We start from the raw sequence: 57,671 nt of genomic DNA on the forward strand, positions 1-57,671 counted from the left end.
ACAAGCAGCTGCAACACCTGAAGACAGGTGAATTTGCAATTCGGATTCTTAACTGACCCGATGACTTTGCTTTGTATCCTTATGCTGTTCATAATGGTTGATATGCTGTTTATTGCCTTGCTAGAGTCATTCTTTGCAAAAAACTCTTGGAGTTCACCGATAATATATCTATTTTTGTTCATGGCTAAAGGGTGCTATATCGTTTGTTTGGCGACATTAATATAGTGATAATCATCGAATTATCAAACTCTTTAGCCTTTTTTATTACATTATTTGAGTACTTGCGAAACTTGAAATATTTATTGCTTAATACATGCGTAATTTTGCGTAATTTAATTGTTGGTTAAGAAATCGGCAACTTCTATTTTTGCCTCACAAAATAAAAGATTGCCTATGAATACATTAAAATTGTTTTTAACATTGTCGCTTTTGGTGTCAGGTGGAATGGAATCAGCACAAGCATGTAAAGCACGTATTTTACTCTGTATTCTAGCTATATGCTGTTTCCCGTTGAGCATCTATAGCGCGCACAAAATAACAGGACACGTTACGGATTCGTCGCAGAATCCGATACCGATGGCTACCATACGGCTCCTACAGCCTGACTCTTCGTTCGTGAAAGGTACCGTAACCGATAACAACGGCATATTCAATCTTGAAAATATAAAAAATATGAGATTTTTACTTGTTGCATTAATGTTATTTAGCACTACTTTTTTATTAGCTCAAAACATAGATGTTAAAGGGAAAATAGTAGATACGAATCAGCAAATATTGGAGGGTGCATCTATAGCAGTTTACAAACAAGATACAGTGTTGGTGAGTGGAACCATATCCAATGCAAAAGGCATGTTTGAGTTGAAAGATATGCCTTCTGACCATTATAAGATAACCGTTTCATACGTGGGGTATGTTACTGAAAATATTCAACTTTCAGGGTTGAAGGAGGATATAGACTTAGGGGTCATTTCACTGGTTTCAGATACGGAACTTGAAGAAATAGTGGTAACAGGTTCCAGCAAGCGTTATGAAGTGAACCGCCAGATATTGATTCCCACCAAAGCGGTATCTGATATATCAAATAATGCATGGACACTGATTAAAAACATGCAGCTCTCGCGTATCCGAATCAACCCGATAACCAATGAAATTACCACCGATAACGGTGGAGCGGTATTGTTGCAAATCAATGGTGCACCGGCAGAACGGGCAGAAATTATGAATCTGAAAGCGAAAGACATTATCCGGATAGAGTATTTGGACCAGCCGGGAGTACGTTATCAAGCCGCCACCGTAATCAATTATATTGTAAAACAACGGGAACAGGGAGGATATCTGATGGCAAGTGCCAACCAAAATATTGACAAATATGGTATCGGACAATATACATTAGCAGGTAATTACAATTGGTCAAAATCACAACTGGGGGTAGTATTGGATTACAACCGTTCGTATGTACAATGGACTCGAGAAAATGAATATACCTATGCTTTGCCTGAAGGCGATGTAAAACGGGTGGAAACAGGCATTCCAACATTGTATAATGACCAAGCAGTGAAAGCCTCTGTGAAATACACGCTTTCTGAACCAGACAAATATCTGTTTAGTGCGACATTTCGTAATCACTTTAACACTGTACCAAACCAGTTTTCCGACCGCCAAGGCTATGCAACAACATCTAATTCCAAACAAGAAACATTTTTCCAAGATTTCTCTACTTGGAAAGAAAATACCCCATCGTTGGATTTGTATTACCAGCGTAATTTAAAGAATAAGCAATTGTTGATATTCAATGTCGTTGGAACGCTGATTGATTCTAAAAGTACACATGATTATAATGAACTTATAGACGATAACCCCTCGTACACAATTCATTCGGCGATAGACGGAACAAAACGTTCCATCATTGCCGAAGCGGTATATGAAAAAGATTTTGAGAACATGGGGATGTTTAATGCCGGTGTTCGCTACAACCAAAGCCGGACAGAAAATGATTATTCAGGTGATGTAATTTCGAACGTCAATCTGAATTATGCTGAATCCTATTTATTTGCAGATTATACTTATCGCAAGAGTGGTTTTAGCTTGAATACAGGAATCAGTGGAAAATATACTTATTATAAACAAGGCGACAAAGACTACAAGCGTTTCAATCCACAACCTCGCTTATTGGCTCAATATCGATTCAAAAACAATATGTCACTACGTTATCGTTTCAACATGGACGTGTCTTCCCCCTCGTTGTCTGACTTGAACGATGTAGACCAAGAAATAGACAAATGGCAAATCAAACGAGGTAATCCGTTTTTACAGAACAGTACAGAATATAGCCAAAGTTTGATGTATTCATACAACAACAAGTACTTCGATGTAGAATTGATCGGTGCTTATACGTATGCTGACAATCCTATCTATGAAACTGTTTTTGTGGAAAACAACCGAATTGTAAATACAATTGAAAATCAAAAAGACTGGCAACGCATACAGGTGCAGTCTACTTTCAATATCCATCCGATTGGCCAATATATCTCCTTACAACTTCGGCCACGCTTTTCGCGCTACATGATGCATGGAAACAATTATACACATACCTACAACAATTGGGCACTCTATGCAACCTTGGTCGCCAGTTACGGTCGATGGTTTCTGAATGCCCAAGTGGAGACCCGGCACAATACGCTGGAAGGCGAAACAATCACATACGGGCAAAACTTCCACATGATAGGAGCAGGATATAATGCCGATAAATGGAATCTCTCTGCTGGATTATTCCTCCCTTTCTCCAAGGATTATTCTCAGGCAACTCGTAATCTATCAAAAGCTGCTACCAGTTATTCAAATGTTCACTCCAATGATTTCCAAGCCTTAGTGTATGTCGCCGCTTCTATTAATCTGGACTTCGGGAAAAGGAAGAATGCGCAACGGCAACGTATCAATAATCAAGATACCGGATCTGGAGTATTGCAGTCTGGAAAGGCTAGCATGTAATATATAGATATAATATACAATGAATAAATATAGTGCCATTAGTATTCATCCGCTAGCTTCATCAGTACAAAGGGAGCGTATCTTACTTTCATATCAGGGACAATATTACGAAGCGAACCAGTCCATTGTGGAATTGGTAAAAGAATTGCAATTCCACGAGACGGAAGAAGAAGCCATTGCTGCCTACACTAAAAAGAAGGCAGGCAAATACACGCCCGAACAGGTACGGCTGATTATCGACAAGTTCATTACGCCCCTCTTTACGCCCAAGCCACCGAAGCGGTCTTTCCTCTACGAGAAGGAACTGTTCAGCGCGGCGGCGGTTGACAGATTCTCGGATGCGTTCCGCTTCCTGTTCAACCGTGGGTATATGCTGGCGGTGTTCCTTGTGGCTGCAGCCTTGGATGCCTGGTTCTTCCTCCGCACGCCCGACCTCCTGCTGTTCAACAACAAGGTGAACATCTATCTGGTGGTGGGACTGTTCGTCTTCATGCTGGCTTCATCGTTCTTTCACGAACTGGGGCACGCCTCCGCCTGCAAGCACTTCGGCGTACGGCACGGCGGCATCGGCTTCGGGCTGTACCTCAACTTCCCCGTACTCTATACCGATGTGACCGAAGTCTGGAAGCTGGACCGGACGCAACGGTGTGTGGTGAACCTGGCCGGGGTGTATTTCCAGAGCTATTGGCTTATAATCCTGCTGGTGGCCTTTCTGATGACGGGAAACGACATCGTCCGTTACCTGATTCTGGTGATGAACCTCGGTTTCGTGATGACCCTGAATCCCTTCTTCAAGTTCGACGGCTACTGGCTGGCATCCGACCTGCTGGGGGTGCCCAACCTGCGGCAGCGTTCGCTGGAACTGCTGGGCTACGTATGGAAGAAGCTGTGGAAAAGACCGGAAGGCAAACGTCCTTACCTGCTGCAGATCCGTCCGCTGGAGCGGTACGGGCTGCTCGTCTATTCGGTGACGGTCAATCTTTTTATGGGATTCTACTTCGTATATGTCATTCCGACCTTCCTGTACCGGTTTGTACAGACCTTCCCCGACGCGGTGAACGAACTGATTCTTTACCTGTCGAACCGGATGATGCCGCCGTTTGCCTTGCTGCGTAACATCGGCATGCAGCTGGTCTTTCTCGGACTGATAGGCTATCTGGTATACAGGTCTGTTATCCCTCTGGTAAGACGTTATGGAAGAAATAAGATACAGCGGGGGTAAAGAAATCTGTGTGGCGCTTGGGGTGACGATTCTTCTGGCACTGTTCCTGTTCAGGGTGGAAGATTCGTACCGCATCGGCCTGTTGCTGGTGGCTGGGGCACTGCTGCTCCTGCGCCCGCTTCCTTTCCGGAAATGGAGCCGGCTGGACGGATGCGTAGCGGCCCTTGCCCTGTCCGACCTCTTTTCCTGTTTTTATGCAGCCTGTCCGATACCTGCCCTGGACGCGGCTTTTTATTCGGCCTATATGCTGGCAACGTATTTTGTCTGCCGGAGGCTGTTCGCCCACGGGCGTGCCTTGCAGGTTTTACGTGTGGGAAGCTTGTTCCCGATAGGAGCTGCCCTCCTGCTGGCTGTCTGTTCCTTCTTTGTTTTCCGAAGCTCGGTACTGGAAGCCGGGTTCGAAGATACGTATCATTTCCGCTTTTTGTTCCGTCCGTTGGGCTACATCACCAACATCTGGGCAGAAGTGCTGCTGATGGTGTCCGGGTGGATTTGCCTGATGCGCCGTTGGTCGGTACCGCTTCAGTTTTTATGCCTTCTGGCCATCCTGCTTTCCTTTTCGCGCGGTGCCTATGTTGCACTCGGCATTTATCTGCTTTTTGCACTGCTGTTTTTCCCGAAAGCAGAAAAACTGCGGTTGTGGCTGCCGGCTGTGGCCGCCATGCTTCTGGTTGCAGTCCTCTTGCCAAAGGAGATGCACACCACCCTGCAGATGAACCGTACCGCTTCTCAGCAGCAGAGCACCGAGAGCCGGATAAGCGGCACTGCGGCTGCCTGGCAGGCGTTTACGGAACGTCCCTTCATGGGGTATGGAAACGGTAATTATACGTATGCCGTTGATGCCATTACCGGACAGGACAGTACGAAGCCGTTTACTTCCATTGCCCCCAGCTTGCCGGTTCAGCTTCTGGTCGAGAAGGGCATATGCGGAACGTTGGTTTATCTGTTTGCAGGAATAATGATAGTCCGGACCTTGTGGCAGCATCGGAAAAAGCCGGACAGCCGCATCATTGCAGCAACCCTGCTGGCTGTCCTCGTGAAAGATTTCGCTCAGGCCACATGGCTGGGTACGCCTGTTTTGCTGCTGATGTCTTATATCTTGCCGGCTTATCTGCAACGGGATGAAACCCTTTCAGCCGAAACAGACCGTACGGCTTATATGGTTCCGGCATTTGCAGTGGCTTTATGGGTGAGCTGGAACATTCCGTCGTTCCGTTTTCTGACAGATTCCACTCTCGATTATTTGCAGGACAGGAACTATGATGCTGCCTGTGCCTGCCATCCGGAAGATGTCCAGCTGCAATATCTGTATGCCCTGTCCGTAGCAAATGAATATCCCGAAAAATCAGACTCGATTTTGGAATCTCTTGCGTCCCGTTATCCGAGGAACAGCCTGTATCTGTCGGCATACGCCAGACGATGCTATCAGCAAGGCGACAGTGCGGCTGCTTTACAGCTGATGGCGGAAGCCGTACGTTACACACCGCGTATGGCCAATGGCGAACTGATGCAGGCATGGAAGCATCAAGATTCACTGTTCTACAACCGGGTGTGGGAGGCAGCCGTTTCTTTTCGTCCCGCACCGGGCGCGGCACCTGCCGATTATGCCCGTTACGGCTATCTGGCATATACAGCCGGGGATACGCTGCAAGCTGAAAAGTATCTGCGACAGGCTGTCCGTGCATTGCCCAATCTGACGACTCCATGGCTGCTGCTGGGTGATACGATGAAATACCGTCTGCTTATTTATGGTGCCTTCCAGCGGGATTTGTCGCATAAAAAACTGCCGGAACAGCCTGTTCTTACTTCCGACAGCCTTTTCTATATGAATTACGATTTGAAAGTACAGAACTGGTATGGCGGTAGTCTGAATCAATAATTCATAAACAATGAAGGTTATACATCCACCAGAATAAAAGCGACTACCAAGGAACTACCGGCAGCAGTCCAACCTTCCTATTCATCGCTACAGACCGCCTTCCACTCGCCGATGGTCCCCGTCTCGGAAGAAAAGACGGCACCTATCCTGTACAACTTGCGGGGATCGGAAGCGTATTCGCGGGCATAACCCTTCTCCTCTATCTGGCGCAACGCATCGGAAGCCGTACCGTCCAGCTTGAACTCGAAAATGTAGACATACTCCGGAGTCTCTACGATACAGTCCACACGGCCCTGGATCTGAACCTTCTCCACATACACCGTATAGACACTCACCAGACGCATGATCAGATAAAAAGTATACTGGAAATAACGCTCACGCTCGGCCTCATCCTCCTTGCGGCGCATCGTATAGGGTATACCTGCCAGAAAGGAGGTGAACAGCGTACAGAGCTTTTCCGGATTGCCGGCTTCCATGGAATCAACAACATCGTCAATCCAATTGGATACTAGCTGCTTGGGCCTTAAATAGGAAGTTGCCAGAGCTGTCAGAAATCCGTTCTTCACCTCGTTGTTAGGAAAATCCAGCAGGAACTTGTTCCGTCTCATGTCATAATCCTTGATGGTCAGGTAACCGCTCTGGTAGATCATCGGCAGGGGCTGTTCCATGTCGGCCTTGTAGTCGATAAACTCCTCGGGACGGTAATATTTGCCAGTCAGTTCGTTCATGTTCTCACGGAAATGGGACAGCAGCCATACCAAATAGGTAGGAGTTCCCGAACTGAACCAGTAATCGTAGATGCGGCGCTTGCTGAAAGCATTGAGCAGACTGAACGGATTGTATATATCCGTCAGCCGGTCGCTGAAATGATACCCGTCATATTGCAGTTTCAACCGCTGACGCATCTCCTCTGCCGTACAACGGTAATCCGCAGCCATGCGTGCTACAGGCTCCGCAAAATAACGGTCCAACTCCTCCTGGGTTATGCCGCAAAGCGACTCGTAGTCCATGCTCATGCTGATGTCGTCGGGCTGGTTGAAACCGCTGAAAACACTCACCTGAGAGAACTTGGTCACACCCGTCAGAAGCACGAACTGAAGGTGACGGTCGGCAGCCTTGAATACCGAATAGAAACCCTTCAGTACGTTCCGGTGGCGGTCTTCCAGCGCGGTGTCCACATCGAGCACATCCAGTATCGGCTTGTCGTACTCATCAATCAGCACTACGGCACGGCGGCCGCTCTCTTCGTGGGCGGCACGGAGCACTTCTGCAAAGCGATCGCCCAAGCCAAGTTCCTTCTCACGGCCCGAAAGACCATACTGACGCTCCCATTCGGAAATATAGAACCTCAGTTTATTCTCCAGCTCACCGGCATTGGTATAATTCCCTCCGTTGAAATCCACATGAAATACCGGATAGACATACCAGTCCTTCTCCAGGCGCTCCATGGCCAGACCGCGGAACAGCTCCTTACGTCCCTGATAATAGTTCTCCAGCGTAGAGACCAACAGGCTCTTCCCGAAACGGCGGGGACGGCTCAGGAAACAGATACTGCTCTCGTGGGTCAGCCTGTAGATTAATTCAGTCTTGTCGACATAGACGTAACCGCCTTCGATGATGCGTTCGAAACTCTGTATGCCAATGGGATATTTCATGTAGCTATGAATATTAATAATGGATAACGGAAAAACGTTTGAAATTCAAAGATACAAAAAAGTCGGGGAGAGTCAAACGAAAAAACTGTTTTTTCAAGTTTGATTCTCCCCGAATCGCTTCGATATTCGTTTGATACAAATCCAACATAACCCAAAGAATCTGTACCAGCGAAAACGAAAAGCTATCTGAAACAAGTATTCGCTATCCGGTATATTCAACAAAAAACAGCCTGCCTACAGTACAAAACTGTAGACAGGCTGCTTATGATAAAATACATAAATTATACGCGTGAAAGAACCGGATTGGCTCCCGAAGTAAGTTTCAGTGCTTCCGGATGTTCTTTGATAAAGGATTCGATATGACGGATACGTTTCTCTTCCAATATCTCATCAACCGCAATCAGAATACCGGTTTCTTCTACATCGCCGAATCCGTCGTTAATGGCTGTACCGAACATACGCATGGTAGGCGACAAACTCATATAGGCATTCACCAACGGAGGTATGTTATATCCCAGTTTACGGACTTCCGTATTCAGTACCTTATAATCTTCCTTGAAAGTCGCATTACAGAAAAGCTTTTCCAACACAGCCGGGTCTGCTTCTATCTGCAACGGAACCATCGGAGTAATCAGATTATCCTTGTCCGAAAAATGTTTCTTCAGGAAATACAGAATCATATCGCGTCCGAAACGGTTGTAGCTGGGATACATCGTCATCTTTCCGAAGAAATACTTGACATTCGGTTTCACCACCGTCAGAGCGCCAAGACCATCCCACAAGTTATCCAAGGCAAACAAGCCCTTCGAGCCCGCACGGGTAGACTGATATTCCAAGGTAACGAACGAACGTCCCAGTTCGATGGTAGTCGGAAGATATTCTTTCAGGAATTTTTCAGAGAAATTGAACATGTGAGCCGTAGCCAACATCGGTTTCCCCTCTGCATCAAACTGCACTTCATCGCCCAACAGATAACGGTAGCCTCCCAGAATCTCTTCAGCTTCAGGATCCCATACAACCAATTGCTTGTATGGATGCTCCATCACATCGTATTCATCGAGGTCCATCGATTTCCCTGTACCTCCTCCCGCTGCACGGAACGCAATCTCACGCAAACGTCCGATTTCCTTCAGTACGTTCGGAGAATCCTGCCAGGTAACGATATAGATTTCGTTATTACTTTTATTCGTCGACCTCAGCCGCTTGTCTTCTGTCAATTCCGATTTTAGCACTTGTCTATCAATCGGAGCAATTATATCTTCCATACTTATCTTTTAAATCCTCAAAATTAAATCTTATACACCAGTTCGCGTACATAATCGGCCCATTCGGCAGGAGTCTTGGATTTATCGAACGTCTGCCAAGGAATCGGCTTTCCAATGGTTACCTTGAAGGTCTTGTGACGATTCTTATACATCTCATCCGCCAGATAAAGCATCGCAATGTTGAATTTGATACCCAAGAACTTACAAAGGTTAGCCAAATTGTAGAAGAAATTTGAGTTCCGACCCTCAAAATGGATAGGAACCACCATCCGCTGTGTCTCAACACTTTTGGTAACGAAAGTTTTTTTCCACGGCAAATCTTTGATAACCCCCTGTTGTCTGCGTGAACAGAGACCGGCGGGGAACATGATGATATGGTCGTCCGACTTGAATCCGGCCTCTACCATGCGTGGAAAATCGCGTGACTGGGCACCGGTCTTATTGATAGGAATACATAACGGGGCCAGTCCGTGCAGATTCATCAACAAATCATTCACCAGATATTTGATACGCCCGTTATAGTGGGTTCCAAGCACATACCCTAACGCTATTCCATCCTGACCGCCCAACGGGTGATTGGAAACAAAGGTACACAAGCCCTCTTGAGGCAAATTCTCCAGACCGTTTACCTCCAGCTTCACATCAAGATAATCCATACATGCCTTCAGAAAATCGACTCCCGTCTTATCGGAAACGCCCTTCAGAAAACTGTTGATTTCATCCTGATGCACAATACGTTTCAAATATGACACGACGAACCGGGGAATCCGTTTGGCCTTTTTCCCCGCCTTTTCCCGAAGGACCTTGTCTATGTCAATTAAAAAAATCGAATTGTCTGCCATCACTTCATATTAGGTTTTCTTTGCAAAAGTAACTTATCTTTTGAAAAATTACTCATTCACGACTGAAAAATTACTCATTCACGACCAAAAAATACACTTTTCAGACCTAAAAAACTGATAAATGATGACAATTACGGGCATTTCTTGCACACGTCTGTATACTTTTGTGTATTATCACAAGGGGCAAAACCATTCAAATGGAAAAACAGCCGAATAAAGGGTCCGCCAATCAACAACCTGTTGATAACTTCTCGGAAAATAATTGCTTGAACATAGTGGCTGTTTTTACGGAATTGTCTAATTTTACACCTTGATATATTATAAAAAGAAATTTTACAAAAACTGTCAAGAAAAATGAACGAAGCAGAACAGACATACCACGTCCCCGTACTCCTGCATGAAAGCATCGAGGGTATGCACATACAGCCAGGGGGGACTTATGTAGACGTTACATTCGGAGGAGGGGGACACTCAAAAGGAATCTTGAGCGCCATGGACGCCACAGGCAGACTGTTCAGTTTCGACCAGGACCAGGATGCCGAGCGCAACATCGTGGACGACAAACGGTTCACATTCGTCCGGAGCAATTTCCGCTACCTGCATAACTTCCTGCGATATTATGGGGTAGACCAAGTGGATGCCATTCTGGCCGACCTGGGTGTTTCTTCCCACCATTTCGACGACTCGGAGCGGGGCTTTTCTTTCCGGTTCGACGGACAGCTGGACATGCGCATGAACAAACGGGCAGGAATGACGGCCGCAGACATCGTAAACACTTACGACGAAGAACGGTTGGCAGACATTTTCTACCTATACGGAGAGCTGAAGAACAGCCGCAAACTGGCTGCTGTACTAGTAAAAGCCCGTATGCAACAGAAAATAGCTACCATCGGCGACTTCCTGGAAATCATCAAGCCCCTGTTCGGAAAAGAACGGGAAAAGAAAGAACTCGCCAAAGTATTCCAGGCACTCCGCATAGAGGTGAATCAGGAAATGGAAGCGCTGAAAGAAATGTTGTATGCGGCTACCGAAGCTTTGAGACCGGGAGGCAGACTCGTTATCATCACCTATCATTCCCTGGAAGACCGGATGGTAAAGAACGTCATGAAGACCGGAAACGTGGAAGGGAAAGCCGAAAAAGATTTCTTCGGCAACATACAGACACCTTTCAAACTGGTAAACAACAAAGTGATTGTACCTTCTGAAGAAGAGATTACCCGTAACCCACGCTCCAGAAGCGCTAAATTACGTATTGCAGAAAAGAAATAAAAAACACGAAAGGCATGGAACAACCGAACAACAAACAGAAAGAAGCATCGCACATCAGCCTCCGGAGTATACTCGGAGGAGAAATCCTGGTGCACAGTTTCCTGCGGAGACAAGTGTATCTGCTCATCCTGATTGTGATACTGACCATTCTATACATAGACAACCGCTATTCCAGCCAGCAGGAACTGATTGAAATAGACCGGCTGAAGAAGGAACTGACAGACATCAAATATGATGCCTTGACCATTTCATCAGAACTGACGGAAAAAAGCCGGCAGTCACGCATCGAAGAATATATTTCGGCCGAGGGCAGACAACTGCAAACAGCAGCTACCCCACCCTTTTTAATCAAGGAAGAAGAAGAATAAAAGTACAACTATGGCACCGGGACAAAAAGACATATTACCACGTTTTACCATCATTCTGTTCGTAATGGCACTGATGGCTATTGCAGTCATCGCAAAAGCAGGATTCATTATGTTCGCAGAACGAGGGTATTGGGAGGAAGTAGCCGACCGCTTCGTCAAAGAAAACGTAGTGGTACACCCGAACCGGGGGAATATCATTTCCTCGGACGGAAAACTGATGGCCAGCAGTCTTCCGGAATATAAGATTTACATGGACTTCCTGGCTGGAGGGAAAGAAAAAGACAGCCTACTGATGGCACACCTGACTGAAATATGCGAAGGATTACACCAGATTCTTCCGGACAGAAGTGCTGAAGCTTTCCGGAAACATATCCTGCAAGGGCGCCGGGAAAAAAGCCGCAATTACCTGCTCTACCCGAAACGAATCTCTTACATCGAATATAAGCAGGTCAAAGAATTACCCGTATTCAACCTGAGCAAGTATAAGGGAGGCTTCCACGAACTGGCTTTCAACCAGCGCAAAAAACCGTTCGGTTCATTAGCCATGCGAACATTGGGAGACATGTATCCGGATATGGCTCAAGGGGCAAAAAACGGTCTGGAACTGACTTACGATTCCATTCTGCGCGGTACGGACGGTATCACACACCGCCAGAAAGTGATGAACAAGTACCTGAATATCGTAGACAAACCGGCAGTAGACGGTTATGATATCATTACGACCATCGATGTAGGTATCCAGGATATCGCGGAAAAAGCATTGGTGGACCAATTGAAGAACCTGAATGCCGTGTGGGGAGTTGCCATCGTCATGGATGTAGCTACCGGTGATGTGAAAGCCAACGTGAACATGACCCGGGGAGGCGACGGCAATTATTACGAAATGAAGAATCTGGCTGTAAGTAACCTGATGGAACCGGGTTCTACCTTCAAGACAGCTTCTATCATGGTAGCCTTGGAAGACAAATACATCACACCCGATTACGAAGTAGACACCCAGAGCGGTATCGTCAACATGCACGGCAGCTGGATGAGAGACTGGAACTGGCACCGGGGCGGCTATGGGAAAATTGATGTCACCCGGATTCTGGAGGTATCTTCAAATGTAGGTGTATCCAGCATCATCGACAAGTTCTATCGGGACAATCCGCAGAAATTCGTCGACGGTCTACGGCGTATGAGCATCGACAAGCCTCTGAACCTAGGATTCGTAGGAGAAGCCAGTCCACGCATTCTCGGCCCGAAAGAGCGTTATTTTGCCAAGACTACCCTGCCATGGATGAGTATCGGATATGAAACACAGATACCACCCATCTACATTCTGAACTTCTACAACGCCATTGCCAATAATGGGGTCATGGTAAAGCCGAAGTTCGTAAAAGCCATTGCCAAGGACGGGGACATTGTAGAAGAATATCCTACCGAGGTCGTGAATCCGAAAATCTGTTCGGACACCACCCTGACCCAGATACGAACAATCTTGCAGAAAGTGGTATCCGAAGGATTGGCCAAACCTGCAGGAAGCAAACAATTCAATGTATCCGGGAAAACAGGAACCGCACAGATTTCACAAGGAGCCGCCGGCTATAAGAGCGGAGGTGTGAAATATATGGTCAGTTTCTGTGGATATTTCCCTTCGGAAGCTCCGAAATACAGCTGTCTGGTTCAGATTGAAATACCTCACGGTCCTGCATCCGGAGGTCTACAGGCCGGTAGCGTGTTCAGCCGCATCGCCGAACGGGTCTATGCAAAGCACCTGTACCGTGACCTGGCACATGCCAAAGATTCGACGGCCATTCTGGTGCCCGACATCAAGAACGGTGACATCAAAGAAGCGGCCTACGTACTGCAGGCATTGAACGTAAGCAACAACGGAAGTTCCCTGAAAGGCGAAGGCCCCATCTGGGGGAAAGCACAGACTTCTGCCAACTATGCAACCTTCGAAAAGGTAAAGAAAAGCAAAAGTCTGATTCCGAATGTACGAGGAATGGGAGCCAAGGATGCAGTCTACCTGCTGGAAAGTATGGGACTGAAAGTACATCTGACTGGAGTAGGCCGGGTAACTGCCCAAAACATGACTCCGGGCTCTTCATTCAAGAAAGGACAAACCATAACATTGACACTTAACCATTGATATAGATATGAAACTGGAGATTATTCTCAAGAACATCAAGACCTGTTCAATTACAGGTAACCAAGAACTGGAAATAACCGGTATCAACATAGACTCACGCCTCATCGAAAAAGGACACCTTTTCGTTGCGGTAAAAGGGACACAAACCGATGGTCATACCTACATTGGGAAAGCCATTGAGAAAGGTGCAGCAGCGATTGTCTGCGAGACATTGCCGGAAACACTGCATCCGGAAGTAACCTACATCCAGGTTACCGACACTGAAGATGCGGTAGGAAGACTGGCCACCAACTATTATGGAGACCCGACATCCAAATTAGATCTGGTAGGAGTAACCGGTACTAACGGGAAAACGACTGTCGCCACCTTATTATATAATATGTTCCGTCAGTTCGGTTACAAAGTAGGACTGATTTCGACCGTATGCAATTACATCGACGGAGAAGCTATTCCAACCGACCATACGACCCCTGACCCGATCACCCTGAACAAGCTATTGGGAAGAATGGCGGACGAAGGCTGCAAATATGCTTTTATGGAGGTCAGTTCGCATGCGGTGGCACAGAAACGTATCGGCGGATTGAAATTTGCCGGCGGTATCTTCACCAACATCACCCGCGATCATCTGGATTACCACAAGACTTTTGAGAATTATCTCAAGGCAAAGAAAGCATTCTTTGACAATCTGCCCAAAACAGCTTTTGCGCTGACCAACGAGGATGATAAGAACGGTATGGTTATGGTACAAAACACCAAAGCGAAAACAGCAACCTACTCTCTGCGTACCCTGGCCGATTTCAAGGGGAAAGTACTGGAAGACGGATTCGAAGGGATGTTGCTGGATATCAACAACCGCGAAGTGAATGTACAGTTCATCGGCCGGTTCAACGCCTCCAACCTTCTGGCTGTGTATGGAGCCGCTTGTCTGCTGGGTAAACAACCGGAAGAAGTACTGCTGATTCTAAGTACCCTACGCCCGGTATCAGGCCGTTTCGATGCCATCCGCTCTCCGAAAGGCTATACGGCCATCGTAGATTATGCCCACACACCGGACGCATTGGTCAATGTCTTGGAAGCTATCCACGAAGTACTTCGTGGCAGAGGACAGGTAATCACCGTAGTAGGTGCCGGCGGTAACCGGGACAAAGGGAAACGACCGCTGATGGCACAGGAATCTGTCAAACGAAGCGACAAGGTTATCATCACTTCCGATAACCCACGCTTTGAAGAGCCTCAGGATATCATCAACGATATGCTGGCCGGATTGACCGATACAGACATGCAGAAAGTAATCTCCATCGCCGACCGAAAAGAAGCCATCCGCACCGCCTGTATGTTGGCTCAACGGGGGGATGTCATCCTGATAGCCGGAAAAGGCCACGAGAACTACCAGGAAATCAAAGGGGTGAAACACCATTTTGATGACAAGGAAATAGTAAAGGATATTTTTGAAAAGGAACATTAATCTGATAAGACAATGTTATACTATCTGTTCAATTATTTAGAGCAATTTGATTTCCCGGGAGCGCGGATGTTCGGTTATGTATCGTTCCGAGCGCTGATGGCGGTCATCTTGTCCCTGCTGATATCATCGATTTTCGGTGAATACTTCATCAACCTGTTAAAGCGAAAGCAGATTACAGAAACACAGCGGGATGCCTCCATTGACCCTTTCAATGTCAACAAGGTAGGTGTTCCGACGATGGGAGGTATCATCATCATTGTAGCCATTTTGATACCGTGTCTGCTGTTGGGTAAACTGCACAATATCTATATGATTCTGATGCTGATAACGACAGTCTGGCTAGGCACCCTAGGTTTTCTGGACGATTACATCAAAGTATTCCGGAAAGACAAAGAAGGACTGCACGGAAAATTCAAGATTATCGGTCAGGTGGGCTTAGGATTCATCGTCGGTATGACTTTGTACCTGAGTCCGGATGTCGTCATCCGCGAGAACGTCGAAATACAGAAAAACGGTGAGATTGTCAATGTCATCCATAAGACAGACAATCAGAAATCGACAAAGACCACCATACCGTTCTTCAAGAACAACAACCTGGATTATGCCGACATCGTAGGCTTCATGGGAGACCATGCCCAGACAGCCGGATGGATTGTCTTTGTACTGATTACCATCTTTGTCGTTACAGCTGTATCGAACGGAGCCAACCTGAACGACGGAATGGATGGAATGACCGCGGGAAATTCAGCCATCATCGGGGTTACACTCGGTATTCTGGCTTATGTATCCAGCCACATTGAGTATGCAGGTTATCTGAATATCATGTACATCCCCGGAAGCGAGGAACTGGTTATCTTCATCTGTGCCTTCATTGGAGCCCTGATCGGTTTCCTGTGGTACAATGCATTCCCGGCACAGGTATTCATGGGAGATACCGGCAGTCTGACTATCGGTGGTATCATTGCCGTGTTTGCCATCATCATCCACAAGGAACTGCTGATTCCGATTCTCTGTGGAGTATTCCTGGTAGAGAACCTGTCAGTAATCCTGCAAGTGAAATATTTCCAGTCCGGAAAGAAGAAAGGGCTGAAACGGCGCGTATTCAAACGTGCGCCGATTCATGACCACTTCCGGACTACAATGGCCCAACTCGACCCGAGCTGTACGTACTTGTTCACACGCCCTAACAGCGTATTTCATGAATCGAAGATTACCGTCCGCTTTTGGATTGTAACCATCGTATTAGCTGCAATAACTATTATAACGTTAAAGATAAGATAAAAAGCCATGGCAAAAAGAATTGTCATCTTAGGAGCCGGTGAAAGCGGCGCGGGAGCTGCCGTACTGGCACAGAAACAAGGATTCGATACCTTTGTTTCAGACATGTCCCAAATTAAGGACAAATACAAGAACATGCTGAATGAGAGAGGCATCCAGTGGGAAGAAGGGAAACATACCGAAGAGCTGATTCTGAATGCGGACGAAATCATCAAAAGCCCGGGTATCCCCAACGATGCTCCAATGATTCTGAAACTGAAAGCACAAGGTACACCGATTATTTCGGAAATCGAATTTGCCGGACGGTATACCAATGCCAAAATGATTTGTATCACAGGTAGTAACGGTAAGACGACAACTACCTCACTGATTTACCATATCTTCAAGAAAGCCGGTCTGAATGTGGGACTGGCAGGAAACATCGGTCAAAGTCTGGCTTATCAGGTAGCGGAATGCAATTATGACTACTATGTCATTGAGCTGAGCAGTTTCCAACTGGACAACATGTACAAGTTCCATGCAAACATTGCCGTATTGATGAACATCACGCCAGACCATCTGGACCGCTATAATTACGAACTACAGAACTATGTAGATGCAAAGTTCCGTATCATCCAAAACCAGACAAACGAAGATGCCTTCATCTTCTGGAACGATGACCCGGTCATTCAGCGTGAACTCCATAAATACGGTATACACGGACAATATTACCCATTTGCCGAGAAGAAAGAGGAAGGCGCGGCTGCTTTCGTTGAACAGAATAAGGTGTACTTCACCCGCCCCATAGCCTTCAACATGGAGCAGGAAGAACTGGCATTGACCGGGACCCACAACCTGTTCAACTCCATGGCTGCCGGTATTTCTGCCAACATCGCCGGTATCCGGAACGAATGTATCCGGGAAGCTTTGAGCGATTTTAAAGGCGTGGAACATCGTCTGGAAAAAGTAGCCCGCGTACGTGGAGTGGAATACATCAACGATTCCAAAGCTACGAATGTCAACTCCTGCTGGTATGCCTTGCAAAGCATGAAGACAAAAACAGTACTGATTTTGGGAGGAAAAGACAAAGGAAACGATTATAACGAAATCGCCCAACTGGTGAAAGAAAAATGTTCCGGTCTGATATTCCTGGGTCTGCACAACGAAAAGCTTCATGCCTTCTTTGATAGCTTCGGCTTACCGATTGTAGATGTACAGAGCATGCAGGATGCGGTAAATGCAGCCTATCAGATGGCCCAGAAGGGTGAAACAGTCCTGCTGAGTCCTTGCTGTGCCAGCTTCGACCTGTTCAAAAGCTACGAGGACCGTGGTGATCAATTCAAAGCATGTGTAAACAAACTATAAATCAAAATACCCAAAGATGGATTTACTGAAAAACCTGTTTAAAGGTGACAAGGTAGTATGGATCATCTACCTGTTGCTTTGTCTCATCTCAATCATTGAGGTGTTCAGTGCGTCGAGTACCTTGACATACAAGAGCGGCGACCATTGGGGACCTATCACTACCCATATGTTACTACTGATGACAGGTACCGTGGTGGTCATTATCGCACACAACATACCGACACGGTGGTTCAAGGCTTTCAACGCATTGCTCCCCCTCTCGTGGGCCATGTTGATAGCCGTATTCATCATCGGTGCGCTGACCAATGGAGCCAAACGATGGATTGATTTGGGATTCTTCAGGTTTCAGCCATCGGAAGTGGCTAAAATGGCCACCATTATTACGGTAGCATATATTCTTTCTCGACTGCAAGAAGAGAATGGAGCCAATAAACGGGCGTTCAAATATATCCTTTGGGTGACAGGAATTACCTGTGCCTTGATTTTCACAGAGAATCTGTCCACTGCCTTATTGCTGGCAACCACTGTTCTGCTGCTGATGTTCATAGGACGTGTACCGTTTAAACAATTAGGTTCACTGGTAGGAATCGCTGTAGGTTTCGTGCTGATTTGCGTAACAATCATCGAAAAAGTTCCGGCTCAGACTTGGGATGACATCGGGCTACACCGAATGACGACCTGGCAATCACGTCTGGAAAACCATTTCAGCGGAGAAGAAATTCCTGCTGCCAAATTCGATATTGACAAGGATGCCCAGATTGCTCATGCCAACATCGCCATAGCCAGTAGCCACGTATTGGGGAAAGGACCCGGAAACAGTGTACAACGTGACTTCCTTTCTCAAGCATTCTCCGATTTTATCTATGCGATTATCATCGAAGAACTGGGGTTGGTAGGAGGAGCCTGCGTTGCCCTTCTTTATATATTGCTGTTGACCCGTATCGCCAAGATTGTCCGGAAATGTGACAACACCTATTTCAGCCTGATGATTATCGGTTTCGGAACCCTGATTGTACTGCAGGCCATGTTTAACATGCTGGTGGCCGTAGGTATCATTCCCGTAACCGGTCAACCATTACCAATGATCAGTAAAGGAGGAACTTCGACCTTAATCAACAGCGCCTACATCGGACTGATTCTGGCAGTCAGCCGTTATGTAGACAACCAGGAAGAGGCACAGGCAGAAGAGGCAGAAAAACAGAACGAAGTAAAGGCTGCCGCAGTCAGTCTTTTACAGCAGGCTGCCGAAATAGGCAACAAACAAGTTCAAGAAATTACGGATGAAACAACTACCACACCGAAAACTGAAGGAAAAAGTGTATAAAAAAGTCTAAGAATAACTATTTTACGAGTTTATTCCTAACTTTGCAGAGAAATGGAAGAGTTTATGGAAGAAAAGATACGCATAATCATCAGCGGAGGCGGAACCGGAGGACACATTTTCCCGGCCGTTTCCATCGCAAACGCCCTGAAAGCGCAACATCCCGACATTGAAATCTTATTTGTTGGAGCTGAAGGACGTATGGAAATGCATCGTGTTCCAGCCGCTGGCTACCAGATAATAGGTTTACCCGTTGCCGGATTCGACCGCAAACATCTATGGAAGAATATCAGTGTACTGATTAAACTGGTACGGAGCCAACTGAAAGCACGACAAATCATCAAGGATTTCAAGCCCCATGCTGCAGTCGGTGTAGGCGGTTATGCCAGTGGACCAACCTTAAAAATGGCAGGAATGATGGGAATCCCGACATTGATTCAAGAACAGAATTCATACGCCGGTGTCACCAATAAGCTGCTAGCTAAAAAGGCCTGCAAGATTTGTGTAGCCTACGAAGGTATGGAACGCTTCTTTGAAAAAGACAAGATTATCCTGACCGGTAACCCCGTCCGTCAGGGATTATTGAATCATACACTGAGCAGGGAAGCTGCTATCCAATCATTCGGCCTCGACCCTCAGAAGAAAACAATACTGATTGTAGGTGGAAGCCTTGGAGCACGGACTATCAACAATTGTGTCATGCACGGACTGGAGAAAATCAAGATGTCTGGAGTGCAGTTTATCTGGCAGACCGGAAAATTCTATATTGAAGAAGCCAAGGCAACGGTAACCAAGGCCGGAGACTTACCTATGCTGCACACCACAGATTTTATCTCCGACATGGCTGCCGCATACAGCGCCGCAGATTTGGTTATCAGCCGTGCAGGTGCAGGCTCCATTTCAGAATTCTGCCTATTGCAGAAACCGGTAATTTTAGTACCTTCACCCAATGTAGCAGAAGACCATCAGACAAAAAATGCGTTAGCATTGGTCAACAAAGATGCTGCCCTTTACGTAAAGGATATGGAGGCCGAAGAGAAACTGCTTGATTTGGCTATCCAGACGGTACAGCAACCGGAAACACTAACAAAATTAAGTACAAACATTGCGAAGCTGGCTTTCAAAGATTCTGCCAATGTCATTGCCCAAGAAGTCTATAAGCTAGCCGTAAATTACCAGAAGAAAAATGAACGTTAATACCTTGAAAGCTGTCTACTTCATCGGTGCCGGAGGCATCGGAATGAGTGCGTTGGTCCGCTATTTTCTGTCCAAAGGAAAGAAGGTAGCAGGATACGACCGTACTCCCAGTGAACTGACCCAAAAACTGAATGAAGAAGGGGCGGCTATCCATTACGAAGAAAACACTGCACTCATTCCGGACGATTTCAAACAACCGGAAACGACACTCATCATATACACGCCGGCTATTCCAGCAAACCATCAGGAACTGACCTATTTCCGTGAAAACGGTTTTGAAATTCAGAAACGGGCACAGGTTCTAGGAATGTTGACACGCACAGAAAGAGGTATGTGTGTAGCAGGTACCCATGGAAAAACCACAACTTCCACCATGGCCGCCCATCTGTTGCACCAGTCACACGTGACATGTAATGCCTTTTTAGGAGGTATCTCCAAGAATTACGGAACGAACCTGCTTCTTTCTGACAAGAGTGACCTCGTAGTCATTGAAGCAGACGAATTCGACCGTTCTTTCCACTGGCTGACTCCCTATGCCACTGTAATTACCGCTACGGACTCTGACCATCTGGATATCTACGGTACCCACGAAGCTTACGTAGAAAGTTTCCGTAAATACACATCTTTGATTCGGCCAGACGGTTACCTGATTATCAAGAAAGGGATTGACCTCCAGCCGGACGTACAACCTGGAGTAACGGTATATACCTACTCCAACGATGAAGGGGATTTCCACGCAGAAAACATCCGTATAGCCAATGGTGAAATCACTTTCGATTTCATTTCACCTTTGGGCAATATTGCCGATATCCGTTTGGGAGTTCCTGTCTATGTGAATATCGAGAACGGAGTAGCAGCAATGGCTCTGGCCCAGATAGGTGGTGCTACTGCCGAAGAAATCCGTACCGCCATGGCTACTTTCCAAGGTGTAGACCGCCGGTTCGATTTCAAGATAAAGAATGACCGCATCGTACTGCTAAGTGATTATGCGCACCATCCGGCCGAAATCAGACAGAGCGTTACTTCTATCCGCACTTTGTATCCGGATAAAAAGATTACCGCGATTTTCCAGCCTCACTTGTATACACGTACCCGCGATTTCTACAAAGAATTTGCAGACAGCCTTTCGCTGTTGGACGAAGTGATTCTGCTGGATATCTATCCGGCCCGTGAGCAACCTATTCCGGGTATAACCAGTCAGTTGATTTATGACAACCTCCGCCCAGGTATCGAAAAATGCCTGTGCAAGAAAGAAGACCTGTTAGATTTGCTGAAAAACAAGCATCTGGAGGTTCTGATTACTTTGGGAGCTGGAGACATTGACAATTACATACCACAAATTTCTGAATTACTGAAGAATAAATGATAAAACGAATTTTCATACTCTGTTTATCGATATTGGTAATCGGCTATCTGGTCGTAGCGATTACCACCATGAACCGCAAGCCTGACAATGAGGTCTGCAAGGGTATGGAATTGACTGTAAAGGATAGTGTTGACTATGGTTATATTACGCCTAACGGGATTAAAAACATCCTGAAGAACAGTAAACTATATCCTGAAGGCAAACGTTTGGGAGACATCAACGTACGTGCTTTGGAAAAAGCGCTTGACAACCATCCTTTCATTTCGGAAGCAGAATGCTATCTTACTTCCGGAGGGAAGGTACACGTAGAAGTCTACCAACGAATTCCTTTGCTACGAATCATGAGCAGTAACGGTGACGACTACTACATAGATCATAAAGGGAAAATTATGCCGGTACAAGGTACATCTGTCCATGTAGCTGTAGCAACCGGCTTTATCGATAGAAAGTTCGCACGCAAAGAGCTGTACGAACTGGCTTTGTACTTACAGACCGACCCTTTCTGGAAGTCCCAGATTGAACAAATCAACGTCACTTCTAAAAAGGAGCTGGAACTTGTTCCCCGGGTAGGAGACCATCTTATCTTCCTAGGGAAAGGCGAGAACTATCAGGAAAAGTTCAGGAGACTGAAGATTTTCTACAACGAAGCCTTGAACCGGGTAGGATGGAACAAGTACGAGCGAATCAGCATAGAATTTAATAACCAGATTATCTGTACCAAAAAAGAGAAGTAAGATATGGCAGCAACAGATTTTATTGTAGCAATTGAACTGGGATCTACAGAGATAACAGGCATTGCAGGAAAGAAGAATGCGGACGGAAGCATCCAGATTCTCGCATATGCCAGCGAGCGTTCGTCCGATTGCATCAAGAAAGGGGCAATCTACAATCTGGATAAGACGACTCAAAGCCTTACCTCTGTCATTAGACGGTTAGAGGAAAAGCTGCAAGCTTCTATCAAAAAAGTGTACGTAGGTATAGGGGGACAATCCGTAAGAAGCCTGTACAATACCGAGACCAAACAACTGGGCGAAGATACCAAGATATCTCAAGCCTTGATTGACTCTATGATGCAAGACAACCGTGAATTTCCACTCATTGACCAGGAGATTCTGGCGGTTGAACCTCAAGAATATAAAGTAGGAAACAATCTTCTGACAGAACCGGTAGGTATTCCTGCCGACAGAATCGAAGGACATTTCCTGAATATTATAGCACGCCATTCACTGAAAGGTAACATCAAGCAGTGTTTCAAGCAAGCCGGATATGAAATAGCCGACTACTTCATATCTCCGCTAATGACCGCCAACACTGTACTGACCAACAGTGAAAAACGATCAGGATGTGCTCTTGTAGATTTCGGTGCAGATACGACAACTGTTTCCGTTTATAAGAGCAATATCCTCCGTCATCTGGCAGTCATTCCGTTGGGTGGCAGCAACATTACCAAAGATATCACCAGCCAACAGATTGAAGAGGAAGACGCCGAACAACTGAAGCTCCGTTTTGCAAGTGCCTTTACCGAGCCTTCAGAAGACGAGACAGAAACCTCCAAGGAATACAACCTGGACGGCAAATGTTCCATTCCTGCTCATCTGCTGGAAGAAATTGTAGAAGCCCGTACCAATGAAATCCTGACCAACGTATGGAACCAGATTATGACTTCACAATACGGTGACAAACTGCTGGCTGGAGTCATACTGACAGGTGGAGCCTCAAACATGCGGAATATCGACCAGGCTTTTACGCGTATCACAAAGATTGATAAGGTACGTATTGCCAAGGCAGGTGATATTACACTGGTGGGCGACATCAAACTTCCGAAAGACGGAAGTCAGAATACGCTGATAGGTATCCTTGCCGCAGGAAAAGACAACTGCTGCAGAATAGACCCAAGAGGCTATCAGACCAATTTCATCGATGAAATCCAAGCCAAAGAGCAGGAGGCCAGACAGAAAGAGGAGGAACGCAAGCGTAAGGAAGAACAGGAAAGACTGGAACGGGAGCGTCAGGCCCGGGAAGAAGCTGCACGCCGCGAAGCCGAAGAAGCCGCACGTAGAAAAGAAGAGAAATGTACCGAACTGATTGCCAAAGCAAAGATGCAGGCCGAGAATAAAAAATACAACGAGGCCATCACGGCTTTGGAAGAAGCCTCAGCCTTGAACATCGAATCGAAGAAAGAAGAGATTTCACGGTTGAAAGACGAGTTCAACAAGCAGAAGGAAGAAAACAAGTGGTTCAACAAATGGAAAAAGAAGTTCAGCCAGATTTCTGAAGATATGTTTGAAGACCCGAAGAATTAAGGAAATACGATTATTCACCACATAATACGATTACATTATGTCTGAAGAAACAACAATGCCTTTCGATTTTCCGAAAGACGCTCCCCACATCATCAAAGTGATCGGTGTAGGAGGTGGCGGTGGCAATGCCGTCAACCACATGTACAGAGAAGGTATCCACGATGTAACGTTCGTGGTCTGCAATACAGATAATCAGGCGCTCGATGAATCGCCTGTTCCTATCAAGCTCCAGCTGGGTAGCGAAGGTCTGGGAGCCGGAAACCGCCCGGAACGTGCCAAGGCAGCTGCCGAAGAAAGCATGGAGGATATCAAACTCATGTTGAACGACGGCTGTAAAATGGCCTTCATCACTGCCGGTATGGGTGGTGGAACAGGTACTGGTGCCGCTCCAATCATCGCCAAGACTGCCAAGGAAATGGGCATTCTGACCGTCGGCATCGTAACCATTCCGTTCCTGTTCGAAGGTAACCGAAAAATCGACCAGGCACTGGACGGTGTAGAGGAAATGAGCAACCATGTAGATGCCCTGCTGGTCATCAACAACGAACGCCTGCGCGATGTCTATTCAGACTTCAGCGTCATGAAAGCATTCGGAAAAGCTGACGATACCCTTTCAACTGCCGCCAAGAGCATTGCCGAAATCATCACATTACGCGGTACCATCAACCTGGACTTCAACGATGTGAAAACGGTATTGAAAGACGGTGGAGTAGCCATCATGAGTACCGGTTTCGGTGAAGGCGAAGGACGTGTCACTCAAGCCATCAACGATGCGCTCCATTCACCGCTGCTGAACAACAACGATATCTTCAACTCGAAGAAAGTATTGTTCGTCATCACCTACAGTCCGAACAGCGAACTGATGATGGGCGAAATGGATGAAATCCATGAGTTCATGAGTAAGTTCGGCAAGGACGTAGAAACCAAATGGGGTCTTTATATCGACGAATCGCTGGAAACGAAAGTGAAGTTCACCATTCTGGCAACCGGATTCGGTATCAAAGACGTACCGGGTATGGACAGCGTACTGAACAAACGCACGCTGGAAGAACAGAAGCGATTGGAGGAGATGGAAGAAGAAGAACAGCGTAAAGATGAACGACGCAGCGACTTCTACGGCCCGAACATCCTGAAGAACAGCAACCGGAAACGCCGTCATAATGTCTACATCTTCACTCAGGAAGACCTTGACAACGATGACATCATCAGTATGGTAGAAACGACACCGACCTATAAACGTACAAAAGCCGAACTGGAAGCTATCCAGTCCAAGGCCAATGCGGAAGAAAAGATTGTGCAGAAACCTACCACTACCGATGCAGGTTCTATGACAATTACATTTTGACAACCATTAAAATAAAATGACTATGGATTTATTCGAACAAATCAGCAACGATATCAAAGAGGCGATGAAAGCCAAAGACAAAGTGAGACTGGAAACACTGCGTAACATCAAGAAAGTATTCCTGGAAGCCAAGACCGCTCCCGGAGCCAACGATACACTGACCGATGACATGGCTGTAAAAATCATGCAGAAACTGGTGAAACAAGGTAAGGATTCAGCAGCCGTTTACGAAGGACAAGGCCGTGCCGACCTGGCAGAAGGAGAAATGGCACAGGTACGCATCATCGAGACTTACCTGCCGAAACAGCTTTCTGCAGAAGAGCTGGAAGCCAAGCTGAAAGAAATCATTGCCCGTGTAGGAGCTACAAGCGGCAAAGACATGGGTAAGGTAATGGGTGTAGCCAGTAAAGAACTGGCCGGTCTGGCAGAAGGCCGTGCCATCTCAGCCAAAGTAAAAGAACTGTTGGGATAAACCGTTTGCCAGCAAGCAGCCGGTTCCACTCACCGTAATAGCAGGCGCTGTAAAATCCCGGATAGGAATTCCGGATTTTACAGCGCTTTTTTCATATTCCAAAACGAACGTACGTACTCATGCAAACAAACGTTCGTTTACATCAAAATGCCCTCATGTTTCCCTTAAAACGTGAGGACATTTTTCACTACCGGTTTTTCAAAAAAGTTCCTGTAAGACCGAAAGAGATTTCAATTCCTGAAAGTCAGGGAGGTGAAGCCGATAGTACTCGTTGATGATATCAAGACAACGGTTTCGTTCCATCCGGTTCATGGCAAAGAGATGCATCGTTTCATAATTCATCCGCATCAGTTGGCAGATGTGGGCAGATTCCTGGGGGCGGACAAACATCCCGTGCAGCGGAGGTGTAGCGGTAAAACAGGCATTCAACAAATCGAAACAATCTCCCTCCACGTAATTGTCCGTATTCGGATAGAGCCCCAAAAACCGTGACAACCGCATCAGAAACACCAGATGGAAATTGGCGAACTTTCCCTCGCACACATCCAGCCACTGGATAGAATGGACCAGATAGGCAAAAAGCGGCGCATTCTCTCCTTCTTCCCGCAAAGCCCGGTAGAGGAATTCTGCCAGAAACAAGGCAATAGCCGATTTGTACGGGTCGTACGGAAGCGTATGGAAAATGTACGAAGCCTTAGCCTCACGAATGGGATGAATCCCCGACTTGGGACGGATATCCGCTTCGAATTCTACCAGCGACAGCGGCTGAAACAAAACAGCACGTACGGTCGACTTTCGCGAGCGTTGAACGGGTACCAGAAAGGACAGCTTCCCGCTCTGTTCCGTAAAGATGTGGACGATATTCGATTTATCATTGTATTTTACCGTATGCAATACGACTCCCGACAATTTCTGTAACATGGCTATTCCGCATTAAGTTATTCACGACAACTTGTGCTGACAAAGATAAGCTTTTAAAAAAAGATTAGGTCGGAAAAGAAAAAAAAGTTGGTTTTCTTTTGGTAGTATCAAAAATCTTCCTACCTTTGCAACCGCAAACGAGAGATACGCTCCTCGCTAAGCAGCCAAGAAGTTCTTTCTGGCCAAAAAGGATGGCCCGTTCGTCTATCGGTTAGGACGCAAGATTTTCATTCTTGAAAGGGGGGTTCGATTCCCCCACGGGCTACATAATAAACAAAAATCACGAACATATTAAAGATTAGTCGAGATGGCAAATCACAAATCATCTATCAAGAGAATCAGACAAGAAGAAAAGAGAAGACTTCACAACAGATATTATGCTAAAACTATGCGTAACGCAGTGAAGAAACTTCGCGCAACAACTGACAAGGCAGAAGCAGTAGCTTTGTATCCTAGCGTACAGAAAATTTTGGATAAGTTGGCTAAGAACAACATCATCCACAAGAACAAAGCTGCAAACTTGAAGTCAAAACTGGCTGCACACATCAGCAAATTGGCTTAAGTAATTGCTTGAACTTCTAAAGATATTAAGGCTGGATTTTTCCAGCCTTTTGTCGTTTATATACCTCCCGATTTTCAACATTTTTAGCCACCGAAAGTTCGTCTCATTCATTGTTTTTTAGTATCTTTGAACAATCAAAAAATCGAAAATAACAACATGAGTGAAGAACTGACACCAAACAGCGGAAACAGCTATTCGGCCAGTAGTATCCAGGTTCTGGAAGGGCTGGAAGCTGTTCGTAAACGTCCCGCCATGTACATCGGCGATATCAGTGAAAAGGGTCTGCACCACCTGGTTTATGAGGTTGTAGACAACTCAATAGATGAGGCCCTCGCCGGTTTCTGTACCCACATAGAAGTAACCATCAACGAAGACAATTCAATTACCGTACAGGATAACGGGCGCGGTATTCCTGTAGACTTTCATGAGAAAGAGAAGAAGTCGGCACTGGAAGTCGTCATGACAGTCCTGCATGCCGGAGGAAAATTCGACAAAGGTTCCTATAAGGTTTCCGGCGGTCTGCACGGTGTAGGTGTTTCCTGCGTGAACGCCCTGTCAACCCACATGACAACAAACGTCTTCCGCAACGGAAAAGTCTACCAGCAGGAATATGCCTGCGGTAAGCCCCTCTACCCGGTCAAAGAAATCGGTACCTGTGACATCACCGGTACAAAACAGACATTCTGGCCGGACGGAAGCATCTTTACGGTAACCGAATATAAATACAGCATCCTGCAGGCACGTATGCGCGAGTTGGCTTACCTGAACAAGGGTATCACCATTACTCTGACCGACAAGCGCGTCAAGGAAGAAGACGGCAACTACAAACAGGAAACTTTCCACTCGGAAGAAGGTGTGAAAGAGTTTGTACGTTTCCTGAATTCCAGCAACACACCGCTCATCGAGGATGTCATCTATCTGAACACCGAAAAGCAAGGAATCCCTATCGAATGTGCCATCATGTACAACACCGGATTCCGTGAAAACCTGCATTCATACGTCAACAACATCAATACCATCGAAGGCGGTACACACGAAACCGGTTTCCGTATGGCATTGACCCGTGTGCTGAAGAAATATGCCGAAGACAGCAAGGCCCTCGAAAAAGCGAAAGTGGAAATTTCCGGAGAGGATTTCCGCGAAGGTCTGATTGCGGTCATCTCGGTAAAAGTGTCTGAACCTCAGTTCGAAGGACAGACCAAGACCAAACTGGGTAACAACGAAGTCAGCGGTGCTGTAAACCAGGCTGTGGGCGAAGCACTGACCAACTACCTGGAAGAACATCCGAAAGAAGCCAAAACAATCGTAGATAAAGTGATTCTGGCCGCTACAGCCCGTGTGGCTGCACGTAAGGCCCGCGAGTCCGTACAACGCAAGAGCCCGATGGGCGGAGGCGGTCTGCCGGGTAAGCTGGCCGACTGTTCCAGCCGTGTACCGGAAGAATGCGAACTGTTCCTCGTCGAGGGTGATTCGGCCGGCGGTTCTGCCAAGCAGGGACGTAGCCGTCAGTTCCAGGCCATCCTTCCACTGCGCGGTAAAATCCTGAACGTAGAGAAAGCCATGTGGCACAAGGCCTTCGAAAGCGATGAAGTGAACAACATCATCCAGGCACTGGGCGTACGTTTCGGAGTAGACGGTGAAGAAGACAGCAAGAAGGCGAACATCGAGAAACTGCGTTACCACAAGGTCATCATCATGACCGATGCCGATGTCGATGGTTCACACATCGACACCCTTATCATGACTCTCTTCTACCGCTACATGCCGGAAGTCATCCAGGGAGGACACCTCTACATCGCCAATCCGCCTCTGTACAAATGTACCAAAGGTAAGATCAGCGAATACTGCTATACCGACGAAGAGCGCCAGAACTTCATGCAACGGTATGGCGACGGTACGGAAAACGGTATTCATACACAGCGCTACAAAGGTTTGGGTGAAATGAATCCGGAACAGCTGTGGGAAACAACCATGAATCCGGAAACCCGTATCCTGAAACAGGTAAACATCGAAAACGCAGCAGAAGCCGACTATATCTTCTCTATGCTGATGGGTGATGATGTAGCGCCACGCCGCGAATTCATCGAAAGACATGCCACTTATGCAAACATCGATGCATAAGGACGCATTTTCAGTACTTAATCTTTTATTAACTTTTCCCTCACATCTTACAAAATGAGGAGAACTCCGGAGCCAATCGGGTTTCCGGAGTTTTTTTATTCCCTTTCTTCGTTTATATTTTCATTCCTGAAAATCGGCCCAGGAAGCCCTGTAGAGGCTTTTTTTAGATAAACAACTTATATTTTCGTCACAGGAAAAAGTTAGTTCCACTTTATTTAGTACATTTGGGAAAAGAACAAATCCAAACTAATACCTCGAAAAATATGAAACTGACATTTCGTATCCAATATCGTACGGTATGGGGAGAAGACATCCGGGTCATCCTGAACGATGACACCGAACATCCTATCGCTCTCTCTACCCGCGACGGTAACAACTGGATAGGCACAACCAACTATGAAGCACCTGTCGCATGTGTACAGGTCACTTATCGGTATGGAGTTTTCTGCAACGGAGTTTGTGTACGTAAGGAGTTCGGAGCCATTCCGCATTCTTTCGATATAGGGAATGCCCAGCAGACCCATTACATCATGGACGATTGTTGGCGTGACCTGCCAGCCGCTTCGTACAAATATAGTTCGGCTTTCAATGAGCCGCATCCGTGCGTCAAGCCCAACCAGCTGAACAACCATGTGGGCAACTGCATCACCTTCCGCGCTCTCTGCCCGGAACTCTACAACAAGAAACAGGAACTGGGTATCATAGGCAGCTGCAACGCTTTAGGCAACTGGGAATACTGCCGCCCGTTACGGATGTACGAGGTACAGCCTAACGTATGGCACATCACTCTGGATGCCTCCTCGCTTACCTTCCCCTTCGAATACAAATTTGCCGCCATCAATGCAAAGACCGGTGCCGTAGAAGAATGGGAAAGCGGTCCGAACCGTACTTTCCACATCCAGCCTCTGCTACGGGGAGAAACCTATCTGCCGATGGAAAGTGAAGTATTCTTCAACTTACCGGCCACCAAGATAGCAGGAACAGCCATTCCGGTATTCTCACTCCGCTCGGAAGGAAGCTTCGGTGTAGGTGACTTCGGAGATTTGCTGACCTTCATCGAATGGGCTGCCCAGACTCACCAGAAAGCTGTACAGATTCTGCCTATCAACGATACGACCATGACAGGTACATGGACAGACTCTTATCCATACAGCAGTATCTCTATCTACGCCTTCCACCCGATGTTTACCGACCTGCGCCAACTTCCGGCTCTGAAGGATAAAGAAGCTGCCGCACGTTTCGAGAAAGAAAGAATCCGTCTGAATGCCCTGCCACAGGTCGACTACGAAGAAGTGAACCTGCATAAGCGTAACTACCTGAAAGCCATATTCAAGCAGGAAAAAGAAGCCATACTAAGCTCAAAAGATTTCCAGCAGTTCTTTGCCGACAACAAAAACTGGCTGTTGCCTTATGCGGCATTCTGCTTCCTGCGTGAAAAATACGGTACCCCCGAGTTCACTACCTGGCCGGAATATGCAGACTATCAGAAAGAAGAAATCGAAGCACTCTGCGATCCGGAAAGTGAAAGCTATGAGGACATAGCCTACCATTACTTCGTACAGTACAGCCTGCATGTACAACTGCTGAAAGCCTGCGACTACGGCCGTAGCAAGGGTGTCATCGTCAAAGGAGATATCCCTATCGGTATCAGCCGCACCAGCGTAGAAGCATGGACAGAACCTTATTACTTCAACATGAACGGTCAGGCAGGTGCTCCACCCGATGCCTTCTCTACCAAGGGACAGAACTGGGGATTGCCTACGTACAACTGGGAAGTCATGGAAAAAGACAATTACCAGTGGTGGCGCCTGCGCTTCTCGAAGATGGCCGAATACTTCACAGCCTACCGTATCGACCATATCTTAGGCTTCTTCCGTATCTGGGAAATCCCGACCCACTCGGTACACGGTCTGTTGGGACAATTCTCTCCGGCCTTACCGATGAGTCCGGAAGAAATCCGCAGCTTCGGTCTGGATTTCAACAAGGAGTTCATGACCCAGCCGTTCATCAACGAATACATGCTGCAGACCATGTTCGGCGACAAGGTCAATTACGTCAAGGAAAACTTCGTGGTACACCGTCACCATGACATCTATGCCATGCGTCCGGAATTCGATACCCAACGGAAAGTAGAAGCTTTCTTTGCCGGCAAGACCGATGTAGACAGCCTCAACCTGAAAGAAGGACTGTATGCGCTCATCAGCAACGTACTGTTCGTTCCAGACCGCAAGAATCCGGATATGTATCATCCACGCATTGCCGTACAGAACGACTATATCTTCAACCGCTTAACCTGGAATGAGAAAGAAGCCTTCAACCGCCTCTACAACCACTATTATTACCAGCGCCACAACGAATTCTGGTACAGTGAAGCCATGAAGAAGCTTCCTATCCTCACCCAGTCTACCCCGATGCTGGTATGCGGCGAAGATTTGGGAATGGTTCCCGACTGTGTGCCTTGGGTAATGGACCAGCTGCAGATTCTGTCACTGGAAATCCAGCGCATGCCGAAAGACCCGAAATGCGAATTCGGCCATGTATACGCTTACCCGCTCCGCTCGGTATGTACCATCGGTACACACGATATGTCTACCCTTCGCGGCTGGTGGGAAGAAGACGCTACCGTAACCGAGCATTTCTACCACTCGGAACTGGGACATTGGGGCGACGTTCCCAAGCAGGCTCCGGGATGGCTCTGCAAGGAAGTCATCGAACACCACCTCAAGTCTCCTTCCATGCTGTGTATACTGACCTGGCAGGACTGGACTGCCATGGACGAAGAGTTGCGTAACCCGAATGTGGACAGCGAACGTATCAACATACCGGCCAATCCACGCCACTACTGGCGCTGGCGCATGCACATCACGTTGGAAAGACTGATGAAACAGACCGAGTTCAACGAAGAAATCATTCGGATGATTGATGAGAGCGGACGTTACTGATAATATCAACCCGCCTACAGACTGAACCACTGAAAGAGGCCCAGCCTCCTTCCCCATAAATCCCCTTCTTTCTGATACCTTCACCGGGATAAAGGAAGAAGGGGATTTCTATTTTCTCCAAACAAATAAGGCCACCCGGACAACATCTGTCAGAGCAGCCTTACTTGAGTTATGCCTCTATGAAAGTTAAGCAACAGCCTTATGTTCTTTAATGATTCCTACACAACAGGCTCCTACTATCAACAAGACACCCGCCAATACCAGCATGTTCACTTCCGGCGGTACACTGCCTTCATGCGTAAAGCTCTTCAGAATCCATCCTCCTGTAATAGCCGCAACAATCTGAGGCACACAGATGGTTCCGTTGAACAAACCTAAGTATGTTCCCATGTGACCTCCAGTCAAAGCGTTGGTCAAGATAGTAAACGGCATGGCCAACATGGCAGCCCACGCACAGCCTATCAGCAGGAAAGGAATGAACATCATGTACTGGTCGTGAGTGAAAGAGATAGAGATGAAACCGATACCGCCCAATACAAGGCTCAGCGCATAGGCAAACTTACGGTTCGGGATAGAAGGCATCACTGCCGCCCAGATAACAGAACCAATAGCCTGTACAGCGAACAAGATACCTACCCAGTCGCCTGCAGTCTGATATTGCGAAGACTGCGTATCCAATACCCAATGAGTGACACCATCTTTCACGACTTCTACAGCAGGGGTACCGAATACATTGGCAGCTACCGTACCGTTTGTATATGTCCACATGAACATGAAGGCCGCCCAACAGAAGAATTGTACCAGTCCTACAGTCCAGAATGCTTTCGGAGCCTTGACCAGCAACTGGAATACATTCACTTTTTCCTGTTTCTCTTCCTTCGAGATTCCATGATATTCAGCATACAGTTCGGGAGGATATTCCTTTACCTTCGCGGTAGTATAGATAACGCAGAGAATCAATATGGCCGCACCGATATAGAAGGAAAAAATAACCGAATCAGGAATTACCCCTTTCGGTGCCACATTGCTGATACCTACAGCAGCAAAGATAAACGGGAACAGGTATCCGGCCAGACTACCGGCATTGCACAAAAAGCTCTGGATAGAATAGGCCAATCCTTTCTGCTTTTCGTTCACCATATCGCCCACCATCATCTTGAACGGTTGCATGGCTATATTGATGGAAGTATCGAGGAGCATCAGGGCAAAAAGTCCGAAAACCATCGCCGCCGATACAGACATACCGAAACTGCCGGCATTCGGAAGCAGGCACATCACCAGTACGGCTATCAAGGCACCCACAAACAAATAAGGAATCCGTCGGCCGAAACGGCACCAGGTCTTGTCACTCAACGCACCGATAATCGGTTGAACGATAATACCCGCCAACGGAGGTAAAATCCAGAAATAACTCAAGCTATGAGGGTCGGCCCCCAATGTCGCGAAAATACGGCTAATATTAGCACTCTGTAAGGCATAGGCTATCTGCACGCCAAAAAATCCGAAGCTGATGTTCCACAACTTCCAGAAACTTAAATCAGGTATTCTTTTCATGGTAATATATAAATGTATATTTGCCTATGTGATGTATGCCTTACAGATTCATCACCTCCTGTTCAAAACGGTCCTTGTCACCAACAGCCTTATTGCGGATCTTGCTCCGATAATTGTAAACAGTAGCTAACGAGTAACCTAAGAAATGTGCTATCCGGGTAGCATCGGTTACCCCTAAACGAATCAGTGCAAATATACGAAGTTCTGTGTTTAGTAGTTCACCTGATTTGGGATAAATTTTGCCGTCATCGACTAATAATTTGTTAAAATCTTCAATGAAGTTAGGGAACAGGTCCAGGAATGACTTGTCGAACTCGGTATAGAACGCTTTCCGTTCGTCACGAAGGAACTGTTCTGAACGGATGGTCTTGAAAAGTTCGTCTATCTTGGAAGCCATCGCCAGTTTCTCGAGCGACCGTCTATATTGTTCCAACTTCTCCAGATAACTCACACAGCGGTCCAGATAACGGGCAATGTATACTTCCTTAATCTTACCGGTCTGTGCCAGTTCCTGATTGGCAGTGACCAGATTCCGGTTAGCCATATACAGGTTTTTCCGCATCAGCGAAAGCTTCTTCATCCAATAATAGAAGTAAAAAGACAAGACAATCAGGATGATCACGAACAGGCTCAGGATAGCAAGCATCCAACGTGTGACAGCCTTTTCCTGCTGGTCTTTTTCCTTATAAGCCTTATCAATGATGGGGTAAATAGCGGCAACCTCCATAAAACGCAGGCGGGCATTACAGTCCACCGCATCTTCCATGGCACAGTTCAGATACAGATAAGCACGGCTAAGTTCCCCACGGTCGTACACCAGGTTCGCCAGACGCTGCAAAGCCGCATATTCGCGGTTGGCCAGTTTCATGTCGCAGATAGCCGACTGAGCCAGATAATAGGCCTGTCTATCCACCTGTTTCTTCATCTCGTACGCCTCAGACAAAGTATAATACAGATAGGCTTTCCGCTGCAAATCGTTCTGTTTCTCCAACAGGGTATTCAACAATGAAATAGCTTCATCCATGTTCCGGTTCTGCAATTCCTTTTCTGCAAGAATGAGTTTCCGGTCAAAGTTCTCCGTGTCCAAAGTCAAGATGGAATCCCGATAAGCTTCCGTCATGTCAATATACTTCTGACGGGCAGACCTATCGGCCGTGTAATCAGCAAGCCAACCGTAATACACCCGGTAACTACGGTAATAATACTCCAAAGCGTCGTTTTCCAGTTCACTGACTTTCACCTTCTTAAGTTCCTCAGAAGCCTCATTATACATTCCCATCAGGCCAAAGACTTCTGCCCGATTAAGATAAATCTGATTATAGAGTTCCGGACGGTTAAGTTGCTGGAGAAGAGAAGCCTTCCGGTTGACATAATACAACGCTGAATCTGCCTGGAAATGCAGATAGATACTCGACAACTCACCATATATATTATACTGCTCCCACGAGTCCGTAGAATGCTGCAGTTTTTTCTTGAGCGACTCAATCTGACTGGCCCGTTGCTGATGATACATCTTTTTCTGTCCAATAGCTTCATCCAATTCCTTCAATACTTCATCCAACGAAGTATCTTGGGCATATATCCCAAACGAACTCAAGATGGAAAGCAATAAAAGAAGTAATATACGTTGCTTTTTCATAGGATTTTTGTCATCGTTAGGTTCCTGCAAACGTACAAAATAACATCTTAAAAAAAAAATAAACCCTTGTTTATCTTTCAAATTATTTATATTATTCGTATCTTAGTCTCCAAGAGAAGTTCTGATTATCAATCAGTTCTCATCTTAAAACCTTTATATTTTTATTTCAAGAGGTGCATTAGGAAAAGAAACCTTATACATTTGCAAAAACCAAAAAATCAATTATCATGAAACGAACACTTCTTATTGTCATGGCACTGTTAAGCTTTCTAGGATTCAAGACTGCCGTACATGCTGCCACCATCCACAAGGTAGCACCTACTTATTGGTGGGCGGGAATGAAAAATCCCGAGTTACAGATTCTATTGTACGGTGACAACATCGGATCATCTGATGTAACTTTATCTAGTAAGGATGTAATGCTGAAGGAAGTTGTCAGACAGGAGAACCCCAATTACCTGCTCCTGTATGTCGACCTGTCGGAAGCCGCTCCACAAGCATTCAACATCCAGTTAAAACAAGGAAAAGATTTGACAACAATCCCGTATGAACTGAGACAACGTACGAGAAAAGGAAGCGACATCCAAGGATTCACATCCAGCGATGTATTATACCTGATTATGCCGGACCGTTTCGCCAACGGTAACCCGGATAACGACGTGGTTCCAGGTATGCTGGAAAACAAAGCCGACCGTAATGAACAATACGGACGTCACGGAGGCGACTTGAAAGGTATCACCGACCATCTGGACTACATCGCCGATTTGGGAGTGACTGCCATCTGGCTGAATCCGACTCAGGAAAATGACATGAAAAACGGCTCTTACCACGGCTACGCCATCACCGATTATTATCAGGCCGACCGCCGTTTCGGAGGAAATGAAGACTTCAAGAATCTGGTAGAACAAGCACATAATAAGAACCTGAAAGTGGTTATGGACATGATCTTCAACCACTGCGGTAGCGAAAACTATTTATTCAAAGACAAACCATCCAAAGATTGGTTCAATTTCAAATCAAGCTACGTACAAACTTCATATAAAACGGCTAGCGTCATGGATATACACGCCAGCCAATACGAAAAGAAAATCGCTACCGACGGCTGGTTCACCCTCGAAATGCCTGACTTCAACCAACGCAACAGACACGTTGCCCGCTACCTGATTCAAAGCAGTATCTGGTGGATTGAATCAACAGGTATCAACGGTATTCGCCAGGATACACATCCGTATGCCGACTACGACTTCATGTCTACCTGGTGTAAAGAAGTTCTGGATGAATATCCGCACTTCAACATTGTAGGCGAGACATGGTTGAACAGCAACGTATTGGTATCTTATTGGCAGAAAGACAGTAAACTGGCCTATCCGAAAAACTCTAACCTTCCGACTGTCATGGACTTTCCGCTTCAGGCATTGATGAATACGGCCTTTGATGAAGAAACTAATGACTGGGCAAACGGACTGTACCGCCTGTATGACTATCAGACTCAAGACCTGGTATATGCCAACCCGATGAACTTGTTAATATTCCTTGATAATCATGACACTTCCCGCTTCTACCAGAAAGAAGAACAGCTGAAGAATCTTACCCGTTACAAACAAGCGCTGGCCTTCCTGCTGACTACCCGTGGTATTCCTCAGATTTATTACGGAACTGAAATTCTGATGTTCGGTGATAAAGGAGATGGAGACGGCACATTGCGTAAAGACTTCCCGGGCGGATGGCCAGGCGATAAAGTAAATGCTTTCACAGCTGCCGGACGTACCGAGTTACAGAACGAAGCCTTCGAATATACCAAGAAACTGCTCAACTGGCGTAAGAATAACGATGTCATCGGTAAAGGAAGTCTGAAACACTACTCCATCGCCAATGGTACTTACGTATACGAACGCAGCTACCAAGGAAAATCTGTTGTAGTGATCATGAACGGAACCGACAAGGCTCAAGAGTTGAATCTGACCCCGTACCGTGAAATCCTGCCCAAAGCAAGCAGTACTGACTTCTTAAGTGGAAAACAGATAAGCTTGGGCGAAAAATTATCCTTAAGCCCACGGGAAACGCTTATACTTACATTCTAGGATTTTTATATTCTCATCAAAGAGTAAAACACATAGTTAATTATTAGACAAGAGATTATCAATAGGTATCCTTTCTATATTTTTATATTTTTGTTCTAATACGGTCAAACTGATTTCTATAGTTTTAAATTTGTGGAACAAATGAGAAATCAGTTAACCTTAATACCAGAAAAACGTATGAATATTAAAAAACATCTCACCTTTGCAGCTTTGTTCTGCATGGCTTTGGTCGCACAGGCACAAAAGCTGACATCACCCGACGGTAACCTGGTGATGAACTTCAGCCTGAATCAGGCAGGTGCTCCCACATACGACCTCTTCTTTAAAGGAAAAGCCGTCATCAAACCGAGTACGCTAGGTCTGGAACTGAAAAAAGAGAATGCCGACAAACAAACCGATTTCGAAGCGACTCCACGTACAGACAGAGACCAATTGAATGAAAAGACCAACCTGATGAGTGGCTTCACCATCCAAGATACAAAAACCAGTACTTTCGATGAGACATGGCATCCGGTATGGGGAGAGGAAAGTTCCATCAGAAATCATTACAACGAGCTTGAGGTTACATTAAACCAGCCATCGAACGACCGCTGCATGGTCATCCGATTCCGCCTGTTTGACGACGGTCTGGGTTTCCGTTATGAATTTCCACAACAGAAGAACCTGAACTATTTCGTCATTAAGGAAGAACACAGCCAGTTCGCCATGAGCGGTGACCATACGGCCTATTGGATTCCGGGCGACTACGATACCCAAGAATACGACTATACCACTTCACGCCTGTCAGAAATCAGAGAACTGATGAAAAAGGCAGTTACTCCGAACTCTTCACAGACAGTCTTCTCTCCTACCGGTGTACAGACTGCTTTGATGATGAAGACCGATGACGGACTTTACATCAACCTGCATGAAGCGGCCCTGGTGAACTATTCTTGTATGCACCTGAATCTGGACGACAAGAATTTAGTCTTCGAATCCTGGCTGACACCCGATGCCAAAGGAGACAAAGGCTACATGCAGACTCCTTGTCACTCTCCATGGCGTACAGTCATTGTAAGTGACGACGCCCGCAACATCCTGGCTTCACGCATTACATTGAACCTGAACGACCCGTGCAAGTACACCGATACATCATGGATTAAACCGGTGAAATACGTCGGCGTATGGTGGGACATGATTACCGGAAAAGGTTCATGGGCTTACACAGACGAACTGGCCAGCGTAAGACTGGGAGAAACAGACTATACCAAGACCAAACCGAACGGCAAACATTCAGCCAATACAGCCAATGTAAAACGCTATATCGATTTTGCCGCTGCCAATGGATTTGACGCCGTACTGGTAGAAGGCTGGAACGAAGGCTGGGAAGACTGGTTCGGTAAGAGCAAGGATTATGTATTCGATTTCGTAACTCCTTATCCAGACTTCGATGTTAAGGAAATACATCGCTATGCTGCAAGTAAGGGCGTCAAGATGATGATGCACCACGAAACTTCAGCGTCTGTCCGCAACTACGAACGTCACATGGACAAAGCATACCAGTTCATGGTAGACAACGGATACAACTCTGTAAAGAGCGGTTACGTAGGTGATATCATTCCACGCGGTGAACACCATTACGGACAATGGATGGTAAACCACTACTTGCATGCAGTGACCAAAGCCGCCGACTACAAACTGATGGTCAACGCACACGAAGCCGTCCGTCCGACAGGTCTGTGCCGTACATACCCGAACCTGATAGGCAACGAATCTGCACGTGGTACAGAATATGAATCATTCGGTGGTAATAATGTAAACCATACCACAATCCTGCCGTTCACACGATTGATTGGTGGCCCGATGGATTATACCCCGGGTATCTTCGAAACCGATTGCAGCAAGATGAACCCAAGCAATCATTCACGTGTCCGTACAACAATAGCACGCCAATTAGCGTTATATGTTACTATGTACAGTCCTTTACAGATGGCAGCCGACATTCCTGAAAACTATGAACGTTTCATGGACGCTTTCCAATTCATCAAAGATGTAGCCATCGACTGGGATGAAAGCAAATATCTGGAAGCAGAACCGGGTGAATACATTACAATTGCCCGCCGTGCCAAAGGAACCAATGACTGGTACGTAGGATGCACAGCCGGTTACAACGGACACGTATCTGATTTGTCACTGGATTTTCTGACTCCGGGGAAGAAATATGAAGCAACCATCTACGCAGACGCTAAAGATGCAAGCTGGGACAAGAATCCTCAGGCATATACGATTACAAAGAAAAAAGTAACGAACAAGGGCAAACTGAAACTGACTGCAGCCGTAGGTGGAGGTTATGCCATATCAATCAAAGAAATCAACAAATAATTTAGGTTCAATAGGGATAATCAAATCGTTAGGTAACAAAGGTTGTGTGTTTTCAATAGGTATTTTTATAAGAAATGAGATTCCCTAACTTTTAATTTAATAATATGAAAATGAAAGTAGTTTTAAAGAAATCCAGCAAATTCCTGCTATTATGGGTGGTAGGAATGCTCATTGCTGTACAGACTTTCGCGCAAAGCCTGACAGTGCAAGGTGTGGTAAAAGACAACACGGGTGAAGCAGTCATCGGTGCCAATGTTGTAGTGAAAGGAACTACTAACGGTACCATCACAGACTTCGACGGTAACTTCCAGCTGCAAGCCCAAAAAGGCGATATCATCGTCGTCTCATTTATCGGCTACCAATCTCAAGAATTACCTGCAGCCGCTAATATGAATGTCATTCTGAAGGACGATTCAGAAATCTTGGATGAAGTGGTAGTCATCGGTTACGGTTCTGTAAAGAAAGACGATGCCACTGGTTCAGTAACAGCTATCAAGCCGGATGAATTGAGTAAAGGTATCACAACCAACGCCCAAGACATGTTGACTGGTAAAGTAGCCGGTGTGAGCGTAATTTCGAATGATGGTACCCCGGGTGGTGGTGCACAGATACGTATCCGTGGTGGTTCTTCTCTGAACGCATCAAACGACCCGTTGATTGTTATTGATGGATTGGCTATCGATAACGAAGGTATCAAAGGTATGTCTAACGGTCTGTCAATGGTTAACCCGGAAGATATTGAAACCTTCACTGTATTGAAAGACGCTTCTGCAACAGCCATCTACGGTTCACGTGCATCAAATGGTGTCATTATCATTACGACAAAGAAAGGTAAGAGCGGACAGGCTCCTAAAATAAGCTATAGCGGTTCCGTTTCTGTTTCTACAACACAGAAAAGATACGACGTATTGGACGGTGACGAATACCGTGCTTATGCACAACAGATTTTCGGCGACAATATGCCGGGTACACTGGGAACAGCCAATACAGACTGGCAGGACCAGATTTTCCGTACAGCGGTAAGTACCGACCACCACGTTTCTATCAACGGAGGATTCAAGAACTTACCGTACCGTGTTTCTTTAGGATACAGTAATAATAACGGTATTATCAAGACCTCTAACTTCCAACGTTTCACTGCTTCTGTGAACTTGGCACCTTCTTTCTTTGACGATCATCTGAAAGTAAATGTTAATGCCAAATACATGAATGGAAAGAACCGTTATGCAGATTCTGGTGCAGCTATCGGAGGAGCCTTGTCAATGGATCCAACCCGTCCCGTATACGGTGACAGCGATATCTTTGATGTATTTGGTGGCTTCTATCAGAACTATCAAGCGACTTCCGGATTCAGTGATCCGAACTGGAACTATACGTCCAATAAGAATACACCGCAGAACCCTTTAGCTGCTCTGGAACAAAAAGATGACCGTTCAAACAGCAACGACTTTGTAGGAAATATCGAAGTAGATTACAAATTCCACTTCTTACCAGACTTACGTTTGCATGCAAGTATCGGTGGTGAATATGCAGAAGGTGTACAGACAACCATTTATTCTCCTTATTCATTCTCAAACAACTATTACGGTGATACCAAACGTGATGTACAATATAAGTACAACCTGTCATACAATGTTTATGCCCAATACATTAAAAATATAAACGACCACATGATTGATATCATGGCCGGTGGTGAGGAACAACACTTCCATAACAATGGCTATTGGACTTCTCAGGGATGGGATAGCTATGCAAATACTGCATACAACATTAAGACTGCTGCCGAAAATGCTTATGCAACACGTAACACTTTGGTATCCTATTTCGGACGTCTGAACTACGCATGGAAAAACCGTTATTTATTTACCTTCACCATGCGTTGGGATGCTTCCTCACGTTTTGCAGAAGACAACCGCTGGGGTACTTTCCCATCATTGGCTTTAGGATGGAAACTGAAGGAAGAAAACTTCCTGAAGGATGTTGATTTCTTGTCTGATTTGAAACTCCGTTTAGGATGGGGTATCACTGGTCAGCAGGATGTTGATACTGACTTCGGCTATATGCCGCTGTATGTAACCAGCGATAACTCCGCATTGTATCCGTTTGGAGACACTTACTATTCAAGTACACGTCCAAGCGCCTACAATACTAAGTTAAAATGGGAACAGACTACGACCTACAATGCTGGATTCGATTTCGGCTTCCTAAATGGACGTATTGCCGGTAGCATTGATGGTTATTTACGTGACACAAACGATTTGTTGAACCAAGTAAAGATTCCGGTAGGAACAAACTTCAACGCACAGATGTTCCAAAACATCGGTTCTTTAAAGAACTATGGTGTAGAATTTTCAATCAATGCCAAACCAATCGTGACTAAGGATTTCATGTGGGATTTGACCTACAATTTCACTTGGAACCACAACGAAATTACAGAACTGACTGGTGGTAACGATGCCGACTATTATGTAGAGACTGGTAATTCCATTGCTGCAGGTAACAATACCAAGGTTCAGGCAAACAAGGTAGGATATCCGGCCAACTCATTCTATGTATATCAGCAGGTATACGATGAAAACGGTAAACCAATTGAAAATACCTATGTAGACCGCAATGGTGACGGTATCATCAACGCTTCTGATAAATACATGTACAAAAAACCGGCAGCTGACTTCTTGATGGGTCTTACCTCAAAAATGACCTACAAAGCTTGGGACTTCAGCTTCTCACTGCGAGCCAGTTTGAACAACTATGTCTACTATGACTTCCTGGTAGGAAAGGCAAACAGCAGTTCTTCCGGATTGTTCTCTAATACTGCTTTCTCAAATATTACACCGGAAAGTATCGAATTAGGTTTCGCTGGACAAGGAGAATACTATATGAGTGACTACTTCGTACGTAATGCTTCCTTCCTGCGTTGTGACAACATCACATTGGGATACTCGTTCAAAGACCTGTTGAAGTCATCTTCTTACAAAGGTATCGGTGGACGTATCTATGCTACTTGCCAGAACCCGTTCATCATTACGAAGTATCCGGGACTTGACCCAGAAGTACAGAGCGGTATCGATTCAAACCCGTATCCACGTGCTTTGACATTCCTGTTGGGTGTAAGCTTACAATTCTAATTCATGATAAAACAGAACAATATGAAAAAGAAATATCTTAAACATATATTTTCAGCCGCTTTCATCATGGCGACTGCATTGGGAAACGTATCTTGTATCAATGATCTTGATATCAGTTCCATCGACCCACAGACATCACCGGCTTTCGATCAGGCCAGTGCATTCGTGAAACAATATGCCATGTTAGGACTGACCGGCCAACAAGGACTGGCTGGTAAACCGGACCTGGACGGACAGGATGAAGGAGAATCCGGATTCTACCGTACAACCTTCAACTGTCAGGAACTTTCAACTGATGAGTGTGTATGGGTATGGCAAGACAATGTGGATATTCCACAGTTCACTGGAATGTCCTGGAACTCTTCCAGCCAACGTACAGAATGGGTTTATGTACGTTTGGGTTACGATGTCACTCAAATGAACTTCTTCCTCGACCAGATAGCTGAAATCAATGATACAGAAACCAACAGACAACGCTCTGAAGTACGTTTCTTGCGTGCTCTGCACTATTGGTATTTCCTGGATCTCTTCGGTAAAGCTCCTTTCAAGGAACATTTTGACACTGAAACTTTACCGGAAGAAAAAAGCGGAAAAGACTTGTATGACTTCATCCAGAAAGAGCTTGAAGAATCAGAAGCCGACATGTACGAACCGGGACAAGCTCCATTCGGACGTGCAGATAAAGCAGCCAACTGGTTACTCCGTGCCCGTCTGTATCTGAATGCCAAAGTATACACCGGCACAGCCGATTACGAAAACGCAAAGATTTATGCTGACAAAGTCATCAATTCCGGTTATTATGAACTGTGTGATGACTATAAGCTGATGTTCATGGCAGACAATGACCAGAACGCAAAAGCAATGAAAGAAATCATCCTTCCTATTCGTCAGGACGGTGTCAAGACAAGAAACTACGGAGGTTCAACCTATCTGATTTGCGGTACCCGTACCGGAGGTATGCCACACATGGGAACAACAAACGGTTGGTCATGTCTGATTGCGCGCAATGCATTGGTCAACAAGTTCTTCCCGAACGGCGATGTTCCGATGATTCCTGACAATGTAGAAGTTCCTACCCAGGAACAGTTTGCCAACGATGCTGAAATCGATGCTTGGGATGCACAGTACGGTGTACGCACCGAAGATATCATTGCAGCAGCAGGTGATGACAGAGCCATGTTCTATTCAGGAGCCGGAGGAGGAAAACGTACCATCGATCCGGACAAGATTTCAAACTTCCAGAGTGGATTGTCCATCGTAAAATGGCAGAACATCCGTTCCGATGGTGCAGCTACCAGCCACACCGAATATCCGGATACAGATATTCCTTTGTTCCGTCTGGCAGAAGCCTATCTGACACATGCGGAAGCATGCTTCCGCCTGAACGACAAGAATACTGCCCTGAAAGATATCCAGACCTTGCGCAGCAAACGTGGATGTACAGCCCAACCTTCTTTGGCAGACTTGACAGAAACTTATATCCTGGATGAATGGGCACGTGAGTTCTATCTGGAAGGACGTCGCCGCAGCGACCTTATCCGATTCGACAGCTTCACTACCAGCAAATATCTATGGGATTGGAAAGGTGGAGTCAAGAACGGACAGGCTGTAAGCGATATCTATAACGTATTCCCTATTCCGGAATCAGACATCAACAACAATCCTAACATGTCACAGAACGAGGGTTACTAATCACAAAAAAGAAAACAAGTATGAAACATCTGAATATAATGGCTTATTGCTTGACAGGCCTTTTTGCACTGACAGCCTGTGAAAGCGACAGAGATGATAATCCTACCATCAAACAGCCGACTACATTTCAACTGAATATTTCATCCAGCGAAGTATATGATCTGGAAGCCAATTCCACCATCCAGTGGGGATGTGTAGCACCCGATTACGGTTACAGTGCACCTCTAACCTACTCTATCCAAATCAACAAAGATGACAACTGGACAGAAGCAGAAGGTGATACTCCGGCATCATACAAGACACTGGAGACCACTTATACCTCAACAACATTCGATGTAAAGACAGAAGAACTGAACAGAAGTCTGATTCTTCTGAACGAATGGTACGATGAGGCTACTTTCCCATCAACAGCAGAAGTATACGTACGTGTACAGTCTACCTTAAGTACAACAGACGCCTACAAATGCTATTCTGAAACAATGAAAGTCAATGTGAAACCTTATTATACCAAGGTTTCAACAGAACCTGCCAAGCTGTATCTGGTAGGTAACCACCAGGATTGGGCAACCGACGGCACCGCTCCGGTCATCATTGCCAGCGATGAAGCCGGTACTACTTTCAGCGGTTATGCACAACTGAATACAGAATTCAAGTTCATGACAACTACCTCTTGGAATGACCCGAACTACGGCGGAGCAAACGGAACCTTGGAACAAGGTGGAGGTAACATAGCCGTGCCTAAACCAGGCTTCTATCAGGTAGACGTTAACCTGAGCAAAATGACGTATAAGCTTCAAGCCTGTACATGGGGTGTTGTAGGTGATGCTACTCCAGGCGGATGGGATTCAGACATCCAACTGACCTATAACGAAGAAAGTAAAGCATTGGAAGCTAAGGCGACCTTGAGCGGTGGAGAAATCAAGTTCCGCCAGGATGGTGCCTGGAGTATTTCGTTAGGAGGCAGTCTGGACGCACTGGTATTGAACGGAGGAAACATTGCTGTCAATGCCGGAACTTATACCATCAGACTGTATCTGTCAGATGGTGCTTATCATGCCGAACTTATTCCTGAAGAATAATTGTTTGACTTAAATCCATAAAGTTTGCATCAAGAGGGTATGCCGTTTTTTCGGCATATCCTCTTTTTTCATTTTCTGGATTGCATTTTTTAACACCCAAAAGAAGAAAAACTACTGAATCCCGACGTTTCTTTCAGAAAAACAAATCAATTTACTATGAAAAAGCAAATTCTTTTCAATTGTATCAGGAGTTGTTGGCTCATAGCCATACTTATACTACCGGCCTGTGGAAGCTATGTTCTGGAAGAAGAAGACGCGGAAGAAGAAAGTTCTTCCAAAGGGTATCAGATGAGTCTGCATGTCAGAAGCGGCGGCATATCACTCGAACAATACTATCCGCTGACCGTCTTACTTTTCAACGAGGAAGGTGAACTGGTAGAAAAAACTGAAATTACAGATACCGAGGAAACCTATTCAAAGATACTGGAAAAAGGAGAGTATACCCTAACCGCATTTTCAGGATTATCGGAAGAGTATTACATTCTCCCTGACCATCCGACAACCAATGATTATATAGAATTCAAGTCAGGGAATAACGCAGAAATTCCTTTATTATCCGGACAAAGCCGAATCTCCCTGACAGAAAACACCCAAGTCAACCTGTCCTTGTCATACGCCATGGCAGCACTCAATTTCAACTTACAGACAATCCCCGAGGATGCCGATGAAGTAGAAATCCAGGTTTCCCCTGTCAGTTCAGGCATGTCCTTCATCGGTAACTACAGCAATGACCAGCAATCCTATTCAATCGACTGCATTCAAACCGAAGAAGGATGGGAGACCGAAACATTCTATGTCTTCCCTTCAGAAAGTGACCGGACCAACTTGAGTATCACCATCAAGCGGCCTGACGGCAATGAGACCTATTCATATACCTATACAAACATGCTACAACCGTCACAGCCCTATCGATTCACCGGTACATTCCAAGACGGCATTTCCATGGGAAGCACTTTCGAAATAGAAGGATGGAAACCGGGCCTCGACATCAGTTTCAACCTCAATGAAGAGACAACAGAAGAAGAAGAGAACAACGATGATACAGAAACCATTCTCCGAGCTCCAGAACTGCCGATAGCCGAGAAAATCTGGGGATATTTCTATGTATGGAAGGTAGAGCCTGTATCAGAGACCGAAGTCATAGCGACCCTCATCAGCCCGGACCAATGGTATGTATTGGCAGCTGATGCACCAGGTATCATTGAAGAATATAGCATTGACCATTTGGACAACTGGCGTGTCTTTACGGCAGAAGAAGCCAAAGAATTTAAAAGCCAATACTTTGAGAAAACCGCTGAGTTGAATAAATACCTTGCAGACAATTACTTTGACCGCTTTTATACGAATGATGGCGCACGGTACTTGTGCGAAAACTACACCAAGACATTCAGCTTCAGCAACAATATAGTGAAAGAAGCAGGAGAAACCGTCAAATACTACCTCCGTGGTGTCAAGATTGTCCGTGTCAAGCTGGCGCAATGAGCTTGTACCCATCCATTGAAAAAGGGCTGCATGGCAACATCATTACTGCCATACAGCCCTTCCTCTATGTTTCCTTCTTTTCTAAATCAGGTGCTGGCTCTTCAACTCTTCTGCCACACTTTCCAGTTCCTTATACCAGTCCTCCCCAAATTTACGAATCAGCGGTTCCTTCAGAAACTTATAGACAGGTACATTCTCTTTCTGGCCCAACAGTACAGCCGCCTTACAGACATCCCAACGATGATAGCTTACTGATTTATAGGGGCCATAATCACCGATACGGATAGGATACAGATGACAGGAAACAGGCTTATAGAAATTACAGCGTCCTTCCCTGTAAGCTTTTTCGATGGCACAATAGCAATAACCTCTTTCATCGTAACAGGTAAAGACACAGTCTTTCCCGTTCACGATTGATGTAACCAAGTCACCATCCTGGTCGGTATACACCACACCCTGTTTATCTATCACCGCACGTGCTTCGGGCGACAGTTCATTCCAGATAACCGGAAGCACTTCCTCCAGTTTCTCTACTTCCTCCAGTTCCACCGGAGCACCTGCGTCGCCTTCTATACAGCATTCACCCTTACAGGCATCCAGGTTACACAGGAACTTCTCACGAAACACATCCAGACTGATGACCACATCATCTATTTGTACCATGCTCATAACTTCATTCTTTGAAAATAAAACCGACTGCAAAGATACGATTTTTCCCTCCATAAAAACACCCCGGCATTCGAATTAAAATTTCATCCGATTCATAAAGACATCGACAGGAGAAGATAATCCGCTAAAATCCAGGAATAAAAAAGAGGAACCCGCAGGCTCCTCTTCCTTATCATAAAAAAATCCTGTTCAGAGATTACTTGATCAAATCCTTACCTGTCATATCAGCCGGCTGAGGCATACCCAGGATGTGCAGGATAGAAGGAGCAACGTCTGCCAACACACCGTTTTCTACTTTTGCAGCCTTGTTCTCGGTTACATAAACAAACGGAACCGGATTCAGTGAGTGAGCAGTGTTCGGAGTACCGTCTTCGTTCAAAGCATGGTCAGCATTTCCGTGGTCGGCAATGATGATAACTTCATAACCGTTAGCTTTGGCAGCTTCAACAGTATCTTTCACACAGTTGTCGATAGCTACAACAGCCTTTTCGATAGCTTCGTAAATACCGGTATGACCAACCATATCGCCGTTGGCATAATTCACAACGATGAAGTCATATTTCTGAGTATTGATGGCTTCCACCAGTTTGTCCTTCACCTCGTAAGCGCTCATTTCCGGCTTCAAGTCGTAAGTTGCTACTTTCGGAGACGGAACCAGGATACGGTCTTCATTATCGTACGGAGTTTCACGACCACCGTTGAAGAAGAAGGTTACGTGTGCATATTTTTCTGTTTCTGCAATGTGCAACTGAGTCTTTCCGTTGTTGGCCAGGTATTCGCCCAGTGTATTCTGAACGTTTTCCTTGTCGAACAAGATGTGTACACCCTTGAACGAAGCATCGTACGGAGTCATACAGTAGTACTGCAAGCCCGGGATAGTCTTCATGCCTTCTTCCGGCATATCCTGCTGAGTCAGTACGATAGTCAACTCTTTAGCACGGTCATTACGGTAGTTGAAGAAGATAACAACATCGCCTTCCTTGATGGTACCGTCGAAGTTAGCGTTGACAATCGGTTTGATGAATTCGTCGGTTACACCTTCATCGTATGATTCCTGCATAGCCTGAACCATATCAGTAGCTTTCTTACCGATACCGCTCACCAACATATCGTAAGCTTCTTTCACACGGTTCCAGCGTTTGTCGCGGTCCATAGCGTAGAAACGTCCGATGATGGAAGCGATCTTACCGGCAGACTTTTCACAGTGTGCAGACAGCTGTTCGATGAAACCCTTACCGCTCTTCGGGTCGGTATCACGACCATCCATGAAACAGTGGATAAAAGTATTTTCCAGACCGTATTCTTTAGAGATGTCACACAGTTTGAACAGATGTTCCAAAGAAGAGTGTACACCACCGTTTGAAGTCAAGCCCATGAAGTGGATATTCTTTCCATGTTCTTTTGCATAAGAGAATGCTGAAACGATTTCCTTGTTCTGCAGGATGCTGCCATCAGCACAAGCACGGTTAATCTTCACCAAGTCCTGATAAACAATGCGTCCGGCACCGATATTCAGGTGACCTACTTCAGAGTTACCCATCTGACCGTCAGGCAAACCTACATTTTCGCCGCTTGCCTGCAGCTCTGAGTGCGGATAGTTAGCCAACAGACTGTCCCAATACGGAGTCGGGGTGTTAAAGATTACATCATCTTTCTGCTGGTCGCCACATCCCCAACCATCCAGAATCATTAAAAGCGCTTTCTTAGCCATAATTCTATGTTATTTAAAAAGTTGATAATTATTCGTTTTACATAAAGGCATACAAAAGTACAAAATATCCGTTGCATGGACGAAACTTTTTATGATTTTTAGTAGACACCGCCTACTCTTTTTGTCCGGATTTATAAAAAATCCCCCGGAAAAGCAGTACCTTTGCACCGGTTTGAAAAACCCTTAGGAACAAGAAGGTTTATTGCTTTATGAAACATTGTATACTTTACTTGACGGTTAGCCTGTTGGCCAACCTGTTTTTCAGCCTACCGGCTCAGGCTCAAGGACCTGACCGCCTCCCAGAACCGGCTATTCCGGAAGAAGAACTGGAGGGTTCGCCTTCCTTTCCGGTCATGAACGATATCGACAGCCTCCTCAGTCCCAATGTCCTGCGCTTCTGCGGACAGGAAGTCAACCTGGACCCGCTATACCGCCAACGGAAACTACGCCGCGAGCTGGCTTCTCTCTCACGCCATTCATCTACCCTGATGCAACGTGCCAACTATTTCTTTCCCATCATTGAGCCGATTCTGGAAAAGAACAACATTCCGGACGACTTCAAGTACCTGATGGTCATAGAAAGCGGACTGAATCCGGAAGCCCGTTCCCCGATGGGAGCTTTGGGACTCTGGCAGTTCATGAAAGGCACTGCCCAGGAATACGGCTTACGGGTAGACCGGAAAATCGACGAACGGCTGGATATCGAAAAATCCACCCAGGCTGCCTGCCGATACCTGCAGACCGCCTATAACAAGTTCAAGGACTGGGTAGCCGTCGCCCAATCCTATAACATCGGGCAAGGACGCATCGGTACGGAACTCGAACGTCAGCAGGTAGACGAATCCATCGACCTGCAACTGGTAGAAGAAACCAACCGCTACATCTACCGCATTCTGGCCTCTAAGATTATCTTTACCAATCCCAGCAACTTCGGTTTGAAGGAAAGTATGCTGTATTACAAGAAGATCCGAAGGAAATAAACAGCTCCCCCAAGATAACAACAAGAAATGAACAGCCTGTTAATAACTTTTCTGCTATTAACAGGCTGTTCATTTCTTCGGTTTATAATTCCTTACGGTTATTTGAAGTCAAGCGACAGCTGTCCGTCGCCCAACAAATTATAACTCATTCGGTGATAAGGAGTTGTTCCATATAACCGGATAGCTTCCCGATGTTTTTTAGTGGGATATCCCTTGTTACTATCCCAGTCGTACTGTGGATATTCTTCAGCCAGCCTGTTCATATAGTCATCCCGATAGGTCTTTGCCAACACCGAAGCGGCAGCAATGGCCATATACTTTCCATCCCCCTTTACGACCGTCGTATGAGGTACATCCTGGTACTTTTTGAACCGGTTACCGTCTATCAGCAAATGTTCAGGACGCAGTTTTAACTGATCGACCGCCCGATGCATTGCCAAAAATGAAGCATTCAGGATGTTGATGCGGTCAATCTCTTCGGGAGTCACTACACCTACTGCCCACGCCAACGCTTCCCGCTCGACAACCTCACGTAGTGCATAGCGCTGCTTCTCTGTCAGTTGCTTGGAATCATTCAGCAATTCGTTGCGGAAATCATGCGGCAGAATGACAGCCGCTGCATATACCGCTCCGGCCAGACATCCACGGCCAGCCTCATCACAGCCAGCTTCCACCAGATTTTCGTGCATATAGGGTAATAACATGCGTTCTCCTCTCCTTTAATTTTTGGGACTGCAAAGGTACGGCTTTCTCCTGGAAAGCGGATATATATTAATAAGGAGTTATGAAAAAGTTATCTACAGGGGCGGTTCATAAGGTAACGGGCAATGCTTTCAGGAGCCTCAGTGCAGACAAGCTCCGAACCTGCGAGTACATTTTATTTACATTTTACAAACATTTCATAAAACAGGGACCCGGAATCCCAATCCATAAAAGCCGACATCAACCTATCTGTGTCATAGTGAGAAGGTTATCAAAGATAGGTTCAAACGGGGATATGCTGTCCACAAGAATATATTAAACACTTATTAATCAAGAGTTTATATTCATTAAACCTTGTAGATTCGTACACAGTTTCTACAGTTTTTTGAGGAATAGTTACACACTTTCAAGATTTGGCATTTTCAATCATTTTTCGTCCATAGCTGAAAACCAGCCGATTATTTCCATCAAAAAAGTTTGGCATCGCATTTGGACTATAGTCAGTGTAACACTTGAATACTTAAAAACTCATAGATTAATGTCTAACCATTTAAATTAAAAGCAACATGAAAAAGTTATTTGTAGCAGTAGCACTTGTAATGGGAGTAGGAACTTCAGTAGCCTTCGCAGGAAACATGAGTACAAACGTATGTGCTGTAGCCAGCATCAACGAGTTCAAACCGGTTGACGTAAAAGACCTTCCTCAAGTCGTTCAAGAAGCCATCAAGAAAGATTATGCAGACCTTCTCGTAAAAGAAGCAGCTGTAGAAGAAGATGAAGAAGGCGGAAAGACTTATAAAGTTGTTTTGGTTAACCAGGACAATGAAGAGTCTACCGTATATTACAACGAAAACGGTGAAGAACTGAAGTAATCCGTTTCAGCCATTACCTGCAAGCCCGAAGGACAATGCTCAAATGTCCTTCGGGCTATTATGCTTTCAGCCTGCCGAACGAATCCGCTTTCATAATATGTACCTTTATCATCGGAATCGGAAAGGAAGTTATTTTCAGGAGAATTCGGGGAATTATACATCCTGCCCATGAAAGACGTACATTCTTCGGATGAAGACCGTACATCTCCCGAAAGAAGAACATAGAGTCCCGCTACGGAGGACATAAAAACTTACTTTATCCTTTCATCAAGCCCCTGAAGGCCTTTATTTCCTCCTCCTTGGTCTGTCTCTCGATTTATTATCCTATCTTTGTCCGGAAATCAGAAAAAACGACGGATATGTTTATTGTCATCGGAATCATGTTTGCCGGTATCGGTACCGGCTTTCTGTTACGTAACCGGAAACTTCCCGGACTTTCCCAACTGACCATGGTGCTCATCTGGTTACTGCTTTTTCTGCTGGGATTGGAAGTAGGACACAACGAAGCCTTGATACGTAACCTGCACGCCCTGGGGCTGGAAGCATTCGTGTTGGCCATAGCCGGAGTCCTGGGAAGCGTCATAGCCGCCCGCCTGTTATGGGTTTATCTCTACCGGAGGAAAGGAGCCAAGCGATGAAAGGGAGCCTGATTATCGTTTCGTTTTTTCTGCTGGGAACCCTTTGTGGCATCTCCGACCTGATACCGGAAAGCCTGACCTCCGGCCAACTGAGCTTCTATGCCCTCTGCGCACTGATGTTCAGTGTGGGAATCAGTATCGGACACTCACCGGACACGCTGAAAAGTTTCCGCGCCTTGAACCCACGTCTGGGCCTGCTACCGGTACTGACCATTGTAGGGACATTGGCCGGAGTAGCCGCCGCCTGGCTGGTATTACCCGGACGCAGCCTGACCGACTGCCTGGCCATCGGCTCCGGATTCGGCTATTATTCACTCTCCAGTATCTTCATCACCACGTATAAAGGAGCGGAACTGGGGACCGTTGCCCTTTTGTCCAACATCTTCCGGGAACTGATTACTCTTATCGGAGCGCCACTGCTGGTACGCTGGTTCGGCAGCCTTGCCCCGATTTCCGCCGGCGGAGCTACTACCATGGATACGACTCTCCCCATCATTACCCGTTACTCGGGACATGAGTTTGTCATCGTCTCGCTGTTTCATGGCTTTGTCGTGGATTTCAGCGTACCGTTTCTGGTGACATTCTTCTGTTCACTCGGATAAAAAAATCCCGGCTCCACAATCAGGGAACCGGGATTCTTTGATAAGATAAAACGTCGTTTAGGCAAACATCCGGCTTACCCGGCTGACACCCGCTACCAACGTATCGATTTCTTCTTTCGTCGTATACAGTCCGAACGAGGCACGTACCGTTCCTTCGATGCCCAAACGATGCATCAACGGCTCGGCACAATGATGTCCGGTACGCACGGCAATACCCAGACGATCCAGCAACGTTCCCATATCGAAATGGTGAATGTTGCCTACCAGGAAGGAGATTACCCCACCTTTATGTTCAGCCTCTCCGAAAATACGCATCTCCGGAATTTCTTTCAGCCGCTGCATGGCGTACACAGTCAACTCATGTTCATGAGCCGCAATGTTCTCCATACCGATAGCAGACACATAGTCCAAAGCCTTTGCCAAAGCTGTAGTCCCGATATAATCAGGAGTACCGGCTTCGAACTTGAACGGCAGCTCATTGAAAGTAGTCTTCTCGAAACTGACGTTCTGAATCATCTCTCCTCCCCCCTGATACGGAGGCAGTTTGTCCAACCATGCTTCCTTTCCGTACAATACACCCACTCCCGTAGGACCATACACCTTGTGACCGCTGAAAACATAAAAATCGGCATCCAGGTCCTGAACGTCCACTTTCATGTGAGGGATTCCCTGTGCCCCATCTATCAGAATAGGCACGTTGTGGGCATGCGCCATCTCAATCATCTTCTTCACCGGATTGATGGTACCCAGTACATTCGATACATGAGTGACCGAAACCAGTCTGGTGCGTGGCGAGAACAGTTTCTCGTATTCGTCGAGCAAGAGTTCACCTTTATCGTTCATCGGAATCACTTTCAGCACAATCCCTTTACGGGCGGCCTGAAGCTGCCAGGAAACGATGTTGCTATGGTGTTCCATGACAGAAACTATCACCTCGTCGCCTTCCTTCATCTGACTGTCTGCAAATGTTGCGGCCACCAGGTTGATACTTTCGGTAGTTCCGCGCGTAAAGACAATTTCGGAAGTACTGCGTGCGTTGATGAAACGACGGACAGTTTCACGCGAAGCCTCATGCAGGTTGGTAGCCTGCTGCGAAAGGAAATGTACACCCCGGTGTACATTCGCATTCACTGAATAATATTCATCCACCATCGCATCCACTACGCAACGCGGCTTCTGAGTGGTAGCTCCATTATCCAGGTAAATCAACGGCTTGTCATACACGGTCCGTGACAGTATCGGGAAATCTTCCCGTATTTTCTGTATATCGTACATAATCCTTCCTTCTTTTCTACAAAACAAATTACTTACAAATCGCACATCCCTGACACTTGTTCAATTCGCCACGGAAACGTTTCTCTACCAGCAGATGCAGACGGTCTTTCAACGCGTCCATCCGGATGTGGTCGATAACTTCGTTCACGAAAGCGAACATCAGAAGCAGACGAGCTTCCTTCAGGCTGATACCACGCTGCTGCATATAGAACAAGGCCCCTTCGTCCAACTGGCCTACTGTCGCTCCATGCGAACATTTCACATCGTCCGCATAGATTTCCAGCTGAGGCTGGGTATACATGCGTGCCTCGCGGGTAGCACAGATGTTCCGGTTGGTCTGCTGAGAAGAAGTACGCTGAGCCCCTTCACGCACCAGAACCTTTCCGGCAAAAGCGCCGACCGCCTGGTCATCGAGCACATACTTGAACAGCTCGTTGCTGGTACAGTCGGATGCCTTGTGGTCAATGAATGTACTGTTGTCCACCTGTTCGTTCTTGTCGGCAATAGCCATTCCGCACAAGTTTACTTCTGCGCCCGGTCCTGCCAACGTCACATCTGCCGAATTGCAGGTAGTACCGTTGTGCAGCGTCATACCATTCAATAGGACATTGCTGCCGGCCTCCTGGTTCACATACAGCTTACTGAAACGTACCGTACTGTTGTGTGTCTCTTCCAATTCATAAAGGTCGAATACAGCATTCTCGCCTACATAAGCTTCAATCACCTGAGTAGACAGGAAGTTTACATCGTCCATGGCATGGTCGCAGATTAACAGACGGGCCTGTGCACCGCTTTCTACGATAATCAGGATACGGCGGTTCACCAGGAAATTCACATCGGCACGCAGGATATTGACCAGCTGAATCGGTTTTTCCAGTACCATATTCTTGGGGATGTACATCAGTACCCCGTCCTGCGCAAACATGGTATTGAAAGCGACCACTCCGTCTTTCGAAGTATCGGCCAGCTTGCCGTAGTACTTCTTCACCAGTTCCGGATGAGTTTCCGCTACCTCCTTCAGACTGCCGAAAATCACTCCTTTCGGCAATTGGGCCGTAGGATGGTCGTGCTTGTCGAACGCATCATTGACCACGAAATACAGTGATGTACTCATATTCGGAACATCACATTTGAATACTTCATACGGATTCACCGGAATCTGCAGTCTGTTCAGATTCAACCCGTAATCTGGAGCAAAATACTTGCTCACCTCCGTATATCTGTACCTTTCCTGCTTACGGGTCGGAAATCCCAGCGCTTCGAAATCGGCAAAAGCTTTAGCACGGGGTGCATTCAACGCTTCTGCGCTATGCTGGCAAATCATCGCCTCATACTGCGTAAAAAGGTCTATATATTGCTGTTCTGCTTTCATGCTTATTCTCCTAGTTCTTTCTTAATCCAGTCGTAACCCTTTTCTTCCAGTTCGAGTGCCAGTTCCGGACCCGCTGTCTTAACAATGCGTCCTTTATACAATACGTGTACAATGTCCGGTTTGATATAATCCAACAAACGCTGGTAATGTGTAATCACAATACAACTGGTTTCCGGAGTCTTCAGCTTGTTCACACCTTCGGCCACGATACGCAAAGCATCGATATCCAGTCCGGAGTCTGTTTCATCCAGGATACTCAGTTTCGGTTCCAGCATAGCCATCTGGAAAATCTCGTTGCGTTTCTTTTCACCTCCCGAGAAGCCTTCGTTCACAGAACGGTTGGCCAGCTTGCTGTCCAGTTCCACGATTTCCCGTTTCTGGCGCATCAGCTTGAGGAATTCACTGGCAGTCAATGCCGGAAGTCCTTTGTACTTACGCTGTTCATTGACAGCCGCACGCATGAAATTCACCATACTTACCCCCGGAATCTCTACTGGATACTGGAAAGAAAGGAACAGTCCTTCGTGACTGCGGTCTTCCGGGCTCAAAGCCAGCAAGTCCTTACCATCGAATGTCACAGAACCTTTTGTCACTTCATAAGCCGGATGACCGACCAGTACGTTACTCAACGTACTTTTACCGGAACCGTTCGGTCCCATGATGGCATGTACCTCACCTGACTTGACTGTCAGATTAATGCCTTTCAATATCTCTTTGCCGTTGATGTTGGCATGTAAATCCTTTATTTCTAACATAGTTCTTTTTCCGTTAATCGTTGATGTAATCAAATACGCTTATCCCACACTTCCTTCCAGAGAGATAGACAACAGTTTCTGGGCTTCCACAGCAAACTCCATCGGCAGCTTGTTGATGACTTCCTTGGCATACCCGTTCACAATCAAGCCGATGGCATCTTCCGTATTGATACCACGCTGGTTGCAATAGAACAACTGGTCTTCCGAAATCTTAGAGGTAGTAGCCTCATGTTCCACCACTGCCGTCTCGTTGTGGATATCCATATACGGGAAGGTATGGGCCCCACACTGGCTTCCCAACAGCAAGGAATCGCACTGGCTGTAGTTACGGGCATTCTCGGCACGTTCGGCCACCCGCACCAGTCCCCGGTAGGAATTCTGGCTCTTTCCGGCACTGATACCTTTACTTACAATGGTAGAACGAGTGTTTTTACCCAGATGAATCATCTTCGTACCCGTATCAGCCTGCTGATAATTATTGGTCACGGCTACTGAATAAAATTCTGCCACCGCATTGTCGCCGGTCAGGATACAACTGGGATATTTCCAGGTAATGGCCGAACCGGTTTCCACCTGAGTCCATGACAGTTTACTGTCTACACCCTTACAGTTACCGCGTTTCGTCACGAAGTTATAGACACCTCCCTTACCTTCGGCATCGCCCGGATACCAGTTCTGTACAGTAGAATACTTCACCTCGGCCCGGTCGAGCACCACAATCTCTACGATGGCGGCATGCAACTGGTTTTCATCACGCATCGGGGCTGTACATCCTTCCAGATAAGACACATAGCTGTCATCATCGGCAATAATCAATGTA

General features: G+C 46.2%; 42 protein-coding genes, 1 tRNA gene and 1 pseudogene (1 of these 44 running past the window's edge). 30 read left to right on the forward strand and 14 right to left on the reverse strand.

What is annotated here, in order from left to right; translation table 11 throughout:
- A pseudogene (locus C510_RS17655) lies at positions 1-182 on the reverse strand (IS4 family transposase); the annotation flags it as partial.
- 211 nt (positions 183-393) lie between these two features.
- On the opposite strand from C510_RS17655, the gene C510_RS0113905 reads away from it, so the two are divergent.
- The 3 genes from C510_RS0113905 to C510_RS0113915 are packed head-to-tail and all read left to right on the forward strand — an operon-like array spanning position 394 to position 6,089.
- Positions 394-2,988, forward strand: a complete 2,595-nt coding sequence (locus C510_RS0113905) for a carboxypeptidase regulatory-like domain-containing protein (RefSeq protein WP_154651993.1) — start codon at positions 394-396, stop codon at positions 2,986-2,988.
- Positions 2,989-3,007: 19 nt separating this feature from the next.
- Positions 3,008-4,210, forward strand: coding sequence for a zinc metalloprotease (locus C510_RS0113910; protein ID WP_018711886.1), 1,203 nt, complete (start codon positions 3,008-3,010; stop codon positions 4,208-4,210).
- Positions 4,182-6,089 carry an O-antigen ligase family protein gene (locus tag C510_RS0113915; protein ID WP_025892257.1) on the forward strand — a complete coding sequence of 636 codons (1,908 nt, stop codon included), beginning with the start codon at positions 4,182-4,184 and terminating at the stop codon, positions 6,087-6,089. The genes C510_RS0113910 and C510_RS0113915 overlap by 29 nt, the downstream gene beginning before the upstream one ends.
- Positions 6,090-6,166: 77 nt before the next feature.
- On the opposite strand, the gene C510_RS0113920 is transcribed toward C510_RS0113915, so the two are convergent.
- From C510_RS0113920 to glsA, 3 genes are all read right to left on the reverse strand, one after another.
- Entirely contained in the window at positions 6,167-7,744 is a 1,578-nt protein-coding gene (locus C510_RS0113920) for an ATP-binding protein (protein ID WP_018711888.1), read from the reverse strand.
- Positions 7,745-8,025: 281 nt separating this feature from the next.
- Positions 8,026-9,009 (reverse strand): glycine N(alpha)-acyltransferase GlsB, encoded by a 984-nt coding sequence (glsB, locus tag C510_RS0113925; protein ID WP_018711889.1) that lies wholly within the window; start codon positions 9,007-9,009, stop codon positions 8,026-8,028.
- A 23-nt stretch (positions 9,010-9,032) separates the two neighbouring features.
- The gene (gene glsA, locus C510_RS0113930) at positions 9,033-9,851 is read right to left on the reverse strand and encodes a lyso-glycine lipid O-acyltransferase GlsA (RefSeq protein ID WP_018711890.1); all 819 of its coding nucleotides are present in this window, start codon (positions 9,849-9,851) and stop codon (positions 9,033-9,035) included.
- A gap of 354 nt (positions 9,852-10,205) precedes the next feature.
- Between glsA and rsmH the strand changes: the two genes are divergently transcribed.
- The 13 genes from rsmH (at position 10,206) to C510_RS0113995 (ending at position 25,713) form a co-directional block, all read left to right on the forward strand.
- A complete protein-coding gene (rsmH, locus tag C510_RS0113935; RefSeq protein ID WP_018711891.1) occupies positions 10,206-11,120 on the forward strand; it encodes a 16S rRNA (cytosine(1402)-N(4))-methyltransferase RsmH in 915 nt (304 codons plus the stop codon).
- A gap of 14 nt (positions 11,121-11,134) precedes the next feature.
- On the forward strand, positions 11,135-11,488 hold the full coding sequence (locus tag C510_RS0113940) for an FtsL-like putative cell division protein (protein ID WP_018711892.1): 354 nt from the start codon (positions 11,135-11,137) through the stop codon (positions 11,486-11,488).
- Positions 11,489-11,498: 10 nt separating this feature from the next.
- Entirely contained in the window at positions 11,499-13,622 is a 2,124-nt protein-coding gene (locus C510_RS0113945) for a penicillin-binding protein (RefSeq protein ID WP_018711893.1), read from the forward strand.
- 7 nt (positions 13,623-13,629) lie between these two features.
- On the forward strand, positions 13,630-15,087 hold the full coding sequence (locus C510_RS0113950; RefSeq protein ID WP_018711894.1) for a UDP-N-acetylmuramoyl-L-alanyl-D-glutamate--2,6-diaminopimelate ligase: 1,458 nt from the start codon (positions 13,630-13,632) through the stop codon (positions 15,085-15,087).
- 12 nt (positions 15,088-15,099) lie between these two features.
- On the forward strand, positions 15,100-16,368 hold the full coding sequence (locus C510_RS0113955; RefSeq protein ID WP_018711895.1) for a phospho-N-acetylmuramoyl-pentapeptide-transferase: 1,269 nt from the start codon (positions 15,100-15,102) through the stop codon (positions 16,366-16,368).
- Positions 16,369-16,374: 6 nt separating this feature from the next.
- The gene (gene murD, locus C510_RS0113960; RefSeq protein WP_018711896.1) at positions 16,375-17,709 is read left to right on the forward strand and encodes a UDP-N-acetylmuramoyl-L-alanine--D-glutamate ligase; all 1,335 of its coding nucleotides are present in this window, start codon (positions 16,375-16,377) and stop codon (positions 17,707-17,709) included.
- A gap of 16 nt (positions 17,710-17,725) precedes the next feature.
- Positions 17,726-19,033, forward strand: coding sequence for an FtsW/RodA/SpoVE family cell cycle protein (locus C510_RS0113965; protein WP_018711897.1), 1,308 nt, complete (start codon positions 17,726-17,728; stop codon positions 19,031-19,033).
- Between the two features lie 63 nt (positions 19,034-19,096).
- Positions 19,097-20,227: an undecaprenyldiphospho-muramoylpentapeptide beta-N-acetylglucosaminyltransferase gene (gene murG / locus C510_RS0113970; protein WP_018711898.1), complete on the forward strand. Its 1,131-nt coding sequence runs from the start codon at positions 19,097-19,099 to the stop codon at positions 20,225-20,227.
- Positions 20,217-21,593, forward strand: coding sequence for a UDP-N-acetylmuramate--L-alanine ligase (gene murC / locus C510_RS0113975; protein WP_018711899.1), 1,377 nt, complete (start codon positions 20,217-20,219; stop codon positions 21,591-21,593). The genes murG and murC overlap by 11 nt, the downstream gene beginning before the upstream one ends.
- Positions 21,590-22,327: a cell division protein FtsQ/DivIB gene (locus tag C510_RS0113980; protein ID WP_018711900.1), complete on the forward strand. Its 738-nt coding sequence runs from the start codon at positions 21,590-21,592 to the stop codon at positions 22,325-22,327. Before murC ends, C510_RS0113980 begins: the two co-directional genes overlap by 4 nt.
- A 3-nt stretch (positions 22,328-22,330) precedes the next feature.
- Positions 22,331-23,896 carry a cell division protein FtsA gene (gene ftsA, locus C510_RS0113985; protein ID WP_018711901.1) on the forward strand — a complete coding sequence of 522 codons (1,566 nt, stop codon included), beginning with the start codon at positions 22,331-22,333 and terminating at the stop codon, positions 23,894-23,896.
- A 37-nt stretch (positions 23,897-23,933) separates the two neighbouring features.
- Positions 23,934-25,241 (forward strand): cell division protein FtsZ, encoded by a 1,308-nt coding sequence (ftsZ, locus tag C510_RS0113990; RefSeq protein WP_022339912.1) that lies wholly within the window; start codon positions 23,934-23,936, stop codon positions 25,239-25,241.
- Between the two features lie 22 nt (positions 25,242-25,263).
- The gene (locus C510_RS0113995; protein WP_018711903.1) at positions 25,264-25,713 is read left to right on the forward strand and encodes a GatB/YqeY domain-containing protein; all 450 of its coding nucleotides are present in this window, start codon (positions 25,264-25,266) and stop codon (positions 25,711-25,713) included.
- Positions 25,714-25,911: 198 nt separating this feature from the next.
- On the opposite strand, the gene recO is transcribed toward C510_RS0113995, so the two are convergent.
- On the reverse strand, positions 25,912-26,634 hold the full coding sequence (recO, locus tag C510_RS0114000; RefSeq protein WP_018711904.1) for a DNA repair protein RecO: 723 nt from the start codon (positions 26,632-26,634) through the stop codon (positions 25,912-25,914).
- A 193-nt stretch (positions 26,635-26,827) separates the two neighbouring features.
- Between recO and C510_RS0114005 the strand changes: the two genes are divergently transcribed.
- The 4 genes from C510_RS0114005 (at position 26,828) to C510_RS0114020 (ending at position 32,259) form a co-directional block, all read left to right on the forward strand.
- A tRNA-Glu gene (locus C510_RS0114005) sits at positions 26,828-26,899 on the forward strand.
- A gap of 42 nt (positions 26,900-26,941) precedes the next feature.
- Positions 26,942-27,196, forward strand: a complete 255-nt coding sequence (rpsT, locus tag C510_RS0114010) for a 30S ribosomal protein S20 (protein WP_022339121.1) — start codon at positions 26,942-26,944, stop codon at positions 27,194-27,196.
- A gap of 156 nt (positions 27,197-27,352) precedes the next feature.
- Positions 27,353-29,317 (forward strand): DNA topoisomerase (ATP-hydrolyzing) subunit B, encoded by a 1,965-nt coding sequence (gyrB, locus tag C510_RS0114015; protein ID WP_018711906.1) that lies wholly within the window; start codon positions 27,353-27,355, stop codon positions 29,315-29,317.
- Positions 29,318-29,580: 263 nt separating this feature from the next.
- On the forward strand, positions 29,581-32,259 hold the full coding sequence (locus C510_RS0114020; RefSeq protein WP_025892256.1) for a 4-alpha-glucanotransferase: 2,679 nt from the start codon (positions 29,581-29,583) through the stop codon (positions 32,257-32,259).
- A gap of 186 nt (positions 32,260-32,445) precedes the next feature.
- On the opposite strand, the gene C510_RS0114025 is transcribed toward C510_RS0114020, so the two are convergent.
- The gene (locus tag C510_RS0114025; RefSeq protein WP_026320238.1) at positions 32,446-33,813 is read right to left on the reverse strand and encodes an MFS transporter; all 1,368 of its coding nucleotides are present in this window, start codon (positions 33,811-33,813) and stop codon (positions 32,446-32,448) included.
- A 40-nt stretch (positions 33,814-33,853) separates the two neighbouring features.
- Positions 33,854-35,452, reverse strand: coding sequence for a DUF6377 domain-containing protein (locus C510_RS0114030; protein ID WP_025892255.1), 1,599 nt, complete (start codon positions 35,450-35,452; stop codon positions 33,854-33,856).
- A gap of 227 nt (positions 35,453-35,679) precedes the next feature.
- Here C510_RS0114030 and C510_RS0114035 point away from each other — a divergent pair, with 227 nt between their 5' ends.
- The 6 genes from C510_RS0114035 (at position 35,680) to C510_RS0114060 (ending at position 47,275) form a co-directional block, all read left to right on the forward strand.
- On the forward strand, positions 35,680-37,533 hold the full coding sequence (locus C510_RS0114035; RefSeq protein WP_022339125.1) for a glycoside hydrolase family 13 protein: 1,854 nt from the start codon (positions 35,680-35,682) through the stop codon (positions 37,531-37,533).
- 177 nt (positions 37,534-37,710) lie between these two features.
- Positions 37,711-39,894, forward strand: coding sequence for a glycoside hydrolase family 97 protein (locus C510_RS0114040; protein WP_018711911.1), 2,184 nt, complete (start codon positions 37,711-37,713; stop codon positions 39,892-39,894).
- Between the two features lie 110 nt (positions 39,895-40,004).
- The gene (locus C510_RS0114045) at positions 40,005-43,022 is read left to right on the forward strand and encodes a SusC/RagA family TonB-linked outer membrane protein (protein WP_025892254.1); all 3,018 of its coding nucleotides are present in this window, start codon (positions 40,005-40,007) and stop codon (positions 43,020-43,022) included.
- A gap of 21 nt (positions 43,023-43,043) precedes the next feature.
- Complete coding sequence (gene susD, locus C510_RS0114050) at positions 43,044-44,714, forward strand: starch-binding outer membrane lipoprotein SusD (RefSeq protein ID WP_018711913.1); 1,671 nt, start codon at positions 43,044-43,046, stop codon at positions 44,712-44,714.
- 20 nt (positions 44,715-44,734) lie between these two features.
- Positions 44,735-45,793, forward strand: a complete 1,059-nt coding sequence (locus C510_RS16945; protein ID WP_018711914.1) for a SusF/SusE family carbohydrate-binding protein — start codon at positions 44,735-44,737, stop codon at positions 45,791-45,793.
- A gap of 156 nt (positions 45,794-45,949) precedes the next feature.
- Positions 45,950-47,275 (forward strand): FimB/Mfa2 family fimbrial subunit, encoded by a 1,326-nt coding sequence (locus tag C510_RS0114060; protein WP_018711915.1) that lies wholly within the window; start codon positions 45,950-45,952, stop codon positions 47,273-47,275.
- Between the two features lie 81 nt (positions 47,276-47,356).
- Here the strand turns inward: C510_RS0114060 and C510_RS0114065 are convergent, their stop codons facing one another.
- Together C510_RS0114065 and gpmI are read right to left on the reverse strand one after the other, a co-directional pair.
- A complete protein-coding gene (locus C510_RS0114065; protein ID WP_025892252.1) occupies positions 47,357-47,938 on the reverse strand; it encodes a DUF3109 family protein in 582 nt (193 codons plus the stop codon).
- Positions 47,939-48,140: 202 nt separating this feature from the next.
- Positions 48,141-49,655, reverse strand: coding sequence for a 2,3-bisphosphoglycerate-independent phosphoglycerate mutase (gene gpmI / locus C510_RS0114070; RefSeq protein WP_025892251.1), 1,515 nt, complete (start codon positions 49,653-49,655; stop codon positions 48,141-48,143).
- A gap of 209 nt (positions 49,656-49,864) precedes the next feature.
- Between gpmI and C510_RS0114075 the strand changes: the two genes are divergently transcribed.
- On the forward strand, positions 49,865-50,635 hold the full coding sequence (locus tag C510_RS0114075; protein ID WP_018711918.1) for a lytic transglycosylase domain-containing protein: 771 nt from the start codon (positions 49,865-49,867) through the stop codon (positions 50,633-50,635).
- Between the two features lie 98 nt (positions 50,636-50,733).
- On the opposite strand, the gene C510_RS0114080 is transcribed toward C510_RS0114075, so the two are convergent.
- Positions 50,734-51,339 (reverse strand): ribonuclease HII, encoded by a 606-nt coding sequence (locus tag C510_RS0114080; protein ID WP_022339130.1) that lies wholly within the window; start codon positions 51,337-51,339, stop codon positions 50,734-50,736.
- Positions 51,340-51,903: 564 nt separating this feature from the next.
- Between C510_RS0114080 and C510_RS0114085 the strand changes: the two genes are divergently transcribed.
- The 3 genes from C510_RS0114085 (at position 51,904) to C510_RS0114100 (ending at position 53,449) form a co-directional block, all read left to right on the forward strand.
- Complete coding sequence (locus C510_RS0114085; RefSeq protein ID WP_025892250.1) at positions 51,904-52,209, forward strand: hypothetical protein; 306 nt, start codon at positions 51,904-51,906, stop codon at positions 52,207-52,209.
- A gap of 359 nt (positions 52,210-52,568) precedes the next feature.
- Positions 52,569-52,847, forward strand: a complete 279-nt coding sequence (locus tag C510_RS0114095) for a LysO family transporter (protein ID WP_018711922.1) — start codon at positions 52,569-52,571, stop codon at positions 52,845-52,847.
- Positions 52,844-53,449 carry a LysO family transporter gene (locus C510_RS0114100; protein WP_018711923.1) on the forward strand — a complete coding sequence of 202 codons (606 nt, stop codon included), beginning with the start codon at positions 52,844-52,846 and terminating at the stop codon, positions 53,447-53,449. The genes C510_RS0114095 and C510_RS0114100 overlap by 4 nt, the downstream gene beginning before the upstream one ends.
- Positions 53,450-53,506: 57 nt before the next feature.
- Here C510_RS0114100 and C510_RS0114105 read toward each other — a convergent pair whose 3' ends face one another.
- The 4 genes in view from C510_RS0114105 to sufB are tightly spaced (at most 39 nt apart) and all read right to left on the reverse strand, a layout consistent with a single transcriptional unit that may run on beyond the window.
- Positions 53,507-54,724 carry an aminotransferase class V-fold PLP-dependent enzyme gene (locus tag C510_RS0114105; RefSeq protein WP_018711924.1) on the reverse strand — a complete coding sequence of 406 codons (1,218 nt, stop codon included), beginning with the start codon at positions 54,722-54,724 and terminating at the stop codon, positions 53,507-53,509.
- A gap of 28 nt (positions 54,725-54,752) precedes the next feature.
- Entirely contained in the window at positions 54,753-56,096 is a 1,344-nt protein-coding gene (gene sufD / locus C510_RS0114110) for a Fe-S cluster assembly protein SufD (protein WP_018711925.1), read from the reverse strand.
- 2 nt (positions 56,097-56,098) lie between these two features.
- Complete coding sequence (gene sufC / locus C510_RS0114115; protein ID WP_018711926.1) at positions 56,099-56,851, reverse strand: Fe-S cluster assembly ATPase SufC; 753 nt, start codon at positions 56,849-56,851, stop codon at positions 56,099-56,101.
- A gap of 39 nt (positions 56,852-56,890) precedes the next feature.
- A protein-coding gene (gene sufB / locus C510_RS0114120) for a Fe-S cluster assembly protein SufB (RefSeq protein ID WP_018711927.1) crosses the window boundary here: on the reverse strand, positions 56,891-57,671 show its 3' portion. 671 nt of this gene lie beyond the right edge of the window; 781 of the gene's 1,452 nt are visible here — the last part of the coding sequence; the start codon falls outside the window, past its right edge — the gene reads right to left on this strand; it ends in the stop codon at positions 56,891-56,893.

This window comes from Phocaeicola barnesiae DSM 18169 = JCM 13652, from assembly GCF_000374585.1.
Taxonomy (GTDB): Bacteria; Bacteroidota; Bacteroidia; order Bacteroidales; family Bacteroidaceae; genus Phocaeicola; species Phocaeicola barnesiae.

Bases quoted from the DNA above. Each gene is read 5' to 3' on its own strand.
- C510_RS0114060 (WP_018711915.1), top strand. From the start codon at position 45,950: ATGAAAAAGCAAATTCTTTTCAATTGTATCAGGAGTTGTTGGCTCATA.
- gpmI (WP_025892251.1), bottom strand. From the start codon at position 49,655: ATGGCTAAGAAAGCGCTTTTAATGATTCTGGATGGTTGGGGATGTGGC.
- C510_RS0114025 (WP_026320238.1), bottom strand. From the start codon at position 33,813: ATGAAAAGAATACCTGATTTAAGTTTCTGGAAGTTGTGGAACATCAGC.
- C510_RS0114020 (WP_025892256.1), top strand. From the start codon at position 29,581: ATGAAACTGACATTTCGTATCCAATATCGTACGGTATGGGGAGAAGAC.
- gyrB (WP_018711906.1), top strand. From the start codon at position 27,353: ATGAGTGAAGAACTGACACCAAACAGCGGAAACAGCTATTCGGCCAGT.
- C510_RS0114105 (WP_018711924.1), bottom strand. From the start codon at position 54,724: ATGTACGATATACAGAAAATACGGGAAGATTTCCCGATACTGTCACGG.
- C510_RS0113950 (WP_018711894.1), top strand. From the start codon at position 13,630: ATGAAACTGGAGATTATTCTCAAGAACATCAAGACCTGTTCAATTACA.
- glsB (WP_018711889.1), bottom strand. From the start codon at position 9,009: ATGGAAGATATAATTGCTCCGATTGATAGACAAGTGCTAAAATCGGAA.
- ftsA (WP_018711901.1), top strand. From the start codon at position 22,331: ATGGCAGCAACAGATTTTATTGTAGCAATTGAACTGGGATCTACAGAG.
- ftsZ (WP_022339912.1), top strand. From the start codon at position 23,934: ATGTCTGAAGAAACAACAATGCCTTTCGATTTTCCGAAAGACGCTCCC.
- C510_RS0114040 (WP_018711911.1), top strand. From the start codon at position 37,711: ATGAATATTAAAAAACATCTCACCTTTGCAGCTTTGTTCTGCATGGCT.
- C510_RS0114095 (WP_018711922.1), top strand. From the start codon at position 52,569: ATGTTTATTGTCATCGGAATCATGTTTGCCGGTATCGGTACCGGCTTT.
- rpsT (WP_022339121.1), top strand. From the start codon at position 26,942: ATGGCAAATCACAAATCATCTATCAAGAGAATCAGACAAGAAGAAAAG.
- C510_RS0113940 (WP_018711892.1), top strand. From the start codon at position 11,135: ATGGAACAACCGAACAACAAACAGAAAGAAGCATCGCACATCAGCCTC.
- C510_RS0113980 (WP_018711900.1), top strand. From the start codon at position 21,590: ATGATAAAACGAATTTTCATACTCTGTTTATCGATATTGGTAATCGGC.
- murD (WP_018711896.1), top strand. From the start codon at position 16,375: ATGGCAAAAAGAATTGTCATCTTAGGAGCCGGTGAAAGCGGCGCGGGA.
- C510_RS0113915 (WP_025892257.1), top strand. From the start codon at position 4,182: ATGGAAGAAATAAGATACAGCGGGGGTAAAGAAATCTGTGTGGCGCTT.
- C510_RS0113920 (WP_018711888.1), bottom strand. From the start codon at position 7,744: ATGAAATATCCCATTGGCATACAGAGTTTCGAACGCATCATCGAAGGC.
- C510_RS0114080 (WP_022339130.1), bottom strand. From the start codon at position 51,339: ATGTTATTACCCTATATGCACGAAAATCTGGTGGAAGCTGGCTGTGAT.
- C510_RS0114085 (WP_025892250.1), top strand. From the start codon at position 51,904: ATGAAAAAGTTATTTGTAGCAGTAGCACTTGTAATGGGAGTAGGAACT.
- C510_RS0113945 (WP_018711893.1), top strand. From the start codon at position 11,499: ATGGCACCGGGACAAAAAGACATATTACCACGTTTTACCATCATTCTG.
- C510_RS0114045 (WP_025892254.1), top strand. From the start codon at position 40,005: ATGAAAGTAGTTTTAAAGAAATCCAGCAAATTCCTGCTATTATGGGTG.
- sufD (WP_018711925.1), bottom strand. From the start codon at position 56,096: ATGAAAGCAGAACAGCAATATATAGACCTTTTTACGCAGTATGAGGCG.
- murG (WP_018711898.1), top strand. From the start codon at position 19,097: ATGGAAGAAAAGATACGCATAATCATCAGCGGAGGCGGAACCGGAGGA.
- recO (WP_018711904.1), bottom strand. From the start codon at position 26,634: ATGTTACAGAAATTGTCGGGAGTCGTATTGCATACGGTAAAATACAAT.
- C510_RS0113905 (WP_154651993.1), top strand. From the start codon at position 394: ATGAATACATTAAAATTGTTTTTAACATTGTCGCTTTTGGTGTCAGGT.
- C510_RS0114035 (WP_022339125.1), top strand. From the start codon at position 35,680: ATGAAACGAACACTTCTTATTGTCATGGCACTGTTAAGCTTTCTAGGA.
- C510_RS16945 (WP_018711914.1), top strand. From the start codon at position 44,735: ATGAAACATCTGAATATAATGGCTTATTGCTTGACAGGCCTTTTTGCA.
- C510_RS0113910 (WP_018711886.1), top strand. From the start codon at position 3,008: ATGAATAAATATAGTGCCATTAGTATTCATCCGCTAGCTTCATCAGTA.
- C510_RS0114100 (WP_018711923.1), top strand. From the start codon at position 52,844: ATGAAAGGGAGCCTGATTATCGTTTCGTTTTTTCTGCTGGGAACCCTT.
- glsA (WP_018711890.1), bottom strand. From the start codon at position 9,851: ATGGCAGACAATTCGATTTTTTTAATTGACATAGACAAGGTCCTTCGG.
- C510_RS0114030 (WP_025892255.1), bottom strand. From the start codon at position 35,452: ATGAAAAAGCAACGTATATTACTTCTTTTATTGCTTTCCATCTTGAGT.
- susD (WP_018711913.1), top strand. From the start codon at position 43,044: ATGAAAAAGAAATATCTTAAACATATATTTTCAGCCGCTTTCATCATG.
- rsmH (WP_018711891.1), top strand. From the start codon at position 10,206: ATGAACGAAGCAGAACAGACATACCACGTCCCCGTACTCCTGCATGAA.
- C510_RS0113955 (WP_018711895.1), top strand. From the start codon at position 15,100: ATGTTATACTATCTGTTCAATTATTTAGAGCAATTTGATTTCCCGGGA.
- murC (WP_018711899.1), top strand. From the start codon at position 20,217: ATGAACGTTAATACCTTGAAAGCTGTCTACTTCATCGGTGCCGGAGGC.
- C510_RS0114075 (WP_018711918.1), top strand. From the start codon at position 49,865: ATGAAACATTGTATACTTTACTTGACGGTTAGCCTGTTGGCCAACCTG.
- C510_RS0114065 (WP_025892252.1), bottom strand. From the start codon at position 47,938: ATGGTACAAATAGATGATGTGGTCATCAGTCTGGATGTGTTTCGTGAG.
- C510_RS0113965 (WP_018711897.1), top strand. From the start codon at position 17,726: ATGGATTTACTGAAAAACCTGTTTAAAGGTGACAAGGTAGTATGGATC.
- C510_RS0113995 (WP_018711903.1), top strand. From the start codon at position 25,264: ATGGATTTATTCGAACAAATCAGCAACGATATCAAAGAGGCGATGAAA.
- sufC (WP_018711926.1), bottom strand. From the start codon at position 56,851: ATGTTAGAAATAAAGGATTTACATGCCAACATCAACGGCAAAGAGATA.